This is a genomic window from Pandoraea commovens (assembly GCF_902459615.1).
Classification (GTDB): domain Bacteria; phylum Pseudomonadota; class Gammaproteobacteria; order Burkholderiales; family Burkholderiaceae; genus Pandoraea; species Pandoraea commovens.
Window position 1 is genome coordinate 1 of the sequence record NZ_CABPSA010000009.1, and the last position, 57,331, is coordinate 57,331.

Consider the following 57,331-nt stretch of genomic DNA (forward strand, 5'->3'; position numbering starts at 1 on the left):
TCGCTGTCGTTGCGAGAGACGGAATATTAGTGAAAACCCGGAACGCTGGCAAGCACTTTGTGAAAATAATTTGAAAACCCACGAAAAAGCCCCGTCGTGACGGGGCTTTTTCATTTCATACAGCGCCTGCCGGCGCTGTATGCCACGTGACTTCGGGGCTATTTCTTACCGAAGTACCGCTCGTAGATGGCGTCATACGTACCGTCCGCCTTGATCGCATCGACACCCTTGTTGATCTTGGCCAGAAGCTCGGCATCGCCCTTACGCACCGCAATGCCGTAGTACTCCTTCGGGAAGCTGCTGTCAGCGACCGTGCGAAGCTTGGCATTCGGATTATTCGCAATGAAGTTCACCACCACACCGTTATCTGCGACCACCGCATCAACGCCACCCGCTTCGAGTTCCTTCATCGCCAGCGGGGTGCCTTCGAAACGTTTGACCGACGGATTGTTCTTGCCCATCAGCTTCTGCACAACTTCATCGCCCGTCGTCGCCGTCTGCACGCCGACCTTCATCGACTTCAAATCGTCGAACTTCTGTACGGTCGAGTTCGCCGGCACGGCAATCAACTGCGATGCCTCAAAGTAAGGCTTCGAGAAATCCATCTGCTTGCTACGTTCGTCCGTGATCGTGATCGCAGAGATCAGAATGTCGCGGTCGCCCTGCACAAGCGAATTGAAGATGCCTTCGAACGGCGTATTGATAAAGCGGATGGAGATGCCCGCCTTATCGGCGACGGCTTTCATCACATCGATATCGAAACCGGCGATCTGCCGGGTATCGGTTTCGAATTCGAACGGCGCATAGGCGGCGTCCGATCCGACGACGTACACAGGTTGCGAGCCGTCCGGCCCGACCGACCGGCCCGCAGCCGATTCTTCCTTCTTCCCGCAGGCACTCAACAGCAGCCCCGAGGCCACCACCAAGGCCAGCGCAAATGCACGTCGTTTCATCGACATCGTTTCGTCCCTTGCTGAAAAAACCGGCAGACTATCATAGGACGACCTCCCCAACGGCGGCCGCCCCGGCTTTTCTCAATAGATCAGCGATGCTTGAAAACCGGCTTGCGCTTCTCGACGAACGCCGCCATGCCTTCCTTCTGGTCTTCCAACGCGAAGAGCGAATGGAACATGCGGCGCTCGAATTGCACGCCCTCGTCGAGGGTCGACTCGAAAGCGCGGTTGACGGCTTCCTTTGCGGCCATGACGACCGGCAGCGAATATTCACAGATGGTGTTGGCTGCGCCGATCGCCTCGTCGAGCAGCTTATCGAGCGGCACGATGCGCGAGACGAGGCCGGCGCGCTCAGCTTCGGTGGCATCCATGAAGCGCGCAGTCAGGCACATGTCCATGGCCTTGGCCTTCGACACGGCGCGCGTGAGACGCTGCGTACCGCCCGCGCCCGGAATCACCCCAAGCTTGATCTCCGGTTGTCCGAACTTTGCGTTGTCCGCAGCGATGATGAAGTCACACATCATGGCCAGCTCACACCCGCCGCCGAGCGCGAATCCCGACACGGCAGCGATGACCGGCTTGCGGATACGGCGCACCGTCTCCCAGTTGCGCGTGATGTAGTCGCCCTTGAAGACGTCGGCGAACGTGTACTTGGACATCATGCCGATGTCGGCGCCGGCGGCGAACGCCTTCTCACTCCCGGTGATCACCATGCAACCGATGGCTTCGTCGGCATCGAACGCGGTGAGCGCAGCGCCCAGTTCGTCCATCAGCGCGTCGTTCAGCGCGTTGAGCGCCTTCGGACGATTCAGCGTGATCAGACCGACGCGGCCGCGCGTCTCCACCAGAATGTTCTCGTACGTCATCCTCTTACTCCTCCAGTCAAAGTCTCGTCTTGTGATTCGGGGGTCAGCGGTGACTCGGGCTCGACACCCGGGCATCCGCCAGAAACAGATAAGGCGATGGGCGCGCCATCGGTTTGCAACGGCGCTGCGGCGCTCTGCGTGGGCCTGGGTGTGCGGCTCGCGGGGCGTCGACTGCAGTGGTTAGGCATGATGCCATTGATCCCCCGGGCACGCACCTTTCGTTCCGCAACGCAGATCGGAGGCCGCAAGTCGTCCAATGTCGGGACAAAGTCCGAGAAATCGGGAGCGACAGCCACCGGCATCCGACGATGCATCCCGCGAACCGGCCGCCCGCCCTGCACTCGGCGCGCCCGCTTCAGCCGCACAGCTCGCATGCGCGGATCCGTCGGGGAAAACCCGGCATCATCGTGTGCCACGCCCGGAAGATTTGGTGCTATATTAACAAACCAACCGGTCGGTTAATTAATGTTGACGTCGAATCGACGACAACGATTAGTCAGACGACCCGGTGCCGTCCCCTGCGTCTTGCCGCGCGAGCCACGAACTTGCGCGCAAGACAGCGAATCCGCCAGCCGCATCCCGACACGGACAGATCCACAACCATGACTCATCCCCTCTTCGCCAAACACCAAGAGACTCTCGAGCGCGCCCTTCAGGCCATCGCCACGCGTGGTTACTGGAGCCCGTTCACGGAAATGCCGAGCCCGCGTGCTTATGGCGAGACGGCCGCCGCCGATGGCGAAGCCGCTTTCAAACAGTATCTGAACGCCGCCTTCCCGCTGGAGCAGCGCGGCAGCACGGGCAGTGTCGGCCAGGAAGCTTCGCCGTTCGGCTTTGCGCTCGGCACGACTTACCCCGGTTTCGAAATCGACGCCCTGCTCGCCCGCGTGAAGGATGCCCACAAGTCGTGGCGCGCCGCCACGCCGGACGCCTGGGTCGGCGTCTCGCTCGAAATCCTCAAACGCCTGAACGCACGTAGCTTCGAAATGGCCAACGCCGTGATGCACACGACGGGTCAGGCTTTCATGATGGCGTTCCAGGCCGGTGGCCCGCACGCGCAGGATCGCGGTCTCGAAGCCGTGGCCTACGCATGGGACGAACTGCGCCGCATTCCGGCTAACGCCTACTGGGAAAAGCCGCAGGGCAAGAACCCGCCGCTGGCGATGGAAAAGCGTTACACCGTCGTGCCGCGCGGCGTGGCGCTGGTGCTCGGCTGCTGCACGTTCCCGACATGGAACGGCTATCCCGGCCTGTTCGCCAGCCTCGCGACCGGCAATGCCGTTGTCGTCAAGCCGCATCCGGGCGCAATCCTGCCGCTCGCCATCACCGTGAAGATCGCGCGTGAAGTGCTCAAGGAAGCCGGTTTCGATCCGGATGTCGTCACGCTCGCCGCCACCAACCCGAACGACGGCGCCACCGTCCAGCAACTCGCGAAGCGCGACGAAGTGCGCGTGATCGATTTCACCGGCAGCACCGCCAACGGCGACTGGCTGGAAGTCAACGCGCGTCAGGCGCAGGTCTACACCGAGAAGGCCGGTGTGAACCAGATCGTGATCGACTCGACGGACGACCTCAAGGGCATGGCCCGCAACATCGGCTTCTCGCTCGCGCTGTACTCGGGCCAGATGTGCACCGCGCCGCAGAATATCTACATCCCGCGCGACGGTATCCAGACGCCGGACGGCAAGGTCTCGTTCGATGAAGTCGTGGCCGCCATTGCCGGTAGCGTTCAGAAGACGTGCAGCGATCCGGCCAAGGCCGTAGAACTGCTCGGCGCGATCCAGAACGAAGGCGTCATCGCCCGCATCGACGAAGCCCGCAAGGTCGGCCGTGTGGTGCTCGACAGCCAGACGCTCGAACACCCGGCCTTCGCCGGTGCACGCGTGCGCACGCCGCTGATCGTCGCGCTCGACGTCGCCGACGAAGCCACCTACACCCGCGAATGGTTCGGCCCGGTCACGTTCGTAATCGCCGTCGACAGCAGCGAGCAAGCTTTCGCGCTGGCCGGACGCACCGCCGCGCAGCACGGCGCCCTCACGCTTGCGGCCTACACGACGACGCCGGAAGGCGAAGCACTGGCACTCGACGCCGCCATCGAAGGCCGCGTCGCCCTGTCGCTCAACCTGACCGGCGGCGTGTTCGTCAACCAATCGGCGGCGTACTCGGACTACCACGGCACGGGCGGCAACCCGGCAGCAAACGCCAGCCTGGCCGATGCGGCCTTCGTCGCCAACCGTTTCCGCGTCGTGCAAAGCCGTCACCATGTGCCAGCCAAGTCCGAAGCGGGCGCTGCCTGATTCACGTCCAGTTAAGTCACATCTATATAGAGAGGACGGGAAACCCCTCACGCAAATGCGACGGTAAGTCACTACCATAGTCACTCACCGTCGCACGGCCCCTGCGCTTCAGCGCTTAGACGCCCGCGACCGATCTTCCCGCCCCAAGCCAAGACAGGAACGAGACACCATGACCGAAGCCTTCATCTGCGACGCGATCCGCACCCCCATCGGCCGTTACGGCGGTGCGTTGAAGGACGTTCGCGCCGACAACCTCGGTGCAATCCCCCTCAAGGCGCTGATGGCGCGCAACCCGAACGTCGACTGGACACTGATCGACGACGTCATTTACGGCTGCGCCAATCAGGCAGGTGAAGACAACCGCAACGTCGCTCGCATGGCGTCGCTGCTTGCCGAGTTGCCCATCGACGTGCCGGGCGCAACGCTCAACCGCCTGTGCGGCTCGGGCATGGACGCCATCGGCACCGCCGCGCGCGCCATCAAAGCGGGCGAAGCAGGGTTGATGATCGCAGGCGGCGTCGAATCGATGACGCGCGCGCCGTTCGTGATGGGCAAGGCCGACAGCGCGTTCTCGCGTCAGGCCGCCATTTTCGACACGACCATCGGCTGGCGCTTCATCAACCCGCTGATGAAGGTGCAGTACGGCGTCGACTCGATGCCGGAGACGGCGGAGAACGTGGCCGACGACTTCAAGATCAATCGCGAAGATCAGGACCGCTTCGCGCTGCGTAGCCAGGAGAAGGCCGCGCGCGCGCAAGCCGACGGCACGCTCGCACAGGAAATTACGCCGGTGTCGATCGCCCAGAAAAAGGGCGACGCCATCGTCGTGGAACATGACGAACATCCGCGCGCCACGAGCATGGAAGCGCTGGGCAAGCTCAAAGGTGTGGTTCGCGCGGACGGCACCGTTACCGCCGGCAACGCCTCCGGCGTGAACGACGGCTCGTGCGCCCTGCTGCTCGCCAGCGAAAGCGCCGCCAAGCTGCATGGCCTCACGCCGCGTGCCCGCGTGCTCGGCATGGCAACCGCCGGTGTCGCACCGCGCATCATGGGCATCGGCCCGGCCCCGGCTACGGTCAAGCTGCTCAAGCAATTGAACATGACGCTCGACCAGTTCGACGTCATCGAACTGAACGAAGCGTTCGCCAGTCAGGGCCTGGCCGTGCTGCGTCAACTCGGCCTCGCCGACGACGACGCCCGCGTGAACCCGAACGGCGGCGCGATCGCACTGGGCCATCCGCTGGGTGCGTCGGGCGCGCGTCTGGTGACGACGGCGATGTATCAGCTTCACCGCACGGGCGGTCGCTTCGCGCTGTGCACGATGTGCATCGGCGTGGGTCAGGGCATCGCCATCGCCATCGAGCGCGTCTGAGCGATACCCCTTCTATATATAGAGACCCCGGAGACAGCCCCCGATGACCGCCACGATTCAACTGACGCTGCAAGACAACGTCGCCACGATCACGCTCAACCGCCCCGAGAAGCTCAACAGCTTCACGCGGCAGATGCATGCGGAATTGCGCGACGCCCTCGACACCGCTCAGGCACAGGGCGCGCGCGCCATTGTCCTGACCGGTGCAGGCCGGGGCTTCTGCGCCGGGCAGGATCTGGCGGATCTGGACTTCACGCCGGGTGCATCGACCGACCTCGGCGCGCTGATCGACGAGAACTTCAACCCGCTCGTGCGCAAACTGCGCGCCATGCCGATGCCGGTGATTGCTGCGGTGAACGGCATCGCCGCAGGTGCAGGTGCGAACCTCGCCCTGGCGTGCGACATCGTGCTGGCCAGCGCTTCCGTCAACTTCGTGCAGGCGTTCGTGAAGATCGGCCTTGTGCCGGATACCGGCGGCACGTGGTTCCTGCCGCAACGCATCGGCATGGCCCGCGCGATGGGGCTGGCGATGCTCGGCGACAAGCTCTCGGCCGAACAGGCCGAACAGTGGGGCCTGATCTGGCGCTGCGTCGACGACGACGTGCTGTTGTCCGAAGCCCAAAAGCTCGCCACGCAACTGGCCACACAACCGACGAAGGCGCTCGCAACCATCAAGGAAGCGCTCTACGCCTCGGCAACCAACACGCTCGATCAGCAACTGGATCTGGAACGCGACGGACAACGCTCGCTGGGCGCGTCGTATGACTATGCGGAAGGCGTGAACGCGTTCCTGCAAAAGCGCGCGCCGAAGTTCGAAGGCCGCTGACCTCCGCCGAAGTACAGACGAAGCACAGACCAAGCACAGACGAAGCACCAAGCAAGCTGAAGGCACGCAGGACCAAGGAAAAGCAGAACCAGCAGCGACGCACACCGAACGCCAAAACCACACGCGCCGCGCGAGAGACCACGACATAACAAGATTAGACGAGACACAAGAGGAACCCCGATGAGCCAAACCTCCGCCGCCAAAGCCGTCGGCGATATGACGCCGGAAGAACTCGCCCACGCTACGGGCGAAGCGATGTACAGCACCGACCGAGCGAGCCAATGGCTGGGCATGGAGTTGCAGGAAGTGCGTCCGGGCTATGCCCGTATGACGATGCGCATTCGCGACGAATTCCTCAACGGTCACGCGATCTGCCACGGCGGCCTGATGTTCACGCTGGCCGATTCGACGTTTGCGTTCGCCTGCAACAGCTACAACGTCGTGACGGTGGCGGCCGGTTGCAGTATCGAGTTCCTCAAGCCGGTCTCGGGCGGCGACACGCTCACCGCCGAAGCGCAGGAGCAGGTGCTCTCGGGGCGTCATGGCATCTACGACATTCGTTTGACGAACAACGCCGGTGAAGTGGTGGCGATGTTCCGCGGCAAGTCCGCACAGATCAAGGGCAGCGTCGTCTGACGAGGCCCGGCCATACTCAGTAATACGCGCACCCGGGCTCGGGCGCGCGCAAGGTAATCAACGTATCAGCGTAAGAAGCAAGACCCCAAGGAGACAGTCATGACCACCGCCTTGCCGCTCGAGCCGATCGAGAAAGCGAGCCTCGACGAACTGCGCGCCCTTCAGCTCGACCGACTGAAGACGACGCTGCGGCATGCCTATGAGAATTCGCCGGTGTATCGCCGGAAGTTCGACGAGGCCGGCGTCCACCCGGACGAATTGACCTCGCTGGCCGACCTGGCCAAGTTCCCGTTCACGACGAAGCAGGATCTGCGCGACAGCTATCCCTTCGGCATGTTCGCGGTTCCGATGGAACAGGTCTCGCGCGTGCATGCGTCCTCGGGCACCACGGGCAAGCCGACGGTCGTGGGCTACACCGCCAACGACATCAGCACGTGGGCCGATCTGGTCGCGCGCTCGATTCGCGCCTCCGGTGCGCGTCGCGGCGACAAGGTGCACATCAGCTATGGCTACGGCCTGTTCACGGGCGGTCTCGGTGCCCACTACGGCGCAGAGCGCGCGGGCCTGACGGTGATCCCGTTCGGCGGCGGTCAGACCGAGAAGCAAGTGCAACTGATTCAGGACTTCAAGCCGGACATCATCATGGTGACGCCGAGCTACATGCTCGCGATTGCCGACGAACTGGAACGTCAGGGCATCGTGGCGGCGGAATCGTCGCTGCGCATCGGCATCTTCGGCGCAGAGCCGTGGACGAACGACATGCGCACGGCCATCGAAAAGCGCATGGGCATCGACGCCGTCGACATTTACGGTCTGTCGGAAGTGATGGGCCCGGGCGTGGCGTGCGAATGCGCCGAGACGAAGGACGGTCCGACCATCTGGGAAGATCACTTCTATCCCGAAATCATCGATCCGGAGACGGGTGAAGTGCTGCCCGACGGCGAGTTCGGCGAACTGGTGTTCACGTCGCTCACGAAGGAAGCGCTGCCGATCATTCGTTACCGCACGCGCGATCTCACGCGTTTGCTGCCGGGTACGGCGCGCACGATGCGTCGCATGGAGAAGATCACCGGCCGTTCGGACGACATGATGATCATTCGCGGCGTGAACGTCTTCCCGTCGCAGATCGAAGAATTGCTGCTGCGTCAGCCGGTGCTTTCCCCGCACTACCAGATCATTCTGGATAAGGAAGGCCCGATGGACACGATGGCGGTAGACGTCGAGGCGGCCGTCGGATGCGACGACGCGGCTGCGTTGCAAGCGGCCGGCGGTGAACTCAAGCGCGACATCAAGACGCTCATCGGCGTGTCGTGCGCGGTGCGCGTGAAGCCAGTCGGCGGCATCGAGCGCTCCGTCGGCAAAGCACGCCGGGTTGTGGACAAGCGCCCGCGCTAAGCCATTAGCACCCGCTCGTCAGCATGAAAAAAGCCCGCGACCTTCGCGGGCTTTTTCTTGGACGTCGGAACTTGCCAGACTTATCGGAAGCGATCCGGCTTACTGGTTCGGCAGGAACACCCACATCTTGCCGCTCTGACGCATGCGTCCGGCCAGATCGCCTGCATCGTCGCCCAATCCCCAGAAGAAGTCCGCACGAACGCCACCCTTGATCGCGCTGCCGGTGTCCTGCGCGAACATCAGCCGGTTGATCGGCGAATTGGCTTGCGGCCCGAACGGCGGACGCGTCGTCGACAGGAACACGGGGCTACCCAGCGGGATCGACGCCGGATCGACGGCAATGGAGCGCTCTGCCGTCAACGGCACACCCAGCGCGCCGATGGGGCCTTCGATGCCGCCCACGCCGTGGTTCGGCATCTCGCGGAAGAAGACGAAACGCGGGTTCACGTCGAGCAACGCATCGACGCGCGACGGGTTAGCGCGCGCCCAGGCGCGAATGCCCTGCATCGTCGCCTGCGCGGCGGTGATCTCGCCGCGATCGATCAGCCAGCGACCAATCGACTTGTACGGCTGATCGTTGTTGCCGCCGTAACCCACGCGCATGATCGAACCGTCGTCGAGCACGACCTGGCCGGACCCCTGCACTTGCAGGAAGAACGCCTCGATAGGATCATCGACGTACACCAGCTCGTAACCGCGCAACATGCCGCTGCGCATCAGTTCGGCGCGGGCGGGAAGCGATCCGGCTTTGCGTCCGGCGGGCCATTTGTAGAGCGGCGTCTGGTAGACCCCGGTGCGCACGCGCGAGCCGTGCAGCAGCGGTTCGTAGTAACCGGTAATCAGGCCCGTCTGCGTCCCATCGGAGTTCGCGATGCGAAACGGCGTAAAGTACTGCTCAAAGAATTGACGCACGGAGGCCGCGTCGAGATCGTCAAGCTGCTCGGAGGCCCGGCAGGCCGGTTGCCACTTCGCCTGACGGCTCAGCTTCACGCAGGTTTGGGCCAGCGCAAGACGCGCGCCGATCAGGGAATCGTCCTGCCAGCCGTCGACATCGGCCCATGTCACGGCCTGCATGCGACCTGCACCGGACGGGGGCGTTGCCACATTCGACGGCGGAACGCCTGGACGCGACGGGGTCGACGGAGGCACACTCGAACAACCATAGAGCAATGCGGCAAACGCGGCGAGCGCCAGGCCCCGGCCAGCGCGCCACCGCCCGAACACATTCAGGAAGAGCGTCATGAGTAATCTGTTCGATGAATATCCGGCCTTGCTGGTGTTGCCGGAGGTGTTGCTGGCGATCGTGATCGTCGCCGCTATCGTGATCCTGCGACGCAAGCCGTCGCCCGGACGCAGAGTTCGCCAGATGCGCGCCACCCGGCCGATGCCGAGCGACACTGTGGACCCCGTGGACCCACGCGACGCGTCCGGCGACCCGCTCAAGAAGGAAGACTGGTCCGACGACCGTCGCTGACGCGCCAGTCTGTCGAACCACGCCAACGGTGCGCGCATGCCCGGCTCAGTGCAGCGTACGCGGCATGGTCAGCGCGAATTCCGCGATGGGCGCTTCGAAGCGCGTGCCGTCTTCCGCCACACAGAAATAATCGCCGCGCATGGTGCCCACCGGCGTGGCGACCATCGCCCAGCTCGTGTACTCGAACTGTTCACCCGGCTGGAGGAACGGCTGATGGCCAACCACACCCAGCCCGTTCACTTCCTGGACCTTGTTGTCGCCGTCGGTAATCACCCAGTGACGCGAAATCAGCTGTGCCGGCACTTCGCCGCTGTTGCGGATGGTGATCGTGTAGGCGAAGGCAAACTGCCGCCGATCCGGTTCCGACTGTTCCGGGAGGTACTGCGGACGCACGGTGACGGTAAATTCGTACTGGCTCATCGGGTGTTCCTGTAGCGCATGCGTGCTCTCTGATGTTGTTCTGGTCTGACTCTTATGGGACTACGGCGGGTTCCAGCAGCGTGACAGGCGAAAAACATAAATGCTGTCCCGTTTTGCAAGGCATTCTGCGGCAAGTCGTCGCGGGTCGCAACCAGCAAACGCCCTTCGAATGCCCTTCGAACGCCCACCAAACGCCCCCCCGGAACGTCCGCTCGCCGTATGCCACGGAAAGGCTTTCCGGCCGGGGCCTCCGGCACGCAACGGGCAAGCGTCATGTGAAAGCTTTAAAATAGCGCTTTTGACGCCTTCCCCCTGCCCTGCCATGACGCAATTCTGTATCGCCCCCAGCATCCTGTCCGCCGACTTTGCCCGGCTGGGCGAAGAAGTCCGTAACGTCGTGGCGGCGGGCGCCGACTGGATTCACTTCGACGTGATGGACAACCATTACGTTCCCAACCTGACGATCGGCCCGATGGTCTGCGAAGCCATTCGCCCGCACGTGGACGTGCCCATCGACGTGCATCTGATGGTGCGCCCGGTCGACCGCATCGTGCCCGACTTCGCCAAGGCCGGTGCCAATCTGATCACGTTCCACCCGGAAGCCTCGGAACACGTGGACCGCACGCTGAGCCTGATTCGCGATAACGGCTGCAAGGCCGGTCTCGTCTTCAACCCGGGGACGCCGCTGCATTACCTCGACCACGTGATGGATCGCCTGGACATGGTGCTCATCATGTCGGTCAACCCCGGTTTCGGCGGTCAGTCGTTCATTCCGGAAGCACTCAACAAGCTGCGCGCCGTGCGTGCCCGTATCGACGCGTACACCGCCGAGACCGGCCGTGAGATCCGTCTCGAAATCGACGGCGGCGTGAAGGTCGACAACATCGCCGAAATCGCGGCGGCAGGCGCGGACACGTTCGTCGCCGGTTCGGCCATCTTCGGCAAACCCGACTACAAGGCGGTAATCGATCAGATGCGCGCCCAACTCGCGAGCGTCGCATGATCCAGAATCCGCATCTTCAGCTGGACGGCATCCGCGCGGTGCTGATCGACCTCGACGGCACGCTCGTCGACACCGCAGGCGACTTCGGTGTCGCACTGAACGCCATGCTCGCCGACCTCGGCGCCGAACCGGTGCCGGTCGAGCGACTGATGACGTTCGTAGGCAAGGGCACGGCCAACCTCGTGCGCAAGACGCTTGCCGTACGTTTTCCCGAGTCGGACATCGACGCGCTGTTCGACCGTGCGCAAGACAAGTACGAAGCCGTCTACACGTCGATCAACGGCGAGAACACGGTGCTCTATCCCGAAGTGCGCGAAGGGCTGGCCGCGTTGCGCGAAGCCGGTCTGCCGGTGGCCTGCATCACGAACAAGCAGCATCGTTTCGCGGTCGACCTGCTCGCACACTACGGCCTGAGCGATCAGTTCGACCTCGTGTACGGTGGCGACTCGTGGCCCAAGCGCAAGCCGGACCCGATGCCGCTCGTCAAAGCGTGTGAAGCGTTCGGTGTCGCACCCGCACAAACGGTGCTCGTCGGCGACTCCGGTAACGACGCGCAGGCCGCGCGCGCTGCGGGCTGCCGCTCGCTCACGGTGCCGTACGGCTACAACCATGGCGAATCTATACAAACGATCGACACGGATGGTATAGTCGCCTCAATTCTGGGCGCTGCCCGGGCGATTCTGCCCAAAGCGACGTCCGCACTGGCGAACTGAATTCGTCATCTTCCACACTGCATTCAAGCAATGTTCCTGAACAAGAAACGGAGTCTTAGCGTGATCGACCGGGGGGCCTGGCCCTGGCGACGCTGGTCCTGCTGAACCCTTCCCAAAGGGGTGGCCGGGACCGCCGAAGTTCGTCTTCGGCAACCCGTTTCTTGCATCGTTGTTGTTCCCAAGAAGTCATCAATCGGCGCGCCGTCCCGTACGGCGTGCGGATTCGTCGAGACGCATCGTTTCCTCAGCTTTCGTCGAACCTTCGTTGTCGCATCGTCGACGCGCGCGGGTTCGCTGCGGATCGGTACGCCGCGACGTGGGTCAGCACATCCCACCCCGACACGACTCAGGTATTCTCAACGCCAATCCACGCCGATTCTGCGGGACCGCCCGCCGGCAAACTTGCAGGCAGAGTGCAACATGACCGAACTCGAATTCAAATCGCTGGCCAATCAGGGCTTCAACCGCATCCCGCTGATCGCAGAAGCCTTTGCCGATCTCGACACCCCGCTGTCGCTTTATCTCAAGCTGGCGTTGGGGGACCGGCGCGGGGCGAACACTTTCCTGCTGGAGTCAGTCGTCGGGGGCGAGCGCTTCGGCCGCTACTCCTTCATCGGCCTGTCCGCCCATACGCTGCTGCGCAGCTTCGGCCCGAAGACCGAGGTCGTGCGCGACGGTGCCGTCGTCGAGACGCATGAGGGCGACCCGCTCGAATTCATCACCCAGTTTCAGGCGCGCTTCAAAGTGGCGCTGCGCCCGGGCATGCCGCGTTTCTGCGGTGGCCTCGCCGGTTACTTCGGCTATGACGCCGTGCGCTACATCGAGAAGAAGCTCGCGCACACCGCGCCGCGCGACGACCTGAATCTGCCGGACATCCAGTTGCTGCTCACCGAAGAACTCGCCGTGATCGACAACCTGACCGGCAAGCTCTACCTCATCATCTACGCCGACCCCACGCAGCCGGAAGCCTATTCGAAAGCACGCCTGCGTCTGCGCGAGCTGCGCGCGCGCCTGAAAGCGCCGGTCGACGCCCCCGTCACGTCCGGCAGCGTGCGCACCGAGACCTTCCGCGAATTCGCCAAGCCGGACTATCTGGCCGCCGTCGCCAAGGCGAAGGAAGCCATCGCCGCCGGTGAACTGATGCAGGTGCAGGTCGGCCAGCGCCTCATCAAGCCGTACCGCGACGCCCCGCTCTCGCTTTACCGTGCGCTGCGCTCGCTCAACCCGTCACCGTACATGTACTTTTACAACTTCGGCGACTTCCAGGTCGTGGGCGCATCGCCGGAGATTCTGGTGCGTCAGGAACGTCGTCAGACGCCCGACGGCGAACACGAGATCGTGACGATTCGTCCGCTCGCGGGTACGCGTCCGCGCGGCGCGACGCCCGAGCGCGACGCCGAACTGGCGAAGGAATTGCTTGGTGATCCGAAGGAAATCGCCGAACACGTGATGCTGATCGATCTGGCCCGCAACGACGTGGGCCGCATCGCGCAGACCGGCACCGTCGAAGTCACCGACAAGATGGTCATCGAGAAGTACTCGCACGTGCAGCACATCGTGAGTTCGGTGGAAGGTCGTCTGCAACCGGGCCTGTCGAATATCGACGTGCTGCGCGCCACCTTCCCGGCTGGCACGCTCACCGGCGCACCGAAGGTGCGTGCAATGGAACTGATCGACGAACTCGAACCGGTCAAGCGCGGCCTCTACGGCGGCGCGGTAGGTTATCTGTCGTTCGGCGGCGAGATGGACGTCGCCATCGCGATTCGCACCGGCGTGGTGAAGGACGGCAATCTGTACGTACAGGCCGCCGCTGGCATCGTAGCCGACTCGGTGCCCGAATCGGAATGGCAAGAAACGGAGAACAAGGCGCGCGCCGTGCTGCGCGCGGCCGAACAGGTGCAGGACGGACTCGACGCAGAGTACTGATCCCCACATCCTCACACCGCTGCACCAATGTGAAGCGCATTGCCGTTTAAAACGCAACACGCTTCCCTACATTGCATGTCGGTGACGCTTCACCCGGAAAGGCCTCGAATCGATGCTCTAGTCGATTCGGGGCCTTTCTTGATTTAGCACAACCGTTCGCTTTTTTCGACCGCTTTGGTATACGCCGATTGACGTCACCCACGATATAGTTAGGTGTCCGTCGGGAGGTCGAAGCTTCTATGGCGAAACCATGCAATCCACGTATGCGTTCCGACATCGCGAATACCCCAGCGATGTTCCCAACGTCCGTCAGAACTAGTCGGCCCAATAGACTCATTGGGCCCAGGTTCCTCATATCGATGACGGCTGCGCTTGCCGCTGCCGTGCTCAGCGGCTGTATCTCGATGGCGCCCACTTACGAGCGCCCCGCCGCCCCTGTCGCCAATGTGTGGACGCCGGACGTCAGCGCCTCACCCGCCACGGCAACGGCGCAGCCCGCGTCTGCGCTCGACTGGCGCGAGTACTTCGCCGATCCGCAGCTACGCAGCCTCATCGACACCGCCCTCGCGAACAATCGCGATCTGCGCGTCGCGCTAGCGCGCGTGGAACAAGCGCGCGCGGTGTACGGCATTCAACGCGCCGATCTATTTCCTTCCGCAGGCATCGGCGCGAGTGGCACACGGCAACGTCTGCCCGGCGACCTGAGTCTCACCGGCAATCCCTACATCAGCAGCCAGTATCAGGTCGGCCTCGGCCTGTCGACATGGGAGCTGGACTTCTGGGGCCGCATCCGCAATCTGAAAGACGCAGCGCTCGACGACTATCTCGCGTCCGACGCCTCGCGTCGCGCGCTCGAACTCAGCCTGATCTCGCAAGTTGCGCAGACGTGGCTGAGTCTGCGCGAATTCGACGAACGCATCGCGCTTGCGCAGCAAACGGTCGACAGCCGAGCCGAGTCGCTGCGCATCTTCACGCGACGCGAGCAAGTCGGCTCGACGTCGAAGCTCGATCTCACGGAAGTCACCACGCTCTGGCAACAAGCGCGGGCACTCGTCACGCAACTCGAACAGCAACGCGCGGTGCAGGCGCACGCGTTGCAAGTGCTTGTCGGCGTGCCCATCGACACGTCGCCGCAAGCGCTCGATCGCACGGTCGACGATGCCAATCTGATGCGCGACCTCGAGCCCGGCTTACCGTCGTCGTTGCTGGAGGATCGTCCGGACATCATCGCGGCCGAGTATCAACTGCGCGCAGCGCATGCCAACATCGGCGCAGCCCGCGCCGCGTTCTTCCCGCAAATCACGCTGACGGGCTCCGTCGGCACGGCAAGCAGCGCACTCGACGGCCTGTTCAAAGCTGGCAGCGCCGCGTGGACCTTCACGCCGAGCATCAACATTCCGATCTTCCAGGGCGGACGTCTCGTCAACAATCTCGATCTGGCCGAAGCGCGTCGCGTGGAGTCGGTGGCGAATTACGAGAAGACGATTCAGGGCGCATTTCGCGACGTCGCCGATGCGTTGAGCGCACGCCGCTGGCTCGCCGAGCAGGTGACGATCCTGCAAGCGACGCAGGACGCGCAGGCGGAACGCGCGCGTCTCGCCAAGCTGCGTTACGACCACGGCGCCGCGGCCTTCCTCGAAGTCCTCGACGCCCAACGCGATCTCCTCGCCATCGAACAAACCACAGTGCAGACGAGACGCGCGCTGCTCTCCGCACGCGTCTCGCTCTACACGGCGCTCGGCGGTGGCAGCCGACTCATGCCTGCGGCCGACACACCCTCGGGACTGTTCGGACAAACGCCCCGCGTCATCGAGCCATCGCCGGGCACGGCGAACACCGCGCCGACCGTCCAATAATTTGAAGAGGTCACAGAACATGGCACTTCCCAACGCCAAGAAACTCGTTCCAGCCCTGATCGTGCTCGTCGTGATCGGGCTGGGATGGTACGGATGGAAGACCTACAGCCACACCGGCCCGGGCGACGGTTTCGCCAGCGGCAACGGGCGCATCGAAGCCACCGAAGTCGATATCGCGACGAAAATGGCCGGACGCGTCGAAGCCATCTACGTGCGCGAAGGCGACTTCGTGAAAGCGGGGCAAGTCCTAGCCAAGATGCAGATCGACACGCTCAACGCCCAGCGTGACGAAGCCCGCGCGCAGTATCAGCAGGCTGTGACCAACGTCGCCGCGATTCAGGCGCAGGCTGCGGCACGTCTGTCGGACAAGGCGACGGCCGAAGCCAACGTGGCCGCGCGCGAAGCCGAACTCGATGCGGCACAACGCCGTCTCTCGCGCTCGGAAACGCTCTCGAAGGAAGGCGCATCGTCGGTGCAGGAACTCGACGACGACCGCGCACGTGTGCGAAGCACCCGCGCCGCCGTCACTGCGGCCAAAGCGCAGGTTGCCGCCGCGCAATCGGCCGTGGAAGCAGCTAACGCGCAAGTCACCGGATCGAAATCGACGGTCGAAGCCGCGAAGGCCACCATCAGCCGGATCGAAGCCGACATCACCGACAGCGAACTCAAGGCACCGCGCGACGGGCGTGTGCAGTATCGCGTCGCGCAGCCGGGCGAAGTGCTCGCGGCGGGCGGCAAAGTCCTCAACCTCGTCGACCTGTCGGATGTATACATGACGTTCTTCCTGCCCGAAGCCGTCGCGGGACGCCTCGCGATGGGCGCCGAAGCCCGCATCGTGCTCGACGCCGCACCGCAGTTCGTCATTCCCGCCAGTATCTCGTTCGTCTCCAGCACGGCACAGTTCACGCCGAAGACGGTGGAGACCGAAAGCGAGCGTCAGAAGTTGATGTTCCGCGTGCGCGCACAGATCGCGCCCGAACTGCTGCAACAACATCTGAAGCTCGTGAAGACCGGCCTGCCCGGCGTGGCATGGGTGAAGACCGACAGCAAGGCAGAGTGGCCGGCCCAGTTGCAGACCAAGCTGCCGCAGTGAGCCGCGCGTCATGACGGACTCCTCCTCACCAGAGAACGGCAGAGACACGCCCGGGCACGGCGCACCGCCGGTTGTTCATGTCGTGGACGTCACGCTCAAGTACGGCCGCAAGACGGTCGCGCTCGATAGCGTCTCCATCGACATCCCGGCGAACTGCATGGTCGGGCTGATCGGGCCGGACGGTGTCGGCAAATCGACGCTGCTCTCGCTCATCGCAGGCGCACGTGCCGTGCAGACGGGCACCGTCGAAGCGCTCGGCGGCGACATGGCAAGCAAAGCGCACCGCGACCTCGTCTGCCCGCGCATCGCCTACATGCCGCAAGGGCTGGGCAAGAACCTGTATCCGACGCTCTCCGTCGAGGAGAACCTGCAATTCTTCGCGCGCCTGTTCGATCACGACGCCGCAGAGCGACGCCGCCGCATCGACGACCTCACGCGCAGCACAGGTCTGCATCCGTTCCTCGATCGTCCGGCGGGCAAGCTCTCCGGTGGCATGAAGCAGAAGCTCGGTCTGTGCTGCGCACTGATCCACGATCCCGATCTGCTGATTCTCGACGAGCCGACCACCGGCGTGGACCCGCTCGCCCGCGCGCAGTTCTGGGATCTGATCGCGCGCATCCGACGCGAACGTCCGGCGATGAGCGTGATCGTCGCGACCGCCTACATGGATGAAGCACAGCGCTTCGACTGGCTCGTCGCAATGGACGCAGGCAATATCCTCGCAACCGGCACACCGACCGAGTTGCTCGCCCGCACGCAGCGCGACAACCTCGAAGCCGCCTTCATCGATTTGCTGCCGGAAGAGAAGAAACGCGGTTACGAGCCGGTCGTGATTCCGTCGTTGCATATCGACGAACACACCGAGATCGCCATCGAGGCCAAAGGGCTGACAATGCGCTTCGGCGATTTCGTCGCCGTCGATCATGTGGACTTCCGGATTCGTCGCGGGGAAATCTTCGGCTTCCTCGGCTCGAACGGCTGCGGCAAGTCGACCACGATGAAGATGCTCACGGGCCTGCTGCAAGCGAGCGAAGGACAGGCGTGGTTGTTCGGTCACGAGGTCGACCCGAAGGACATCGACACGCGCCGTCGCGTGGGCTACATGTCGCAGGCGTTCTCGCTCTACACCGAACTCACGGTGCATCAGAACCTCGTGCTGCATGCGCGACTGTTCCACGTGCCTGAGGCCGAAGTCGACGCACGTGTCGACGAGATGGTGCAGCGCTTCGGACTGGCCGACGTGCTCGACACGTTGCCCGACAGCATTCCGCTTGGCATGCGTCAGCGTCTGTCGCTGGCCGTGGCGATGGTGCACAAACCCGAACTGCTGATCCTCGACGAACCGACGTCGGGCGTCGATCCGGTTGCGCGCGACAACTTCTGGCGTCTGCTGGTGGAGTTGTCCCGGCGTGACCGCGTGACGATCTTCATCTCCACGCACTTCATGAACGAGGCCGACCGCTGCGACCGCATCTCGCTGATGCACGCGGGCAAGGTACTTGTCTCCGATCCGCCCGCGAAGATCACGAAGGACAAAGGCGCCCACACGCTCGAACAGGCGTTCATCGAATATCTGGTGGAGGCCGGTGGCGGCACCCCGGAAGCCCCCGAGACACCGAAGACGGAAGTGGCTGCCACCGCTGCGACACCGTCACACGCGAAGCTCAAGGGCTTCTCGCTCGGCCGGATGATCAGCTACCTCTGGCGCGAAACGCTGGAGTTGCAACGCGATCCGGTGCGCGCCACGCTGGCGCTGGTCGGCTCGCTCGTGCTCATGCTGGTGATGGGGTACGGCATCAGCATGGACGTCGAGGATCTGCGCTACGCAGTGCTCGACCGCGACCAGACCACGATGAGCCAGAACTACGCCCTCAACATCGCGGGGTCGCGTTACTTCATCGAACAACCGCCGATCACCGATTACGACGACATGGACCGCCGCCTGCGCGACGGCGAACTCGCGCTGGCCATCGAGATTCCACCGGGTTTCGCGCGCGACGTGTCACGCGGCAAAGCCGTGCAGATCGGCGCGTGGATCGACGGCGCGATGCCGATGCGTGCCGAAACCGTGCAAGGCTATGTGCAAGGCATGCATCAGAACTGGCTGGCCGATCAGTCCTTGCGACGGCTCGGCGTCAAGCCAACGGCGTCGCTCGACATCGAGACGCGCTTTCGCTACAACCCCGACGTCAAGAGCCTTCCTGCGATGGTCCCGGCCGTGATTCCGTTGCTGTTGCTGATGCTCCCGGCGATGCTCACGGCGCTCTCCGTCGTGCGCGAGAAGGAACTCGGCTCGATCCTGAATCTGTACGTGACGCCCGTCACGCGCACGGAATTCCTGATCGGCAAGCAGATTCCGTATGTGGCGCTCGCCATGCTGAACTTCCTGCTCATGGCGCTCATCGCCGTGACGCTCTTCGGCGTGCCCATCAAGGGAAGTTTCCTGACGCTGGTTACGGCGGTCTTCATTTTCAACGTGGTCGCCACGGGTATCGGCCTGCTCGCGTCCACCTTTACCCGCAGTCAGATCGCGGCCCTGTTCTTCACGATGATCGGCACGATGATCCCGGCGATTCAGTTCTCCGGCATGCTCACGCCGGTGCCGTCGATGGAGGGCTCGGGCCGGTTCATCGGCGAGATCTATCCGGCGACTTACATGCTGATCATCAGTCGCGGCGTCTTCAACAAGGCGCTTGGCTTCGGCGATCTCGGCAACGCCTTCTGGCCGATGCTCATCGCCGTGCCCGTGATTCTGGGCGCGACGGTCCTGCTGCTCAAGAAACAGGACAAGTGATGGCTAGCCCGAACGCACCGCAAGCCTCCCCATCCACAGCGCGCGACACCAGCGCCACGCCGCCGCGTCGCAAGCATCCGTGGTTGCGGCATGTCGCGAACATCTACCGGCTCGGCGTGAAGGAGCTTTGGAGTCTCGTGCGTGACCCGATGATGCTGGTGCTCATCGTCTATACGTTCACCGCATCGGTCTATTCGGCGGCCACGGCACAACCCGAGACGTTGCACATGGCCCCCATCGCCATCGTGGACGAAGACGCCTCGCCGCTTTCGCAGCGCATCGTCTCGGCGTTCTACCCGCCGCAGTTCACCACGCCGCAGATGATTACGGCGAACGCTGTCGACCGGGGCATGGACGAGGGCGCGTACACGTTTGCGCTGAACATTCCGCCGAACTTCCAGCGCGACCTGCTGGCGGGGCGCGCGGCCGAAGTACAGCTCAATGTCGACGCCACGCGCATGAGTCAGGCGTTCTCGGGCAGCGGCTATGTGCAGCAGATCGTGTCGGCGGAAGTGCGCGAATTCCTTCAGCGATACCGATCCACGCCGGAGTTGCCCGTCGACCTGGCGTTGCGCGTGCGCTTCAATCCGACGCTGGAGCGGGCGTGGTTCGGCGCGCTGATGCAGATCATCAACAACATTACGATGCTGTCGATCATTCTGACGGGCGCGGCGCTGATCCGTGAGCGCGAGCACGGCACCATCGAGCACTTGCTCGTCATGCCGGTGACACCGACCGAGATCATGCTGGCGAAAGTCTGGTCGATGGGGCTGGTCGTGCTGATCGCGGCGGCCATGTCGCTGTGGTTGATCGTGAGCGGCGCGCTGCACGTGCCGATTGGCGGGTCGGTGGCGTTGTTCCTGCTGGGGGCCACGCTGCACCTGTTCGCCACCACGTCGATGGGCATCTTTCTCGCGACGCTCGCGCGCTCGATGCCGCAGTTCGGCATGTTGTTGATTCTGGTGCTACTGCCGCTGCAAATGCTCTCGGGCGGGAACACGCCGCGTGAAAGCATGCCGAAGCTGGTGCAGGACGTGATGCTCGCCGCGCCCACGACGCACTTCGTCGAACTGGGTCAGGCCATTCTGTTCCGTGGCGCCGGGATCGGCGTCGTGTGGGTGCAGTTCGCAGCGCTTGCGATCATCGGCGCGGTGTTCTTCGCTTTCTCGCTGCGACGTTTTCGTCGCACGCTCAGTTCGATGGCATGACGAGGATCACGAGGGCCCGTCGCCGTTCTCGGACGCGGCTTTCCGCCAACCCCGTCATGCCGGATTTGTGAGGTCATTGCCATGCCCGCCAAGTCGTCTGCCGCACTGGAACGCCGCTCGTCTCAGTCCCTCCGAAGCGCTCGCGCCACATCGTCCGCCGCCACCGGTGACGCGCCGTGGCTAGCCGCCAATCCGTGGCTCGCCAATCTGCCGTGGATGTCGGCCGCCGCCGAGTATGCCGTCGACGCGTGGCAGCGCAGCGTGCTGTTCGCCGACGTCATGCGTCAGCGCGGCAATCAGTATCAGGCGCATCTGGCCGAGTCGGCGCCCAACGTGCTCGACTTCGACGCCGAGGTGATTCTCGACGCCCACGAGCTGCCGCGTCCCTGCAACTATTGCCTGATGCGCATCGTGCCGCCGAAGGACACGCCCACACTGCCGAATGCGCGTCCGTTCGTCGTGGTCGATCCGCGTGCGGGGCACGGTCCCGGCATCGGTGGCTTCAAGCCCGACAGCGAGATCGGTGCGGCGTTGCGCGCGGGGCATCCGTGCTATTTCGTCGGCTTCCTGCCCGACCCTGTCCCCGGACAAACGGTCGAGGACGTGATGCGCGCCGAAGCGGCGTTTCTCGAGAAGGTCATTTCGATGCATCCGGAGAGTGCAGGCAAACCGGCGGTCATCGGCAACTGTCAGGCCGGATGGCAGATTCTGATGACGGCCGCGATGCGCCCCGAACTGTTCGGCCCGATCATCGTGGCGGGCGCACCGGTGTCCTATTGGGCGGGCTGGCGCGGACGCAATCCGATGCGCTACTCCGGTGGTCTGCTCGGCGGCAGTTGGCTCACGGCGCTCACGAGCGATCTCGGCGACGGCCGGTTCGATGGCGCGTGGCTGGTGCAGAACTTCGAAAGTCTCGATCCGGCGAACACGCTCTGGCGCAAGAAGTATCACCTGTATGCGAACGTCGACACGGAGGCACAGCGCTATCTCGGCTTCGAGAAGTATTGGGGCGGGCACGTCTTCCTGAACGCGCAGGAGATGCAATACATCGTCGACAACCTGTTCGTCGGCAACCGGCTCACGAGCGCGGAGCTGATCACGAGCGATGGCATCCGAATCGACTTGCGCAACATCCGCTCACCCATCGTGGTGTTCTGTTCATACGGCGACAACATCACACCGCCACCGCAAGCGCTCGGCTTCGTGACGGACATGTATCGCGACGACGCGGAAGTACTCAGTCACGATCAGACCATCGTCTACGCCACCCACGACAGCATTGGCCATCTCGGCATCTTCGTGTCTGGCAGCACCGGGCGTAAGGAGCATCGCAAGTTCGTCAACAACATCGATCTGATCGACGTGTTGCCCGCAGGCATCTATCAGGCACAGATCGCCGACAAGACCGACGACACGCTGCACGGCGAGCTGGCCGAAGGCGATTACGTGATGTCGATTCAGCGCCGCAGTGTGGAGGACGTGCGCGCCATCGTGCAACCGGATACGCAAAGCGACCGGCGCTTCGCAGCGGTGGCGCATCTGTCCGACATTCACCTGGGGTTGTATCGCAGTCTCGTGCAGCCGTGGGTGCGCGCGATGGTGACGCCGACGTCGGCCTACTGGATGAGGTTGCTGCATCCCCTGCGTGTGAGCTACGAGCTGTGGTCGGATCGCAATCCGTTTGCGGCACCGTTCGCCGAGAAGGCGGAACGCGTGCGGGAGACGCGTCATACCGTGTCTTCCGACAATCCCTTCCTTGCTTTGGAGACGGCCGTGTCGACGGCGATCGAGGCGTCGCTGAACTTCTACCGCGACATTCGCGACGACGGTTACGAGAAGGCGTTCGAGACGATCTACGGTCAACCGTGGGTGCAAGCGCTCGCCGGGCTGCACGGCAGCGATGGCACCGCGGTACGGGTGCATCCGGGCACGTCGCCCGAGCATGTCGCGTTCGTGAAGGAAGCGCTGGAACTGCGCCGTCACGAGGTGCGTCAGGGCGGTGTGCTGGAAGCGGGGATTCGCGCGTTGCTCTGGGTGCACCGTCTGCATGGCGAAGCGGACGAGCGGCAGTTCAATCTCGCACGTTCGTTGCCGCGTGGCGACACCGAAATTTCGATTGAGCGCTTCCGCGAGATCATTCGGCGTCAGGCGGGTTTGCTGCGCATGGCGCCGAATGCCGCGATGGAGGCCATTCCGGGCATGCTGGCACAGGCGTCGCCAACGTCGATTCGGCTGGTGGCGAAGGCCGTGAAGGAGCTGAGTTTCGCGGTGCCTCTGGAGGATGGCGAACAGAGCGATCTGGAACGCGTGCTCGCCGTCTTCGAACGGGCCGCGCAAAAGCGCGAGGCCGACGTGGAAGGGACAGGTAAGACAAGCGTAGCGGCTAAGCCTCGCGCCACGACGAGTCGCAAGGCAACCTCTCCCGCCACCACGCCTCGTAAGCGGACGACTGCCACGAAGAAGTCCACCACGACGGCCGCCGTCAAAACTACACGGACGTCGCGAGCGAAGAAGTCGGTCTGAGCTTCGACATGGCGGCGACGCGCGACGCATCGCCGCCATGCCCACCGTCACCCACAGGCACGACCAACCGCGCCACCAATCCCCCACCCTCGCGTGGCGCGAATTCAAGCGTTGCGTCGAAACGCCTCGCAATCGCCTGCACGATAGAGATGCCCAACCCTGCCCCCTCACCCTGCTGACGCCCCTGATCGCCCCGCCAGAATCGCTGGCCCAGTTGCGCCGTATGCGCAGCAGCAAGGCCCGGCCCTCGGTCGCTTACCTCTATGCAGTATCTTTGGTCCGGTTCGTCCAATGTCACCGACAACGTGATCTCGCTGCCTGCCGGGGAGTAACGCATCGCGTTGTCCAACAAATTTCTTAATGCCGTCGCCAGCATCGAACGCGGCAACACCGATCCTGTGTCTGTCGCTGAAATGCTAACCAGGATCCTGCCACTTCGACGACGGACCGGGGCCCCTTTCCCCTGCTCAGACATTGACCCAACTCGCATTGAAAAGGGGCCCCGATCCGTCTCTCCCATTTCAGTCAAAACCTCCTCGATCACCTCCGTCACCGACTCGCACCTGTCGTGCTCGTGGATCGGCGCGTCCGTCCTCGCCAATGTCATCAACTGATCCAACGTGTGGCCCAGTCGCTTTACGCCCGCACTCGCCTGCTGCAACGCCTGCTTCGACACACTGCCCTGCGTCAACGCCGCCACCTGCAAATGCGTGTCGATTGCCGTCAACGGCGTTCGCAACTCGTGCGCCGCACCATCCGTGAACGCCCTCTGGCCCACCAAGGTCTGCGCCAACCTGTCCAACCAACCATTCAACGCCACTACCACCGGCTTCAATTCCTTCGGCGCTTTGCCAATATCCACCGGCGTGGTGTCGTCAGTCCGCTTTCCACGCAACGTCGCGCGTAACGTCTCCAGTGGCGTCAGTCCCCTTCCGATACCCATCCACAACGCCATCAGACCGCCAATGACCGCGATCAGGAATGGAATGCCCGCCGCACGCAACATGCCATTCGTCAACACAGCCCGTCGCTTGACGAGATCCGCCGTCATCACCTGATATCCCGCCGCGTCCTGCAATACATAGATGCGCCAGTTGCGGCCGTCGATCTCTCTTGTGCTGAAGCCCGTCGGCAACGTCATCGCCGACGTCTTGGGACTGCCGTCCGTCTGTGCCAGCACCGCGCCCTGCAACGACCGGATTTCGCAGGCGATCCCGTCACTTCCTCCCGCGCGAATGACCTCGCCCCAATCTCTCGGCTCGGGATGCGGCGAGAATGCCGCGCGCGCCATCAGGCCCGCCACCATGTTGGCCGACATCGCCAGACGCTCGTCGAGCGCTTCGTCAAGGCTCGCGCGCACGCCGCGCATCATCCATCCCGCCGCTGCCATCCAAAGCACGATCAGCGCCACGCCAGCGATCAGCACCGCCCTAAGTCGAAGGCTCATGACAAGCTCCATCCCAACCGATATCCCAGACCGCGCGAGGTCTGGATGGCGTCGCATCCCAACTTGCGACGCACGTTATGTATGTGAACGTTCAGCACATTGCTGTTGATGCGCTCCGTCATGCCGTAAAGCCGCACGTGCAGCATGTCGGGCGACAACCAACGCCCCCGGCTGCTCGCCAGGTACGCGAGCAAATCGACTTCGCGGCGCGACAGTTCGACCGGCGTGCCGTCGAGCCACGCCAGCCCGCTCGCGGGATCAAGCCGCAACGGGCCCGCCTCGATGATCTGCGCCGCACGTCCATGCGTACGTCGCACCAATGCATGCAAGCGCGCCGCCAGTTCGCGCAGATCGAAGGGCTTGCTCATGTAGTCGTCGGCCCCGGCGTTCAAGCCCGAGATCCGGTGTTCGATGCCGTCGCGCGCGGTGAGGATCAGCACGGGAACGTCCGGCTCGACGGCACGAACGCTGGCGATCAGGTCGAGACCGTCGCCATCGGGCAGGCCGAGATCGAGCACCAACGCATCGAAGTTGTTCTCGGCATGCGCCGCCATGGCCGCCTCGCCGCACGCAGTCGCCTCGACCTGTATTCCCAAAGTCGAAAGCCCCGCAACGATGCCGCTCGTAATCAGAGGATCGTCTTCTACCAGCAGTACTCGCATTGATTCACGCCTCTCCCACGCGTCTCCGACGTCGCTCCGACGCCTCGTGACATGTTACGTATATCGCGCATCGCGATGATGCAGGACTGTTGGCGAGACGGGGTGTTAACTCTCGGTTAATCGTTCTGCGCCACGCTCTGTCTTGCTTCGACCGCCCCGAGGAGAACAGATTGCTTCGCCGAATACTTTTCATCTTTGTGATTTTGCTCAGCGCACTCAGTGCGCTTGGCGTCACCCTCGTGACGCCCGCCGCCGCCGTGCTGCCGTGGCAGTCCGGAAATCAGGTGCTGGACGTCGCGCAAGTGCTTCGCCTCGATGCACCTCGCCGTGAAGACGGTGTCATTATCATCTCCAGCAAGATTGCTAAGGATCACTATGTTTATCGTCATTCAATTCGCGTAGAAGATTCCGACGGCAAGCCCGTCCACTTCACGCTGCCCGATGGCACCCGACACTTCGATGAGTTCTTCGGGAACACCCAGATCTTCTATGACGACGATTTGCATGTGAAGTTGCCTGAATTGGCGGGAATGGATTTCGTTACGCTTTACTGGCAAGGCTGCGCCCAGGCAGGGATTTGCTATCCCCCGCAAAAGGTGCGAATTTCGCTGAACGGCGATTTCCCTTCGGGCGGGTACAAGGACGTGTCGACGGCGCTTGCCGCGCTTTCCGTTCCGGCCGCGACCTCGGCACCGGCGGCACCGGCGGCTCCGGACGACGCGTCGGACGCCCCGGCGCCCCCCACCGCCAACGCGGCGGCGACGGCCGCTTCGCCCGAGACAACGGGCGACACCGAAACGCTCGCCGCCGATCAGGCCGCTGCCGCCCAGCTCGCGGCGCTCGACCCCATCGCAGCGAAATTGCTGTTCTTCGGCTTCGGACTGCTGCTGGCGTTCACGCCGTGCGTGCTGCCGATGGTCCCCATCGTCTCGACGATGATTGTCGGCAATCGGCCCTTGCCGTTGCGCGCTTTGGCACTCTCAAGCGCGTATGTCGTCGCGATGGCATTGACCTACGCCAGCGTGGGCGTGGCGGCTGCCCTGGCCGGTGCCAACCTTCAGGCGACGCTGCAAGCACCGTGGCTCCTGAGCGCGTTCGCCACCCTCTTTCTGGTGCTCGCTGCGTCGTTGTTCGGACTATTCGAACTGCGCCTGCCTGCGTTCATCATGAATCGTCTGGACGCCGCTGGTCGTAACCGCACAGGCGGCAGTCTCGCGAGTGCGGCCGCGCTCGGGTTTCTTTCGGCCCTCCTCGTCGGCCCCTGCATGACGGCGCCGCTGGCGGGCGCACTGCTCTACATCAGCCAGACAGGCAATGCGTGGATGGGTGGCGGCGCACTGTTCGCCATGGGCCTCGGCATGGGCACGCCGTTGCTGGCGATATCGCTGTTCGGTGCGCGTGTGCTGCCTCGCCCGGGGCCATGGATGGTGCGTGTACGCATCGCCTTCGGCTATGTCATGACGGGAATGGCCATTGAGATGCTGAGCCGTTTCCTGCCTGGGCACGTCACGCTTGGGTTGTGGGGCGCACTCGGCGTCGGCCTGGCCGTGGGCATCGGCGGCTGGGCATGGGCGCTTCGCGGCAAGCCTGCGTGCTGGACGCTAGTATTTACCTCGACGCTCGCCGCGCTCTGGTCGGTGCTGTTGCTCGTCGGTGCAGCTTCGGGCGGTGAGTCGCTGTTGCGTCCGCTGGCGCGGGCGGATGGCGTAACGCTCACCGGGAGCGATGACACGGGCCAGCGCGCAGGCAAGTCGGTGAATTACGTCAGCGTGAAATCCGAACAGGACGTGGATGTGCGCATCGCGCAAGCCGCTGCCAAAGGGCAATGGACGCTCATCGATTTCTACGCAGACTGGTGCGTGAGTTGCCACGTCATCGAGCGCAACGTCTTCGGCGATCCGGAAGTGGCCGCGCGTCTGGCGCGCATGCAGATATTGCGCCCCGACGTCACCAAGAACGACGATATCGATCAGGCGCTGATGAAGCGCTGGGGCGTGATGGGACCGCCCACGCTCATCCTCGTCGATGCGACGGGCAAGGAAGTGCGCGCGCATCGCATGGTCGGTGAAATGACCGCACAGACGTTCCTGCAACGCCTCGATGCGGCCCAAAACACGGAGGCTTCATGATTGGACTCGGCCCGTTCTCCGCGAAGACGGCAGCCCTCGCGGCAGCGACGATCCTTGCGTGGCTGATGGCGCGTTATCTGCTGCGAAAAACGGATGCGGTTTCGCGACGCGCCGGTGCCGGTGTACTGCTCGACGCCCTCTTCGTCGGTCTGTTCATCGCACGTGCAGCGTATGTGATCCGCTGGTGGCCCGAATACGCCGCAAGGCCGTGGTCGTTCATTGCGATTGGCGACGGCGGTTTCGACGTCTGGGCCGGGGCGCTCGCCGCCCTGGCATGGGGTCTCTGGCGCACGCGCCGGGATCGGGCGCAGCGGCGGCCGATGCTTGCGGGCATGGCAGCTGGTCTCGCGATCTGGGGGGCAATCCTCGCGGGTCTGGGTGTCGCGCTGCGCGATGCTCCGCCTCTGCCCTCGCTCACGCTTAACACCCTCGACGGGCGCACCGTCGCGCTGGAAAGTCATCGCGGTCAGCCCGTCGTCATGAACCTCTGGGCAAGTTGGTGCCCGCCGTGCCGACGCGAAATGCCAGTGCTTGCACAAGCACAGAAGGAATATCCGAACGTGCGATTCCTGATGATCAATCAAGGTGAAGCAGCGCAAACGGTGGCCGAGTTCGTGCAATCGCAGGGACTGACGTTCGACCATCTGCTGCTCGATCCCCAGTCGCAGGCCATGCGCGTGTCCGAAACGCGTGCGCTGCCCACCACGCTGTATTTCGACACGAATGGCCGTCTCGTCGACGCTCATCTGGGCGAACTGACGGCCGCGCGCTTACGCGACGCGCTGCATCGCCATCTTCAACAATCCCCGGCGTCCCGTACGCCCAAGGAGTAATCCATGCCGGTTCGCAAGACTCTCGCTCTCGCCATCAGCTCGCTCTCGCTGCTCTGTATGTCGACGGTCGGCGTTGCCGCAGATGCAGCACCCGCATCGGGTTCGCCCACTTCTTCCGCCACTGCTCCCGGTGCCACAAAGCCGGTCATCGTGCAGGCGCTGGAGCACGAAGGCGTGACATCTCTGCAACCGTTCGACACCGGGGTCAAAGGCCTCCAGGCCTTCGCCGGACTGGCCGGTCAGCAGCCGATGGCGGTCTATTTGCTGGCGGACGGCACCGCCATCGTCGGTACCCGCATCGGCGCGGACGGCAAACCGCTCGACATCGAGCGCGTGACGCAACTTATCGAAAAACCGCTGGGCGATACGATCTGGTCGAAGCTCGCCGCCGCGCACTGGGTGCAGGACGGCAAGAAAGACGCACCGCGCATCGTCTACACCTTCAGCGACGCGAATTGCCCTTACTGCAATCGCTTCTGGGAGACGGCTCGGCCGTGGATCGACTCGGGCAAGGTGCAGATGCGCCACGTGCTCGTCGGTGTCATCAAGCCCGACAGCGTGACGAAGGCAGCCGCGATCTTGGGCGCACCTAACCCGTCAGCCGCACTGCTTCAAAACGAACGAAAGTTTGCGCAGGGCGGCATCAAACCCGCACGGAGCGTTACCGAGACCATTGCGAAGAAACTTCAGAGTAACCAGATGCTGATGGCCGAACTCGGCTTCCGTGGCACGCCCGGTATCGTATATCGCAACGACAAGGGCATTGTGGAACGGGCGAACGGCATGCCTCCGTCCAATGCGCTCCCGACCATCCTTGGCGAAAAATGAGCCACGGCCGGGCGGGTGGCGACGCGCGCCCGTTTCGGCATACCTGCCGGCAGGCGTCGCAGAATCATCGAAGACTGGCGGGCGTCAGGCGCACATTCTTGCGGGAATCGGCCATAAGACGCCCGAATTTCGCCGAATGGCCGCTTTTTGCGACACCCATTCACGGCGCGCCGGAGTTGCTGCTACAATCGGCATCACCATGAAGTCGCATCAGCCTTCCTCCCTCCTCTGGTCGCCCCTGACCGCCGCCCTGCGCTGGTGGCGGTAACCCGCCACGTCTATCTCATCCCCATAGCGCCCTCCCCCGCGGATCGCGAAGTCAATGTGGGGGCACGCTCAGGGGACACTCGCTAATTCCATGCGTTCGACAATCCTTTGTCACCAGACGAACAGGGACCATCATGCTGCTGATGATCGACAACTACGACTCGTTTACCTACAACATCGTCCAGTACTTCGGTGAACTGGGCGAAGACGTGCGAGTCTTCCGCAACGACGAAATCTCGCTCGACGCCATCGCCGAGCTTGCCCCCGACCGCATTTGCCTCTCGCCCGGCCCCAGCTGCCCGGCCAACGCGGGTATTACGCTCGACGTACTCAAGCGCTTCGCCGGTGAAATCCCGATCCTCGGCGTCTGCCTCGGGCATCAGGCCATTGGCGAAGCGTTCGGCGGCAAGGTCATTCGCGCGCAACAGATCATGCACGGCAAAGTGAGCGAGATCGAAACCACGCAGCAAGGCGTATTCGCGAATCTGCCCAAGCGCTTTACCGTCACCCGCTACCACTCGCTCGCCATCGAGCGCGCCTCGTTGCCGGAATGTCTCGAGATCACCGCATGGACGGACGACGGCGAGATCATGGGCGTGCGCCACAAGACGCTCGACGTCGAAGGCGTGCAATTCCACCCCGAATCGATTCTGTCGGAGCATGGCCACGCCGTGCTGCGCAACTTTGTGCAAGCTGCGCCGCGTACGGCCATTGCCGCCTGAGACATCCCAAAGCGCGTCCGAATCAGCGAATGCGCGCTATGCACCCGACAAGCACCGACAGAGGAGAGGACAACAAATGATTACCCCGCAAGAAGCGCTTCAGCGCACGATCGAACACCGCGAAATCTTCCACGACGAGATGCTGCATCTGATGCGTCTCATCATGAAGGGCGAGATCTCGCCCGTCATGTCGGCCGCGATCATCACCGGTCTGCGCGTGAAGAAGGAAACCATCGGCGAGATCGCCGCAGCCGCGCAGGTCATGCGCGAGTTCGCCAATCACGTGGACGCCCCCGCCGACGAGCACTTTGTCGACATCGTGGGCACCGGTGGCGACGTGTCGCATACGTTCAACATTTCGACGGCCTCGATGTTCGTGGCCGCCGGTGCAGGCGCGAAGGTCGCCAAGCACGGCAACCGTGGCGTGAGCTCCAAGTCGGGCAGCGCGGACGTTCTAGAGGCGCTCGGCGTGAACATCATGCTCTCGCCCGAACAGGTGGCCGAGTGTCTGCGCGAAGTCGGCATCGGCTTCATGTTCGCACCGAACCATCATCCCGCGATGAAGAACGTGGCCGCCGTCCGGAAGGAAATGGGTGTGCGCACGATCTTCAACATTCTCGGCCCGCTCACGAATCCGGCTGGCGCACCGAATCAGTTGATGGGCGTGTTCCACCCGGATCTGGTCGGCATTCAGGTGCGCGTGATGGAGCGTCTGGGCGCGGAGCACGTGCTCGTCGTCTACGGCAAGGACGGCATGGACGAAGTCTCGCTCGGCGCAGCCACGCTCGTCGGCGAGTTGAAGGACGGCAAGGTCACCGAGTATGAAATCCACCCGGAGGACTTCGGATTGCAGATGGTGAGCAATCGCAGCCTGAAGGTCGGCAGCGCCGAGGAATCGAAGACGATGCTGATCGAAGCACTCAACAACACTGAAGGCACCGCCCGCGAGATCGTGACGCTCAACGCCGGAACCGCACTTTACGCAGCCAATCGCGCACCGACGATCGCCGACGGCATCAAGATGGCCCGCGAGTCCATCGCCAGCGGCGCGGCCCGCGAAAAGCTCCACGAATTCGTCACGTACACGCAACGCTTCAAAGCATAACCTTCAGCAGCCCCAGAGTTATCTACCGATATGTCTACCGTTCTCGACAAGATCCTGGCCGTGAAGGCCGAAGAAGTCGCCGCTGCAAAGCGCGTGCGTGACCTCGCGAGCCTGCGCCGCGACGCGGAAGCGACCGTTGGCGACAGCGCGCTGCGCACCCGCGACTTCGTGGGCGCACTGCGCACGAAGATCGATGCTGGCCTGTCCGGTGTCATCGCAGAAATCAAGAAGGCCAGCCCGTCGAAGGGTGTGATTCGCGAGAACTTCGTGCCGCCGCAGATCGCCGAGTCGTATCAGCAAGGCGGCGCGGCGTGCTTGTCGGTGCTCACCGACGTGCAGTTCTTTCAGGGCGCGCCCGAGTACCTCAAGGCAGCGCGCGCTGCGTGCGATCTGCCGGTCCTGCGCAAGGACTTCATGATCGACGCGTACCAGGTGTACGAAGCCCGCGACATGGGCGCCGACTGCATTCTGCTCATTGCGGCTGCGCTCGAACTCTCGCAGATGCGCGATCTCGAAGCGCAGGCGCACGAGCTGGGCATGGCCGTGCTCGTCGAAGTGCACAACGGTCAGGAGCTGGACGCAGGACTAGAACTGCGCACCCCGCTGCTGGGCATCAACAACCGCAACCTGCACAACTTCGAAGTCACGCTCGACACGACGCTCGGCCTGCTGAAACATATCCCGCAGGATCGTCTGGTCGTGACGGAGTCGGGTATCCTTTCGCGTGACGACGTAACGCGCATGCGCGCGGCCAACGTCAATGCCTTTCTCGTCGGCGAAGCCTTCATGCGCGCGCCCGAGCCGGGCGACGCACTCGCCACCCTGTTCGACATGCCCCGCTGACCCGCATCTTCGCGAGTCATGCAAGCGGTCGATGGCGCGGTGTCCCGTGATGGGGCACCGCCCGGCTTCCGGCAAGACGCGTCGCTCCGGCACGGTGTCGCGATACCCGGCACGCCCGGCGTCCCCCACACAGGAGCGGCCCCGATGGCCATCGAACGCGAACTCAAACTAGCCCTCCCGGGCGACCTCCCCGCAGCACGCGCGGACGTGCTGATTGCGCATCTCGACCGGTTGCCCGGCGCTGAAGCGCGCGGCGAACGTCATCTCGTCAATCGTTACTTCGATACGCCGGATCTCGCGCTCGCGAGCGCCAAGGCTGCGCTGCGTCTGCGCTACGTGGCCCGCGACGCTCATGCCGGACAGTGGCTGCAAACGCTCAAGTCGGTGGGCGAAGCGCGCGACGGACTGCATGTGCGTCACGAGTGGGAACAGGCCGTGCAAGGCGAGGCGCTTGAACTCGCGCCCCTCATCGCCGCCTGCGATGTACCGACGACGGCCGCGCTGTTGCGAGACGAAGGCGCGAAGGTCGTGGCGCAGTTCGAGACGAACTTCGTGCGACGCCTGTGGCGCTACGTCGCGGGTGACGGCACGGCCGTGGAAATCGCGTTCGATCGTGGCGAAGTCGCCGTGCAGGCCAACGGCCAGCGTCACACGGAACCGCTCATTGAAGTGGAACTGGAATTGCTCGATGCGCCCGACGACGGCCACGACGGTCAGGGCGAACGCATTCTCCAGGCACTCGCGCAAGACCTGCGCGCGGTCTTGCCGGAATTGCACAGCGACAACGTCAGCAAGGCGCAGCGCGGCTATCGTCTGCGTCAAAAGGTGCTGGGCGGTTGAACGCGCTTCGAGCTCGCACTTCGACGAACCCGTTAATTCAGCAGACTCCGCACATATCACGCATGGCATCACGCTCACGAACTGCAACCGCCCAGAACGCCGACGAGGCGCGACAAGGCTCTCTCTTCGGCGAGACGAACGGTACGAACGGTACAAACGGTACAAACGGTACAAACGAGACGGGCGAGACGGGCGACACCCGGAGTGACAGTCCCGTCACCGTGGCCGGTCCATTGAAGGGCCGCGTCGAAGACCAGTTCGCTGCGCTGCCCGACGCGTGGAAAACGCTGGTCGCCCCGTTCGTGCAGAGCGCCGCTTACGCCCCGCTGTGCCAATACGTCGACGCCGAAGTCGCGGCGGGCAAGACCGTCTATCCGGCGGACATTTTCCATGCGCTGCGCATGACGTCGCCGAAGGACGTGAAAGTCGTCATCCTTGGACAGGACCCGTATCACGGCGACGACAACGGCATTGCGCAGGCGCACGGCATGGCGTTTTCGGTGCAGCGCGGCGTGCGCGTGCCGCCGTCGTTGCGCAACATCTACAAAGAGATCGAACGGGATCTGGGTATCGCGCCGCCGTCGCATGGCAACCTCGACGCCTGGGCGAAACAGGGCGTGCTGCTGCTGAACACGACGCTCACCGTCGAAGCCGCCAATGCCGCGAGCCACGCGAAGCCCTTCAAGAAAGGCGGATGGCAAGCCTGCACGGACACCTTGCTCTGCGGCCTCGCCGAACAGCAAGGCCCGCTGGTGTTCCTGCTGTGGGGTAGTCATGCGCAGGCGAAAGCCCCCCTGCTCAACGGTCACGGCCATCTGCTGCTCGAAGCGCCGCACCCTTCCCCGCTATCGGCCCATCGCGGCTTCCTCGGCTGCGGCCACTTCAGCGCCGCCAACGCTTTCCTCGAAAAGCACGGCAAGACGCCCATCGACTGGCAGGTTCCGGCGTAGTCACGCGCGCACGGCAAAGCGCTTCCCGGGACCCACAGCGGAACAGCCTTGCGCCCACTCGCGGCGCATGACGCCGAGGAGTTCGGGGTCGATGCGAGGTGCGTGTTTGTCGAGCGTCGCCTGCATTGCAGTCTCGATACGCTCGACAACCCGCTCCGGGTGAGCGACACCACAGACGGTTCTGCCGAACGTCATCAGCGCCTTCGTGTCGGGATAAGTTCGCTGCTTGTTTAGCTTGAGCGCCAGCGTCCGATCCGTCAGCGTGCGGCCCGACTGAGGATCGAAGTGCGAATAGACGGTCGTGGTCACAACGTCGAATAACGGTGCCAGCGAGGGCGCGCGTCCGCCGGGCCGATCATAGATCAGTCCAAAGTTCTTGAGATGCGCATCGCCGTTACGCACCATCACGGACAACGTCACATAGTCGAAGAATCGCACGAGACTTTCGGCCCGGTTCTCGGCGCACAAATAGCCAATCATCTCTGCAATCCTTTCGTAGGACCCAAGATACTTCTGTTCGGCTGACCGCCCCAGCAGCACCGCCATGTCCTCGAATCCGAGTTGTTGCCGCGCGTCGCCCTCGAGATCGAAACGTCGCATGACGAACAACGATCCGTCGTCGGAGAGCCAGAACTCCGGCACGCTAATCCCGGCTTCGCGGGCGGCGGCCATACAAAGGAACTCGTTTTGCGCGAGATGCGCATAGTCTTCTCCGGCAGCCTTGACGATCAGGTCCGGCGTGACTGCCGTGCTTTTTTCCACGATGGGTGTGAGCGCATCGGCGTCCGGCATCATGACCTTGGGCTGGAATCCGGAAATGCCCGACGACAGGTAGAGGCCGACGAGATGGTCGAACAACTCGTCGCTTGCCCCGGAGTTCAGCAGCGTCGACAGTCCCACTTCTGCGCGCAACGACTCGCGCGGTTTCTCCGGCACGAAGTAGCGAAGACGACCAATTTGATTAGCCCCCGTGATCGCGAGCAGTCGCATGTCGTCAAGGCGCATGAACTTGCCGAAACGCTCCCGAAGCTTGTCGAGCAGATAACCTTCGGGCCGATTCATGGCGAAGACGCTGGGTAAGGCGGTGTCGGCGTAACTCTCGGCGCGGTACGGCATGACAAGCGACACCTCGCGCGAACGTTCCGAAGTGGCGTAATTGAAGACGTAGCGCGATTCTTTCGTGAGGGAACCGGCATCGCCTTGCGGAGTACCGATGATCAGTGATTTGAGCTTGGCATCATCCATCGTCGTCATCCATGCGACGTATGTCGTCGTAGTTCAGTCGCGCGGTATCCAGACGAAGTCCGAGATCGAGCGCACCGAGCGCCTTCATCACCGCATGAAGGCCGACATTCTCGCCCTTTTCCAGCTGAACGATCGTCATGCGACTCAAACCCGCATGCTCGGCGACCCAGATTTGCGAACGCTTGCGGGCCTTGCGGGCCCGCTGAAAACTGGCCCCGAACTGGCTTGGCAGGACGTCAATAGAAAAGTCAGTCATGGCGATCATTTTCGGGAAATTCACTTCCCATGATAGCCAACACTGACAAAAACGAAAGTCCAATATGTAGGTGATAACGATCATTTTTAATTTTTTTTCGAGAAATGATCGTTAAAGCTTACAAAATGAATCACGCAAACTGCGCATCGCTTGACTCACAACAACGTATACGATTCTGCATACGCTCTTAAGCATTTACATACAAAAGTGAAGCCATTACACTCCATTTCCGTAATGAGAATCCATATCAATCTCATTAACAAAAACTACTAAACCGTGCGTTACCCGGCCTGCGAAGTGTCCGAAGGTGGCGCCGCAGCTGGAACACACGTATGTCTACCGCCTTTCAGACGCGCGAGCGTCTGCTCGCCGTCGCCTGCGCCCTAGTCGTCGCTGGCAGCTTCGCCACCCAATCCGCTCACGCTCAAACGCCTGCCAACACTGCTGACGCGGCGCCGCAAGCCACTGGCTCGACCAACGCTCCGGCCGTCGCGCTGCCCACGACGCAGGTCAACGACAGTGCCGTGTCGTCGGCCATGCAGACGACAACGCTGCCGTCTTATAAGTTCGTCGCCCCGCTGCGCGACACGCCGCGCTCGATCACCGTCATTCCCGAGGAGCTGATCAAGCAGACGAATGCCACGACCTTCGCCGACGCGCTCAAGACCGTGCCCGGCATCACGTTCCTCGGTGGCGACGCTGCGGCGAACCCGTCCGCCGACCGTCCGGTCATTCGCGGCTTCGAATCGCGTAACTCGATTTTCGTGGACGGCATGCGCGACTCGGGCGTGCAGAATCGCGAGACGTTCGACATCGAGAACATCAGCGTCATCAAGGGCCCGGACTCGGTCTACGCCGGACGTGGCGCCGTGGGCGGCAGCATCGACATCACCACGAAGACGCCGCGACTGGAAGACTTCACCAACGCAAGCTTCGGTCTCGGGACCAACAGCTACAAGCGTCTGACGTTGGACGTGAACCGTCAGGTGAACGACCAGACTGCCGTGCGCCTGAACATGATGGGTCACGACGCCGATCAGGCCGGTCGCAACAACGTCTACAGCAAGCGCTGGGGTATCGCACCGTCGGTGGCGTTCGGTCTGAACAGTCCGACGACCGTCACGATCAGCTATTACCACCTGAATTCGTACGACATGCCGGACTTCAGCGCACCGTTCCGCTCGGCGGGCGGCACGCCGGACGGCGGCTTCCAGCGCAACCAGTTTTACGGCCTGAACAATCGCGATTACCGTCGCGGTCAGACGGACACTGGCGAAATCAAGGTCGAACACCGCATCAACGACACGTGGAAGATCAAGAATACGACGATGGTCGGCCGCTCGACGCTCGATTACGTCGCCACAAACCCGCAGTTCCAGTCGGCCACGTCGAACATCATCTCGCTACAAGCCAAGAGCGGTAAGTACGCCACCAACAGCATCGCCAACCAGACGGAACTGACCGGCAAGGCCACGCTGTTCGGCTTCGAGCACACGCTCACGACGGGCCTGGAGTTCAGCAACGAGCAAAGTCGTTACGAGGGCTATCTCGTCGCAGACAGCGCAGGCAACAACATCCGCTCGGGCGGTCCGTGCTCGATCGCGTACAACTGCACGACCATCGGCAACTGGAACCCGGACAATCCGTGGACCGGCACCCTGACGCTTAACGGCGACAAGGCCTTCCCGGGTGCCGCCACCAACACGCGTACGAACACCGCGTCGGCCTATCTGTTCGACAGCGTGAAGCTCTCGGACCGCTGGCTGCTCAACACCGGTGCGCGCTTCGACCGCTTCGACGTGAGCGCCGTGCAAGCGGGTGCCCCTGACCTGAACAACACTTCGAACCTGTTCAGCTTCCAGTTGGGTGTGGTCTACAAGGTGCTGCCGTCGTTGAGCCTGTACGCGTCGTACGGTACGTCGGCCAATCCGCCGGGCGCGAACAGCGGTCTGGGCGGCGGTACCGATCAGATCACCGCGACCAACAACAACCTGTCGCCCGAACGTAGCCGCAATATCGAAGTCGGCGCGAAGTGGGACGTGATCGACCAGCGCCTGTCGCTGACCGCAGCCCTGTTCCAGACAGACAAGACGAACGCTCGCGTCTCCGACGGTCTGGGCGGCACGATCAACGCGGGTAGCCAGCGCGTGCGCGGTGCAGAACTCGGCTGGGCAGGAAATCTGACGAACCACTGGCGCGTGTTCGGCGGCTACTCGTACCTGAACGCGATCACGACCGATGCCGGTCCGGCCGCTGCGCCGGGCTCGAACGGTCTGCCGATGGTGATGGTGCCCAAGCACAACCTGACGCTGTGGACCGACTACGAAGTGATGCCGAAGCTCACGCTGGGTGCAGGTATGACGCTCTCGAGCCTGACCTACGCATCGGTGTCGTCTACCGTGCGCAAGTGGACGCCGGGCTATGCCCGCTTCGACGCGGTCGCCACGTACCGCGTGTCGCGCTCGGTCGATCTGCAACTGAACGTGCAGAACATCTTCGACAAGAAGTACTACGCCAGCGCTTACCCCATCTACGCCACGTGGGCACCGGGCCGTACCGCCATGCTGACGCTGAACTTCCATCAGTAAGCGAGTTGTTGTCGGCCCGCTCACCTTGCTGATCGGGCTGACGCAGGAAATCCGGCGAGTGCCGCCGGGCTTCCTGCAAATCCCTCCCTCATCCTCCTCCCCCGCCGCACTTCCCCCGTCTGGCCTCGATTCGTTGTTACAGCGAAGCCTGATTTCAAACACTCGACTCACATCGCCCGTTTCATTGTGTGACCCCAGTCTGCGTGACATGATGACGCCGCGCGGCAGACGGGATGCCATTCGAGTGTCCACGCACCGCATGAAAACAATCAGAAGACGTTCGTCATAACGCAGTTTGCCTATTCGTACGGGGGTTCGAGATGGCAAATCGGGGAGTCGCTGTCACCGCGTGTGCCAATGCCGCGCGGTCGTTCGTTATCGTTGTCGCCATCGCCGCACTCGCGGGATGTTCTGCGACGCAGATCCATAGCAAGGATTCGCTGCAAAGCGCCGCCGATGGTTTCGACGCAGCCGTCAAAGCCTCTGCCGACGCCTTCGATACCGAACTCAAATCCCGCTCTCGCGTGCGGCGCATCGAAGCCGTCGAATACTACGTGCAAACACGTCACGTGAAAGCAAACGAGGTCCGTATCTTCGACATCGATGCGGACGACCCGCAAGGCTCTTTCGCTCGCTTCGTCTGCGCCGGAACGGACGACTTCGTCAGAGAAAAAGCCGCCCTGTCATTCGACACGGCGTACGCTGGTGGCCTCAAACAAGTGCTCGCCGAGGGCGACAATTCCATCGGCGGTCAGTGGTCTCGCTTTCAGGCGCTACGCAAACCGATCACCGTTCCGGGCATTCCCGACGGCACGGTTCCAAAAAACGCCGTCGCCGCCTGCGCCGCCGATTTGAAAAGGCGTCTGATCGACTGGAAGCAGGGACGCCCGTCGACAGCGGTGTCGACGGAAGCGGTCACCGCCGTCATTCCGGTCGCGGTCGCCGCCTATAAGGCGCTCGCCGCGCTCATTCAGACGGGATTGACGGCATACAACGACATGGCGGCCAAGGAGCGCTTCGCCAAGTACGTGAATGAATTCCATCCCCAGTTTGAAACGGTGATGAACAATGACTTCAAGGAATCGACCGTCGCAGACGCGTGGAACCGGCGTCAGATCGCGTCGCTGCAACGTCCCTATGCGACGTTCCTCAAGCTGTTGCTCACGCCCGCAAAAATCTCCAATGCCGACGACGACATTCGCATTCGCGAACTCGGCATGCTGGCCAACGAACAACTCGCCGAATACGACGCCCTGCACGCCAGCCCGTCGCCGGTCCTGCTACGCAACAAGCTGATCGAGGCCGAAAGCCAGTTGGTCACGCTCGTCAACGACAAGCACGTTTCGATCGCCGAGCTGGTCGCGTTCTTCAAGGAACTGAAGGACGACTTCGATAAGGCCAAGACCCAGTACGCCGCCGCCGACGCTGCGGTGCGCGCCGTTCCGGAGGCATGGAAACAATGAACCGGCTAAATCTTGGGATAGCCATCGGCGCGCTGATCACGAGCTATACGATCCATGCGGGGGCACAGACGCAGGCCCCGAACGTCGCCACTTCCGCGGCCACGCAGGCCCGACAAGAAGCCGAGTCGCTCGACGTGAAATCGCAGTTGCAGCGTCAGGATCTCGCGCTTAAGAAGGAACAGGCGGTGTGGCTGAAGAACTCACAGACGCCGCTCGTCGCCGCGAAGGTGCAGGAGATCGATCAGGCGCGCAACAATATCGCCGCCGCCTCGCGCTTGCTCGACGGCGAACCGCCGCAATCGCTCAAGGACCTGAAGGAGAAGACGGAGACGATTCGCGTCGTCACGCGCCCTGTCTATGGTGTGTGCTCGGGCGCCCCCTGGGCAAACGATCAGATGACCGCTTGGCGTAGCTGGCGCGATTACATCGGCGATGTGTCGTCGTCACTCGCTACAGTGGCGAAAAGCGTCGGCGTGATCTTCCAGTATTACCAGCCGGACGCGGCAGCGAAACCGACTTACATGAGCGTCGGGGCGACGGCGTTCGTCGTGGGCAAGTCTCACATCATCACGAATCGGCATGTCCTTCAGAACTACGCTTATATCGATAAACAGGGCGCGTGGCGTCTCTACGGCAAGCAATTGCTGGTCGTATCGTTCCCTCTGGAGTATTCGAGTTGCGCCACACGCTCGCCGCAGCGAGATGTACGCATCGTCGCCATCGAAGCGGTGGGCGGCGACGGCGAGAACAACGACTACGCCATTCTCCGGACGGAAGACAACGCACTGCCGCCTGCCGCACCGCTCGCCGCCAACTTCAATCTGACCGAAGGTTCGCGTGTTGCCGTCATTGGATATCCGTCGCGTCCGGTGAGTTGTGCCGGGGCCGATGCCGGGGACGATTGCACCTATCTGTCGGAGAAGCAGATCGATACGATGTTCAAGCTGCCGGACAGTCAGATACCGTTCCCCGCCGAGCGCATCGCGCCGGGCATGTTGTTGATAAACCCGAGCCTCGACCCGCAACAGTTCTCTTACGACTCATCGACGTGGGGCGGCAATTCCGGCTCGCCGGTCGTGCGCCTGTCCGACGGGATGATCGTTGGACTGCACTACGGTGGCTACGGGGGAGATAGTGAGAAGGCGACATATAACAACGCCATCAAAGTCGACCGCATCCGCAAAGCGCTTGCCGATGCTGGGGTGACTCAGTGATTACTTCCGCTCGACGCAAACGGGTGTGAGCACGCCCATCGATCCTTGCTGATAGCGGCGAGTGAGGGCGACCAGATCGGCTTCGTCGCGTGCGGCGAAGTTGCCGCGATAGACCACGGGGGCGTCCAGCGGTTCGCCACCGGCGAGCATGAGGCGTGCGCCGCTGCGTCCTGCCAGTTGCCAAGTGCCGGGCGGCAACAACAGAGCCTGAACGCTGCCTTCCACACGCAACGGGTGTCCGGCGACTGCCGCGTCACCCTGTGCGATCAACGCGATCCAACGGCGACCGTCGCACGGAATGTCGAGCGTCCGAACCGCGTCGGCATGCCAGTCGAGCTGCAGCAACGTCGTGCAACCGCCGTCGTTGCGCTCCACTGCATGCTCAGCCCAGCGTCCACAGATCAACGTCAGTTCGACATCGCCCTCGCGCCAGCGCGGCATCGACCCGGCGCGCACGACCGTCTGCACGGGTGCGCCATGCGGATGCTGTCCGTCACGACTGACGACCATGCGCACGCCGCGCACTGAAGCGCACGCGTTCTCCGGGACGTCTTCATGCACCGTGCCGCAATTCGTTTCCAGCCAGAGCAGATCGCCGGGATGCAGCGTGTCGTCGCCACCGTGGGCGTGACGGCTGCGCAGCGAGGTCGTCGATTCGGGGAAAAGATATGTCGCCACGACACACCCGGCATGCGGATGCGGCGGAATGCACGCGCCATGACGACGGAAGAGGTCGACCGACAGGAACGGGTCCGTGTGCTCGACCTGATCGAAAACACCCGCTCCCGCCGCAGCCGCACATCGGCCGGGACGGGAAACGGGAAGCACGCGCGGGATGGCGTTCGCACCGGCATGGGCGGCCGGGCGCTTGGTCAGACGCGGATGCAGGGGCGTCGGATGGGCCATGGGGGAACCTGCGCGTGCGGGAGAAGCAACAGCGATTCGACGATTACAGCGCGGCGATGGCTTCGCGGGCACCGGCGAATGCGGCAGCCGCCGATTCCGGACCACGGGCGAGACCTTCGGCGTAGATGAACGTCACATCCGTCATGCCGAGGAAGCCGAGAATCGTCTTGATGTACGGGGTCTGGCTGTCGGCCGGCGTGTCCTTGTAGTTGCCGCCGCGCGCAAACGCCACGATCACCTTCTTGCCCTGGATCAGGCCTTCCACGGTGCCGTCTTCGCGATAACGGAAGGTCACGCGGGCACGGGCGATCCAGTCGAAGTACGCCTTCAGTTGCGTCGGCACCTGGAAGTTGTACAGCGGCACGCCGAAGACGATGGTGTCGGCGGACTGGATTTCGGCGATCAGTTCGTCGCTGCGGGCGATGATGGCCTTTTGTTCGTCCGAACGCTGCTCTTCCGGCGTGAAGAACGCGCCGATCACGGCTTCGTCGAGGTGCGGCACGCCATCGGCCAGCAGGTCACGCACAACGACCTTCGCGCCAGGGTTCTTGGCAACGAGTTGCGCCACGGTTTCGTTAGCGAGCGTGGTCGAGTTGGCGCCTTGCGAGCGGGCGGCGGAATTGATTTGCAGAATGGTGGTCATGTCACTGGCTCCAGAGCCGGGGGTGTTCCCGAAAGTTCGTAAATCCGTTCGTGCCAGGCGTCCCGCTTTGGGTCGCCTTGAATTGCACGTCGGCTTGGGATGAATTCTAGTTACCCCCAAAAATGAAACAAGCCGGTAAAATCGAATTGTTTGTTCCCATTTTGGAACAATGAAGAAGCGCCGCAGGATTGAGGGGCAGCACCGCCGATTTCACTGCATCATGGCGCGACCTCATACCGAATGACCGCGTAACAGGGCGCAAGGAGCGCGCGCGATGATTGACGATCTGAATGACATGCTGATCTTCGCGGAGGTCGTGCGCTCGGGCAGCATCACGCGGGCCGGCGAGCGGCTCGATCTGCCCAAGGCGACCGTGAGTCGGCGTCTGTCGCGGCTCGAAGCGCGCCTCGGCACGAAGCTGCTCCACAAGACCACGCGTCGGCTCGAACTGACGGAAGTCGGCGAAGCGTATTACGAGCGCTGCCTGCCGATTCTCGAAGAAGTGGAAGAGACGCGGGACTTCGCGTCGCAAATGTCGAGCAAGCCACGCGGACGTTTGCGCATCACCGCCCCGGCCGACTTCGCCACGCAATGGCTCGCCGTGCCGCTCGCGACCTTCTGCGCAGCCTTTCCCGAAATCACCGTCGACGTGGACCTGAGTTCGCGTCACGTCGATCTGATTGCCGAGCGCGTCGATGTCGCCATTCGCGCCGGTCAACTTTCCGACTCCACCCTGGTCGCGCGTCCGCTCCTGAAACTCACCCGCAGCCTTTACGCGAGCCCGCTTTATCTCAGCGCGACGGGACTGCCGGGCAGCCCGGACGAGCTGGACGGTCATCGCTTCATCATCCTGCAAGGCGCACGGCGTCTGTTCAATTCCGACACGCTGCACAAGGGCCGCCAACGCGTCGACATCACCATGCACGGGGCGATTCAGGCCAACAGCATGGGGATGGTCAAGGAGATGGCACTCGCAGGCAGCGGCATTGCCGCGCTCACGGATATTCTTGCGGAAGACGCGCTCAAGTCCGGACGCCTCGTGAAGGTGCTGCCCGACTGGTCGTTGCCCGAGAGTTCCGTCCATCTGGTCACACCGTCGCGACGCTTCCTGCCGCGCAAGACGCAGGCGTTCATCGAGCACATGCTCGCTGTGGCGCGGACGTGTCCGGAGGAGAACCGCGACCCGTCGGTGCCGGGTCCGTTGCAGAGCTGAATACTGGGTTGAAATCCCGCACTCAGGACGAGCGCGGGACAATCACAAGGAAGGAACAGTGAAGTGTGAACCGGCGGCCACTCAGGCCGTCAGCCACTTCTCGCGTCGCTGCGCGCCGGCGCGATCGCGTGTTTCGGTAATGCGGTACTGCGAGACCTCAGGCGCATCGAGCGTGAGCGACGTCTCGCGCAGCTCGTCGCGACGGAAGGCGTGCAGCGTCACCCGGTCGCCCGGACGATAGCGCTCCAGCAGCTTATCGAGATTGCCTGACGTCACACGCAAGCCGTCGATGGCGACGAGCGAGTCGCCCGCCGACAGACCGGCCGCTTGCGCTGCACCGCCGTCGAGCACCTGTGCCAGCGTGACCTCGTCGCCGCGCTTGCCCGTCTTCACACCCATGCCCGGACGACCGTTCTCCGGCGTCACCGGTTCGAGCGTCAGACCGACGCGCTCAAGCAGCGTCGCGAGCGGCAAGTCGCGCGTGCCGTTGATCGCCGTCGCAAAGAAATCCGACAGATCGAGACCCGAGACCGCTTCGAAGAACGGCTGAACGGCGTCTTCCGCAAGCCCTTCGGGCGCACCACGGTAGAAGTCGCGACCGTAGCGCTGCCATAGCGCGCGCATCACGTCGTCGAGCGACTTCTGGCCGCGCGTCTGCGCACGAATCGTCAGATCCAGCGCAAGCGCCACGAGCGAACCCTTCGTGTAATAGCTGACGATGGCATTCGGTGCATTTTCGTCCTGACGATAGTACTTCGTCCACGCGTCGAAAGAGCTTTCAGCGACGGTCTGCTTGAGACGACCACTGCCGCGCAGCACGTTCGCCACCGTCTTCGCCACGAGTTCGTAATAGTCCTTCGGTGCGATCACACCGCTGCGCACGAGCATCAGGTCGTCGTAGTAGGACGTGAAGCCCTCGAACAGCCACAGCAGGCGCGTGTAGTTCTCCTGATCCAGCGTGTACGGCGCGAACACCGCAGGCTTGATGCGCTTGACGTTCCACGTATGGAAGTACTCGTGGCTCACCAGTCCGAGGAAGCCGCGATAAGCATCGCTCATGCGCGCCTGCCCCTGCACCGGCAGGTCGTTACGGCTCGCTAGCAGCGCGGTGGATGCGCGATGCTCCAGACCGCCGTAGCCATCGCCGACCGTCATCAGCAGGAAAACGTAGCGCGACATCGGCACGCGCGAGCGCGAACTGGCACCCGGCTCGAACAGACGGATCTGCGCTTCGCAGATCTTCTTCATATCGCGCAGCAGACGATCCAGATCGAGGTTCGGCACCGGCCCGGTGATGGCGACTTCGTGTGTCACACCACAGGCTTTGAATGTGCCGTGCACGAACGTCCCCATCTCGACGGGCGAATCGATGAGTTCGTCGTAATCGGCGGCCAGATAGCGTCCGAAGTCGAGCGCCGCGGTGCCTTCCGCCGGTTCCAGTGCCGTGGCGACGCGCCACGCTTTGAACGCGGCACCGCGCGGACGCAGCACGTCGATCTCGCACGGCGCGTGTTCCTGCCCTTGCACGCGCAGGAACACACTGGTGCCGTTGAAGAAGCCGTGCGTGTCATCCAGGTGCGCGGCGCGCACCGACAGATCCCACGCGTACACCTCATACGTCACGATCAGCGTGCCCTTGCACGGCGCGGACTGCCACGTGTGCTTGTCGAGCTTGTCGAGGGCGATCTTGCGTCCCCGGCACGTCGCGCCGATGGTCACGATGTTGCGGGCGAACTCGCGCACCATGTAGCTGCCCGGAATCCACGCGGGCAGCGTGAAGCGCTGGCCTTCGGGGGCAGGATTCGAGACCGTAACGGTCACTTCGAACAGATGGGCGGCGGGCGACTTCGGAACGATCGCGTACCTAATGGCAGACGGGGCAGACAGTGCAGACGTGGCTTTCATGAGATAGCGGCTTCTTGTTCTCGGAGGGGGCGAGCGGACGGTAACTTACTTGACCGTGGCCAGCGCCTTTTCCAGTTCTTCGGCAGGCACGGCACCCGGCAGACGGCGGCCGTCGGACAGGATGATCGTCGGCGTGCCGGTGATGTTGAGCTGATGACCCAGCGCGAAGTTGTCCTTGACGGGCTTGTCGTCGCACTTGGCCGTCGGGGTCGGCGGGGCCTTCTTGTCGAGCATCCAGTCGTGCCACGCCTTGAGCTGATCGGGCGCACACCAGATAGCCTTCGACTTCTTATCCGAATCCTCGCCGAGCACCGGGTACAGGAAGGTGTAGACGGTGACGTTATCGATCTTCGAGCCCTTGAGCGTTTCTTCGAAGCGCTTGCAGTACGGGCAGTTCGGATCGGAGAAGACGGCGATCTTGCGGCTACCGTTGCCCTTCACGTACTTGAACGCGCGATCGAACGGCAGCTTGGCGAAGTCGACCTTGTTGAGCTCCGACTGACGCGCTTCGGTCAGGCTCTGACGCGTTTGCGTGTCGACCAGATTGCCACCGAGAATCACGTACCGTGCCTTCTCGTCCGCATAGAGAATCTCGCCGCCGACCGACACTTCGAAGAGGCCGGGAATCGGCGTGCGCGCCACCGCTTTGACCGGCGCATCGGCGCCGAGCGTCTTCTGCACGGCAGCCTTCACGCGATCCAGGGTTGCATCGGGCTTGTTTTGCGCGACGGCGGACGTCGTGAAGGTGGCTGCGCACACTGCGGCGAGAACCAATCCGGCGGACGCCGCGGCGCGATAACGTTGCAACATCGAACTTCTCCAGAAATATGACGATCGAGAGGCGCGACCGGTGAACCATGCACGAAGCGGGGGTTGCCGGTGCTTGCGCCGAAGGGGTCAGCCCAGGGCGCGGCCGATCAGGAATTTCTTGACGAAAGGCAGCATGTTCACGCCGTCGAGGCCCGCGTTGCGAACAAACTTCGCGAGCGGGCTGCTCGTCGAGAACAGCTTATGCAAGCCGTCCGTCGTGAACGCCATGCTGCCGATGTCTTCCTTGCGCGCGCGCTCGTAACGACGTAGCACCGCATCGTCACCACAGTCGCGGAACGATTCGCGCCCGGCGAGCGCATCGCCGAGCGACGCCACGTCGCGCAAACCGAGGTTCATGCCCTGTCCTGCGAGCGGATGCACCACGTGCGCCGCGTCGCCGATCAGGGCCACGCGCTGCGCGATCAGACGCTTGGCTTGCGCCAGTACGAGCGGAAAACCCTGAGCGCGCGCTGAGACAGGTGTCAGTTGACCAAGTTCACTGTTCGAGAATGTTCCGACGCGTTGCGCGAGTTCTTTGGGATCAAGCGCAAGCAGATGCTTCGCGTGATCGTCGGCAGCGGACCAGACCAGCGAGACGTGCTGATCGGGCAGCGGCAGTAACGCGACGATCTCGCCGTCGTGGAACCACTGGAAGGCAGTATCGCGGTGCGGACGTTCCGCGCGGAAGTTGCACACGACGCCCAGTTGCTCGTAGGGACGCACCGTGCCGTCGAGGCCTGCCGTGCTGCGCACCCATGAGTGCGCGCCGTCGGCACCGACCACAAGCGAGGCCCGCAGCGTTTTGCCGTCCGACAGACGCACCGATGCAGCGGCAGCGTCGACTTCGAGCGCTTCGGCGCGGGCGTCAAGCCATTGCACCTGCGGGGAGAAACGCAGCGCGGCGTCCAGCGCGCGTTCCAGATTCGACGACTCGGCGATCCAGGCGAGTTGCGGCACAGCGGCCTGATAGGCGGAGAAATGCAGACTGCCGCGCTCGTCACCGAACACTTCCATGTCATAGACGGGATTGACGCGTGCCGGATCGACGGCCTGCCACACACGCATGCGCTCGAAGAGCGCTTGCGAACTGGACGACAGGGAGTAGATGCGGGCATCCCACATGTCACCGCCTGTCGGGGCGGGGGCTGCGGGTTGCGCGAGCAGCGCGACGGACAGGCGCGCCTGCGAAAGGAGCAAGGCGGCGGCCTTTCCGACCAGACCGCCACCGACGACGACGACATCGTGCGTCTGGCTGGAGGAATGCGTTTGAGACATGCGGCAAATGCAGCGCCAGCGCCTGAGTCGCGCAAGACGGCTGGTTCCGAAATCGAGATGGCGTATTGTCGCACGCCCGCCGAACGAGCGACGCCCTGCCTCGCCCACGCCACTGGGACACAGCGTCGCACTGCGTTGGCGGGCGCTATACTTCGGCGCATAGCGGTAACGAGATTAAACAGGGAGCTCCCGATGCGCCTCGACAACGAACAAGAAAGCCAGAACGTCGAAGACCGCCGAGGTGGCGGATTCGGCGGACGCACCACCATCGGCATCGGCACGATCGTTGTCGCGCTCGCCGCCTCCTACTTCTTCGGGATCGACCCGCGCGTCATCATTCAGGGCTCGCAGATGATTCAGGGGCAGACCCAGTCTGCTCCCCAGTCCGCGCCCACTCAGGCGCAGATCAACGACCCGAAAGCGGTCTTTACCCGCAAGGTGCTCGGCAACATCGAACGCACCTGGACGACGGTCTTCCCGCAGCAGATCAACCGTCAGTACGTGCCGCCGAAGCTGGTGCTGTTCTCGGGTGCGACGCCCACGGCGTGCGGCACCGGCCAGACCGCGATGGGCCCGTTCTACTGCCCGGGCGACAGCAAGGTGTACATCGACTTGCAGTTCTACGACGAGCTGCGGCAACGTTTCGGCGCTGGCGGCGATTTCGCGCAGGCGTACGTCATCGCGCACGAAGTCGGTCACCACATCCAGAATCTGCTCGGCATCTCCCAGAAGTTCGACGAGACGCGCCGCCGCGTGAGCGAGGCGCAGGCGAATGCGCTGTCGGTGCGACTGGAGTTGCAGGCGGACTGCTTTGCGGGCGTCTGGGCGGCCAATGCGGCCAAGGCGAACGACCAGTTGCTCGAGCCGGGCGACGTCGAGCAAGGCCTGAAAGCGGCGGCCGCCATTGGCGACGACCGTCTGCAACAGCAGTCGCAGGGACGCGTGGTGCCGGAGTCGTTCACCCACGGCACGAGCGCCCAGCGGGTGTACTGGCTGCGTCAGGGGCTGCAAACGGGCGACATGCGCAAGTGCGACACGTTTTCGGCCAAGCAACTGAGCTGAACCGGGCCGGGTGGCGCGACGTCGACGGCGGGTGCGAAGGCTTCTGCCGCGGCAGGCGTCCTGTTCAGGCGCTTTTGGCGGCAGAACGGGTACAATAGCGGACTCTCCGCGACGCAATCACTGACCGGCTCCCCGGTATTCACGGTGCATTCGACGGCGCGCACTTACCAAGCCAGACAGGATTTAGCATGAGCCTCAAATGCGGCATCGTCGGTTTGCCCAACGTCGGCAAGTCGACCCTTTTCAACGCGCTGACCAAAGCGGGCATTGCTGCCGAAAACTACCCGTTCTGCACCATCGAGCCGAACGTCGGCGTGGTGGAAGTGCCGGACCCGCGTCTGGGCAAGCTCGCCGAGATCGTGAAGCCTGAGCGGATCATGCCGGCGACGGTCGAATTCGTGGACATCGCCGGTCTGGTGGCCGGTGCTTCGAAGGGTGAAGGTCTGGGCAACCAGTTCCTCGCCAACATCCGCGAAACGGACGCCATCACGCACGTCGTGCGCTGCTTCGAAGACGAAAACGTCATCCACGTCGCAGGCAAGGTGAATCCGATTTCGGACATCGAAGTCATCAACACCGAATTGGCGCTGGCCGACCTGGGCACCGTCGAGAAGGCGCTGCAACGCTATACGAAGGCAGCCAAGTCGGGCAACGACAAGGAAGCCGCGAAGCTCGTGGCGGTGCTGGAGAAGGTGGTGCCCGTGCTGAACGAAGCACGTCCGGTGCGCTCGCTCAAGCTCTCCGAAGACGAACTGGCGCTCATCAAGCCGTTCTGCCTGATCACGGCCAAGCCGACGATGTATGTCGCCAACGTGAAGGACGACGGTTTCGAGAACAACCCGCATCTGGAGGCTGTGCGCAAGTACGCTGAAGCCGAGAACGCGCCGGTCGTGGCGGTGTGCGCTGCCATCGAAGCGGAAATAGGCGACATGGACGATGCCGACAAGGCCGAGTTCCTGGCCGACATGGGCATGGACGAGCCGGGCCTTGACCGCGTGATCCGCGCGGGCTTCAAGCTGCTGGGCTTGCAAACGTACTTCACGGCAGGTGTGAAGGAAGTGCGCGCCTGGACGATCCACGTGGGCGACACCGCACCGCAAGCGGCGGGCGTGATCCACACCGACTTCGAGCGCGGCTTCATCCGCGCACAGACCATCGCCTTCGACGACTACATCCAGTACAAGGGCGAACAGGGCGCGAAGGAAGCGGGCAAGATGCGCGCCGAAGGCAAGGAATACGTGGTGCACGACGGCGACGTGATGAACTTCCTGTTCAACGTCTGACGCCACCGTCTGCCGAAACGACAAACACCCCAGCCGATGTGCTGGGGTGTTTTGTTTTGGGGCGTTGGAATTGCTATCCTCTAACGCGTCAAAAGCCGCGTTTCAAGAACGGTTTGCATATCGCGCCTGCCGTCGGCGATCAGGTACACGATGACCTGCTTCCCAAGGACGCGGTAGATGACGCGATACGGCTTGAACGCCACCTGTCGGTACTCCCGGATACCCAGTGAACTGAGTTCTCTTGGGTAGCTTCCGCGCTCAGGCCATTGCTCCAGACCTGTCACTGCGTCCATCAGTTGATCCAGAACGTAGTCGGCGTTTTGCGGACAATCGAATTCTGCGATGTAGTCGTAAATCCCTTCAAGGTCGCCTTCGGCACCGTCGGTCAACAACACTTCGTACTTGACCACGATGTTCGTCACTCCCCGGCCTTTCGCTTCTTGCGAAGACGGGCGACGACATCTGCGACAGGTTTGACTTTGCCTGCCGCCACATCCTGATTGCCGAGCGCCAGCAATTTCAGTAAGGCCAAAGCCTCTTGCGTTTCCTCGTATGAAGCCACGTCTTGCAACACGGCCTTGGCCTCACCGTTTTGTGTGATCACTAGCGGGGTGCGTTGCTCCGCGAGCGTAGCCAGCACCTCAGCGGCATTGGCCTTCAAGTAGCTGATCGGCTTCACCTGTGTGGAGTAGCGCATTTCCTATATGTCCATTTCCCAGATAGGACCAAATATAGTCCTTTTATGGTCCCACCTCAATGCCGGGACACTTTGGCGGACACAAGTATGGGATGTTGGGGACCGATAGCGTCACGCGGGTTCGCTCGGCAACTTCTTGGCCATCCTGCAGCTTCTTGAATCCAGGGCGGTTTCGGCAGTAAGCATCACCAAGCGGTTGGCGAATTATCGGAAGTCGCTTGCCTCAGATGACGAACCTCCACAAACCGCGTTGCTCATCTCCTCAAACTCCCCCTCCTCCGACACGCCGTTGCCGGTCACACGAAAGCCGTGGCGTTCGTAGAACGTTTTCGCTCTCGTGTTTCGGGTCAGACATTTGAGACGGTAAGGACGGGTTGGCCAACCGGGGAGCGCTTGCAGTAGGCGCGTGCCGACGCCGTGACCTTGTGACGACGGTTCGACGTAGAGCATGTGGATGAAGTCGTCGGCTGGCCAGACGGAGACGAAGCCGAGGATTTTGCCGCCGGGCGACTTGGCCGTCAGAACGTCTTCGCCAGCGGCATGCGATGCGAAATCGTCCGCCCGATAGAGCGACGGATCGACCCATGTCATCGTTGCCAGGCGCACTTCGTAGTAAATACGGGCAAGCGTCGGGAAGTCGCCCGGCGTTGCAGGCGCAATGACGATCTGGCGAACCGTCATCCCCCCCACCCTTCGCGGATAATGCGCGCGATCTGTTCACCCGTCGCGCGGTTGTGGGCCTGCACCAGCGCGACGGCACCCGCATCGTCGCCAGCCTCGCACAGACGCAGCAACTCACGGTGTTCGTCGTGCGAGCGCGCCGCGTTGTCCTGCTTCTGCCACGTCAGGAACAGATAGCGACCCAGATTGAGTCGCGCTGTCGCCACCGCCCGCTGGAAGTACGGTCGCTCCGCTTTCGCGTACAGCATGCCGTGGAAGGCCGCGTTACGCGTGACGATGTCCGTCAGCTCGGTGGCCGCCTCCAGCGCGTCCAGCGCCGCCCGTGCCCGCGTCAGATCCGCGCGCGACAGATTCGGCATCGCCAGCGCCATCAGACGCCCCTCCAGCAACGCACGAAAGTCGGCCAGCTCAAGCGCGTCGTCTTCCGAGAGCGCCGTCACGACCGTGCCGCGATTCGTCCGGCTCGTGGCCAGCCCGTCCGACGCGAGCATCGTCAGCGCCTCGCGCACCGGCACGTGACTCACCCCGAGCGCCGCAGCAAGATGGTCCTGACGCAACGCCTCGCCCGGCTTCAACTCGCCGCGTCCGATCTGCTCCCGCAAGGCCTCGTAGGTCCGCTCGACCGCCGTTCCCGTGCCCGCTTCCGGCTGCGTCAACTGGCGCATTGATGAGCTCCTTCCGTTAACTATATATAATCACGTCAAATTATATATTATTTAACGACAGGTGACGTCTATGTCTTCCGCCACAGCCTCCGCATCGGATGCCTTTCACCCCAGCCACCTCTGGCGACATGGATTGCTGGCGTCGATCAGTGCATCCGCCGGGTTCGCGTTGTACGCGGCCGGGTTGCGTGGCGACACGCTCGCGGTGGCGGTCGTCGTTCTGCTCTGCCTGAGCTACTGGGCGACAGGCTGGTTACCGGACTTCCTCGTCTCGCTTCTGCTGATGCTCCTGCTGGCCACGTGCACCTCGCTCGGCGCGACCGTCGTCTTCTCGGGCTTCACGTCGAGCGCGTTCTGGCTGGTCTTCAGCGGTGCGGTCATCGGCATGGCGCTGAGCGTCACGAGGCTTGGCGAACGGGTCGCCTCCCGACTCGCCGATCACTGCGGTCACGCGTACGGTCTCGCGCTCGCAGGGTTCGTGGCCATCGCGTTCGCGCTCGGCATCGTCATGCCCTCGACGCTGGGGCGCATCGCCATTCTTACGCCCATCGTGCTGAGCTTTTGCGACCGCGTCGGCCTCGTGCAAGGCCGCCCGGGACGCACCGGTCTGATGCTCGCCACCGCGCTCGCCAGTTGCGAGTTGTCGACGGCGATCCTTCCGGCCAATCTACCCAACCTCGTCATGGCGGGCACGGCCGAAACCGTGCTCGGTCTGCGTCTCGGCTACGGCGAGTACGCCGTGGCGCTGGTGCCTACGCTGGCCATCGTCCGAGGCGTCGTACTCGTGATCGTCGCGAGACACCTTTTCCCGGACCGTCTGACCGTGCTTGGCAGCAAGCGGTCGGACGCGTCAACAGTGGCGGACACCCCGATGCGCCCCGACGAAAAGCGACTGCTCGGCGCACTCACATTGATGCTCGCACTGTGGCTCGCCGAACCGTGGCATCACATCGCGGCGGGCTGGGTGGGTCTTGGCGTGGCGCTGCTGTGCCTCGGACCGCTGCGACTGGTGAATCCAGACGCCTTCCTCAAGCAGGTCAAACTCGCCCCGCTGTGGTTCGTCGCGGCGATCATCGGTCTGACGGCCGCCGTCGATCATGCCGGGCTGGCCAGCGCCTTGCGCCCCGTGTTGGCGCGACTCGATTTGGCGCAGATGTCGACGATGTCGGCCTTTCTGATTCTGGTTGCGCTGTCGATTGCGCTGACGTTCCTCGTCACATCGAACGCAGCACCGGCGCTCTACACGCCCCTCGTCCCGGCGCTCGCGCTGGGGGCACCGTTGAGCGTGAAGGCCGTATTGCTCGCACAGACCGTCGGCATTTCAACCATCGCGCTACCTTATCAAGCGCCGCCCCTTGTGCTGGCGATGGCGCTGGCGGGCATCGGCATCCGAGATGCCACGCGCTATTGTCTGGCGACCGCCGCCGTCGCCCTCGTCACCGTCGTGCCGCTTACTGCGCTGTGGTGGCAAACCGTCGGTCTGATTCACCTCTTTGAGTCCTAACATTCCGAGGTTTTATTTCAAACGCTGGTTTGCGATATCCCCTGAGGGATACCATCGGACGTACGCTGGCAACTCAGGTTAGTGCGCATTGATCCTTTCGGAGAACGGCTCGTCTAATATCAATAAACCGTAGAAGCGCAATAGAGCAACGCCGTTTCATGCAGCCAGGGGGAGGACCTTGCATGACATCGAAGCCGTCCGCCGTCGCTAACGTCGTACCCCGCGCACCATGCATGCGTCGCCACTGGTCGGAAGACCCGGCGCGCATTCGTCTGTACAGCGTGGCGGCCATCGTGCTCGCGCTCGCCGTGCTCGGCATCTGGGGATACCGGTATGCATGGAGTGCGACCCCGACCATCAGTCCCATCGGGCTCGACTTCCTGCCGTTCTGGGGCGCGTCTCACTTCGTGCTGCAAGGACATGCGCTCGATGCCTATAACGTCGATCTGATGACGCAGGTGCAGATTGCCGAGCAACCCTGGGCGGACAAAATCGGCGGCGTCCTCCCGTGGCTCTACCCGCCGGTCATGATGGTGTTTCTCGCACCGATTGCGCTGCTGCCGTTCACCTACGCCTATACGTTGTATGCCTGCGTCGGCCTCGGGCTCTACTACGCCGCATTGCGACACACCGCCCCGTGGCCGGGCGCCCGCTTCCCGATCCTCGGCTTCCCCGGCGTACTGCTGGTGGTCATCGCCGGACAAATCGCGCTCTACACCACAGCACTCGCGGGCTTCTCTCTGGTCATGTTGCGCAAGCGCCCGGTGTGGGCCGGTGTGTTCGCGGGCCTGCTCTTCGTCAAACCGCATGTCGCCGTGCTCTTCCCCCTGGCGTTCCTCTGCGCCCGCGAGTGGCGCGCGCTCGGCGCATGCATTGCGACGGTGATCTGCACGACGGTGCTGGCCGCCGCAGTCTTCGGCATCGATGTCTACGCGACCTTCCTGCACGCCTCGGAGTTCGCGCGGCTGAGCATCGTCAACGGGACCGCGCAGATCGCGCGCGTGCCGACGTTCTTCATCACGGCGCGCATGCTCGGCGCGTCCGTCGAAGTGGCGGCTATCGTTCACGGCGTGATCGCGCTGTGCGCAGTCGCGGCGCTGATCGATTTCTGGCGGCGTCCGGGCGCCTTTGCCCTGCGCGCGGCGACGCTCGTATGCGCAACGACGCTCGTCAGTCCTTACCTCTACGACTACGACCTCACGCTGCTCGCGCTCGTCATCGCGTGGTACGTTCGCGACGGCATCGCGCGCGGTTGGCTGCGCGGCGAGCGCGAATGGCTCGTACTGCTGTGGATCACGCCCGCGCTCGGCCTGCTCGGCTCGTTGCAGATCGGCTTCCAGTTCCTGCCGTTCATCACGCTAGGCACACTCGCGATGCTGTGGAGACGCCGCCGTCGCCTCGCCCACCTGTCCGACGTTCATCACGCCGACGACGCGAAAGCGTCCGGAGACGACCGCCCCGCCACCGCCCGCGCCCCCCACGCGGACACCGCGCCAGCGTTCACGAGGTAATCGCCATGCCCCGCGCCGCCGCTCCCCGTACCGACATCTCCCACTCGCCAAGCGCGCATCGTGGGCCATCAGGCACATCAGCCACATCGGGCACGCCACTCATCTCGCTCGTCGTGCCGTGCCACAACGAAGCCCCTGCGCTCGACAAGTTCTACCGGGCCGTTTCCGCTGTCCTCGAAAGCGTGCCCAACGCGCGCTTCGAGATCGTGTGCGTGAACGACGGCAGCACCGACGACACACTCAGTTGCCTGCTCGCCTTGCGACGCGCCGACGCACGCATCCGCATCATCGACTTCACTCGCAACTTCGGTAAGGAAGCGGCCCTGAGCGCTGGCATCGACGAAGCACAAGGCGATGCCGTCATTCCCATCGACGCCGATCTTCAGGACCCGCCCGCCCTCATCCCTGTGATGATCGAACGCTGGCGCGACGGTGCGGAGGTCGTACTCGCCAAGCGGACCAATCGCGCGAGCGACACCGTCGCCAAACGCGTGGCGGCGGGGTTGTACTACCGCGTTCATAACCGTTTGTCGGAGGTGAAGTTGCCGGAGAACGTCGGCGATTTCCGGCTGATGGACCGGCGCGTCGTGACCGCCATCAAACGGTTGCCCGAGCGCCGCCGCTTCATGAAAGGGCTGTTCGCGTGGGTCGGCTTTCACACTGAAATCGTGGAGTACGTGCGCGATCCTCGTGCAGCGGGCGAGTCGAAGTTCTCAGGATGGCGGCTGTGGAATTTTGCGCTGGAAGGCATTACCAGCTTCAGCACGGTGCCGTTGCGATGCTGGACGTATATCGGCGTTTCGCTGGCGTTGATGTCGCTCGCATACGGCAGCTACATCGTGATTCGCACGTTGCTGCACGGCATCGATGTGCCGGGCTACGCGTCGTTGCTCGTCGGCATTCTGTTCCTCGGCGGCATTCAGCTGGTCGGCATCGGCGTGATCGGCGAATACGTGGGACGCATCTATTACGAATCGAAGGGACGGCCGCTCTATCTCGTACGGCGACGCTATCAGTCCAGCGTCAAGGTCAGTCACTTGCCTGCGCGCACGGGCGTGCGACATGTCGCGGGCAAAGCCATCGGCAAGCTCACGCGCCTCGATATGTCCAATAACGGTGAAGCAGGAAAGTCGTCGGCGGCACAGTCAGTACCACGGCCGCGATTCCGATCCAGTGGTTCCCGCGAAGGTACTCGACCGTTCGTGCGACGCATGTCGTGAGTAGCAGGCCGAAGATCGACACCGGCAGAAATCGCGCGAGGCTCGTGCGATGCACGCGTGCGGAAAAACTCCATAACGTGTTGAGCAGATAGGAACACGGCGTCGCCACGCAGAACGCCACGGCGTTCGCAGGCACCGAACCCACGCCGAACACTTCGATGAGCGTGATCGCCACGATCACATGTACTGCCGTCGAAATCACACCCGAGACCCCGAAACGCATCAGCGGCACGAGCAGCGTGCGCATGAAAGGCGACGCACGCCAGCGTTGGGCGCGCGTTGCAGGCGCATGCCTGTCGGAAGATGTCTGACGTAAATCCGGCATCGGGACTGACTCACTGAGAAAGACGACGAAAGCGGTTCGCCTGACAATACCAGCACACACACGTCGGATTGCCAATGGCTTGCACTGCAACATCGGCGCATGCGCCCGTCAGGATTGGACGATTAAGAATTTATGCCATTTCTTCTGCATTTGGGTTGCGTGCCTGAATGAGACGTCTAGGATTGCGAGGTATTACGCAGACGATGTCGCAACAACAAGAAGCCGTCCCATAACAGGAGGAAGACAATGCAACGCCCCAATGCCATTCACGCCGCCGGTGCGCTGGCCTTTGCCGTCACGACGTGGAGCGCGTCCCTGCATGCTGCCGATGCCACGGCATCATCCGCTTCACCTTCCTCGCAAACGCTGACCGTTGCCGGATTGTCGCAACCCGCTGACATTCTGATCGACCACAACGGCGTGCCGCACATCTTCGCTGCGAACGAGCGCGACGGCTTCTTCGTGCAAGGTTTCAATGCCGCTCGCGATCGTCTGTTCCAGATCGACCTCTGGCGACGCCGTGGGCTCGGCCAACTCTCCGAAGTGTTCGGCCGCGCCTATGTGGCGCAGGACGATGCGGCGAGACGTTTCGTCTACCGGGGCGATATGGCGACGGAGTGGCGTCGCTACGGCCCCGACGCGAAACCGGCGGCGCAAGCGTTCGCCGCTGGGGTGAACGCCTACATCGACTGGCTCGCGCGGAACCCCGATCAGATGCCGTACGAATTCCGCAAGGTCGGCTACTGGCCAGCCAAATGGTCGGCCGAGGACATTGTGCGCATTCGCAGCCACGGCCTTACGCGCAACCTCAAAAGCGAAGTGGCGCGTGCCAAGGTCGTGTGCCACGCATCGCTCGACGCGGACAGCGTGCGCGTCGGCCTGCA

50 protein-coding genes and 1 pseudogene (1 of these 51 cut by a window edge) are annotated in these 57,331 nt (G+C 63.3%); 33 read left to right on the forward strand and 18 right to left on the reverse strand.

The window, feature by feature from the left end:
• Window positions 1–158: 158 nt before the first annotated feature.
• Window positions 159–959, reverse strand: coding sequence for a basic amino acid ABC transporter substrate-binding protein (locus tag PCO31010_RS21830; RefSeq protein ID WP_046289888.1), 801 nt, complete (start codon window positions 957–959; stop codon window positions 159–161).
• 83 nt (window positions 960–1,042) lie between these two features.
• A complete protein-coding gene (locus tag PCO31010_RS21835; protein ID WP_150666138.1) occupies window positions 1,043–1,819 on the reverse strand; it encodes an enoyl-CoA hydratase in 777 nt (258 codons plus the stop codon).
• A 602-nt stretch (window positions 1,820–2,421) separates the two neighbouring features.
• On the opposite strand from PCO31010_RS21835, the gene paaN reads away from it, so the two are divergent.
• From paaN to paaK, 5 genes are all read left to right on the forward strand, one after another.
• On the forward strand, window positions 2,422–4,116 hold the full coding sequence (gene paaN / locus PCO31010_RS21840) for a phenylacetic acid degradation protein PaaN (protein WP_150666139.1): 1,695 nt from the start codon (window positions 2,422–2,424) through the stop codon (window positions 4,114–4,116).
• A gap of 169 nt (window positions 4,117–4,285) precedes the next feature.
• The gene (gene pcaF / locus PCO31010_RS21845) at window positions 4,286–5,488 is read left to right on the forward strand and encodes a 3-oxoadipyl-CoA thiolase (RefSeq protein WP_150666140.1); all 1,203 of its coding nucleotides are present in this window, start codon (window positions 4,286–4,288) and stop codon (window positions 5,486–5,488) included.
• Between the two features lie 43 nt (window positions 5,489–5,531).
• Window positions 5,532–6,314 (forward strand): 2-(1,2-epoxy-1,2-dihydrophenyl)acetyl-CoA isomerase PaaG, encoded by a 783-nt coding sequence (gene paaG, locus PCO31010_RS21850; RefSeq protein WP_150666141.1) that lies wholly within the window; start codon window positions 5,532–5,534, stop codon window positions 6,312–6,314.
• A gap of 180 nt (window positions 6,315–6,494) precedes the next feature.
• A complete protein-coding gene (gene paaI / locus PCO31010_RS21855) occupies window positions 6,495–6,950 on the forward strand; it encodes a hydroxyphenylacetyl-CoA thioesterase PaaI (protein ID WP_425495027.1) in 456 nt (151 codons plus the stop codon).
• A 99-nt stretch (window positions 6,951–7,049) separates the two neighbouring features.
• Window positions 7,050–8,345, forward strand: coding sequence for a phenylacetate--CoA ligase PaaK (gene paaK, locus PCO31010_RS21860; RefSeq protein WP_150666142.1), 1,296 nt, complete (start codon window positions 7,050–7,052; stop codon window positions 8,343–8,345).
• Window positions 8,346–8,444: 99 nt separating this feature from the next.
• Here the strand turns inward: paaK and mltA are convergent, their stop codons facing one another.
• Window positions 8,445–9,587 carry a murein transglycosylase A gene (gene mltA, locus PCO31010_RS21865; RefSeq protein ID WP_150666143.1) on the reverse strand — a complete coding sequence of 381 codons (1,143 nt, stop codon included), beginning with the start codon at window positions 9,585–9,587 and terminating at the stop codon, window positions 8,445–8,447.
• Here mltA and PCO31010_RS21870 point away from each other — a divergent pair.
• On the forward strand, window positions 9,586–9,819 hold the full coding sequence (locus PCO31010_RS21870; RefSeq protein ID WP_150666144.1) for a hypothetical protein: 234 nt from the start codon (window positions 9,586–9,588) through the stop codon (window positions 9,817–9,819). The two genes, mltA and PCO31010_RS21870, sit on opposite strands and share 2 nt — an antisense overlap.
• Window positions 9,820–9,864: 45 nt before the next feature.
• Here PCO31010_RS21870 and apaG read toward each other — a convergent pair whose 3' ends face one another.
• Entirely contained in the window at window positions 9,865–10,239 is a 375-nt protein-coding gene (gene apaG / locus PCO31010_RS21875) for a Co2+/Mg2+ efflux protein ApaG (protein WP_150666145.1), read from the reverse strand.
• Window positions 10,240–10,561: 322 nt separating this feature from the next.
• Here apaG and rpe point away from each other — a divergent pair, with 322 nt between their 5' ends.
• From rpe to PCO31010_RS21915, 8 genes are all read left to right on the forward strand, one after another.
• Window positions 10,562–11,242, forward strand: a complete 681-nt coding sequence (rpe, locus tag PCO31010_RS21880) for a ribulose-phosphate 3-epimerase (RefSeq protein WP_010808649.1) — start codon at window positions 10,562–10,564, stop codon at window positions 11,240–11,242.
• Complete coding sequence (locus tag PCO31010_RS21885; protein WP_150666146.1) at window positions 11,239–11,955, forward strand: phosphoglycolate phosphatase; 717 nt, start codon at window positions 11,239–11,241, stop codon at window positions 11,953–11,955. Before rpe ends, PCO31010_RS21885 begins: the two co-directional genes overlap by 4 nt.
• Before the next feature lie 420 nt (window positions 11,956–12,375).
• Window positions 12,376–13,881 (forward strand): anthranilate synthase component I, encoded by a 1,506-nt coding sequence (trpE, locus tag PCO31010_RS21890; RefSeq protein ID WP_046289899.1) that lies wholly within the window; start codon window positions 12,376–12,378, stop codon window positions 13,879–13,881.
• A gap of 359 nt (window positions 13,882–14,240) precedes the next feature.
• A complete protein-coding gene (locus PCO31010_RS21895) occupies window positions 14,241–15,737 on the forward strand; it encodes an efflux transporter outer membrane subunit (RefSeq protein ID WP_246184721.1) in 1,497 nt (498 codons plus the stop codon).
• A 19-nt stretch (window positions 15,738–15,756) separates the two neighbouring features.
• On the forward strand, window positions 15,757–16,830 hold the full coding sequence (locus PCO31010_RS21900) for an HlyD family secretion protein (protein WP_150666147.1): 1,074 nt from the start codon (window positions 15,757–15,759) through the stop codon (window positions 16,828–16,830).
• A 10-nt stretch (window positions 16,831–16,840) separates the two neighbouring features.
• On the forward strand, window positions 16,841–19,624 hold the full coding sequence (gene rbbA, locus PCO31010_RS21905) for a ribosome-associated ATPase/putative transporter RbbA (RefSeq protein WP_150666148.1): 2,784 nt from the start codon (window positions 16,841–16,843) through the stop codon (window positions 19,622–19,624).
• An 83-nt stretch (window positions 19,625–19,707) separates the two neighbouring features.
• Window positions 19,708–20,832, forward strand: a complete 1,125-nt coding sequence (locus tag PCO31010_RS21910) for an ABC transporter permease (RefSeq protein ID WP_150666287.1) — start codon at window positions 19,708–19,710, stop codon at window positions 20,830–20,832.
• 81 nt (window positions 20,833–20,913) lie between these two features.
• The gene (locus tag PCO31010_RS21915; RefSeq protein WP_425495028.1) at window positions 20,914–23,355 is read left to right on the forward strand and encodes a DUF3141 domain-containing protein; all 2,442 of its coding nucleotides are present in this window, start codon (window positions 20,914–20,916) and stop codon (window positions 23,353–23,355) included.
• On the opposite strand, the gene PCO31010_RS21920 is transcribed toward PCO31010_RS21915, so the two are convergent.
• Window positions 23,321–24,802 carry an ATP-binding protein gene (locus PCO31010_RS21920; protein ID WP_150666149.1) on the reverse strand — a complete coding sequence of 494 codons (1,482 nt, stop codon included), beginning with the start codon at window positions 24,800–24,802 and terminating at the stop codon, window positions 23,321–23,323. The two genes, PCO31010_RS21915 and PCO31010_RS21920, sit on opposite strands and share 35 nt — an antisense overlap.
• Window positions 24,799–25,464, reverse strand: a complete 666-nt coding sequence (locus tag PCO31010_RS21925) for a response regulator transcription factor (RefSeq protein ID WP_150666150.1) — start codon at window positions 25,462–25,464, stop codon at window positions 24,799–24,801. The genes PCO31010_RS21920 and PCO31010_RS21925 overlap by 4 nt, the downstream gene beginning before the upstream one ends.
• A 170-nt stretch (window positions 25,465–25,634) precedes the next feature.
• Between PCO31010_RS21925 and dsbD the strand changes: the two genes are divergently transcribed.
• The 8 genes from dsbD (at window position 25,635) to PCO31010_RS21965 (ending at window position 33,981) form a co-directional block, all read left to right on the forward strand.
• Window positions 25,635–27,593, forward strand: coding sequence for a protein-disulfide reductase DsbD (gene dsbD, locus PCO31010_RS21930; protein WP_246184722.1), 1,959 nt, complete (start codon window positions 25,635–25,637; stop codon window positions 27,591–27,593).
• Window positions 27,590–28,426, forward strand: coding sequence for a TlpA family protein disulfide reductase (locus PCO31010_RS21935; RefSeq protein ID WP_150666151.1), 837 nt, complete (start codon window positions 27,590–27,592; stop codon window positions 28,424–28,426). The genes dsbD and PCO31010_RS21935 overlap by 4 nt, the downstream gene beginning before the upstream one ends.
• Window positions 28,427–28,429: 3 nt before the next feature.
• Complete coding sequence (dsbG, locus tag PCO31010_RS21940) at window positions 28,430–29,254, forward strand: thiol:disulfide interchange protein DsbG (protein ID WP_246184723.1); 825 nt, start codon at window positions 28,430–28,432, stop codon at window positions 29,252–29,254.
• A gap of 401 nt (window positions 29,255–29,655) precedes the next feature.
• The gene (locus tag PCO31010_RS21945; RefSeq protein ID WP_150666152.1) at window positions 29,656–30,243 is read left to right on the forward strand and encodes an anthranilate synthase component II; all 588 of its coding nucleotides are present in this window, start codon (window positions 29,656–29,658) and stop codon (window positions 30,241–30,243) included.
• A gap of 76 nt (window positions 30,244–30,319) precedes the next feature.
• Entirely contained in the window at window positions 30,320–31,348 is a 1,029-nt protein-coding gene (gene trpD, locus PCO31010_RS21950) for an anthranilate phosphoribosyltransferase (protein WP_150666153.1), read from the forward strand.
• A gap of 30 nt (window positions 31,349–31,378) precedes the next feature.
• On the forward strand, window positions 31,379–32,191 hold the full coding sequence (gene trpC, locus PCO31010_RS21955; protein WP_150578535.1) for an indole-3-glycerol phosphate synthase TrpC: 813 nt from the start codon (window positions 31,379–31,381) through the stop codon (window positions 32,189–32,191).
• Between the two features lie 144 nt (window positions 32,192–32,335).
• A complete protein-coding gene (locus PCO31010_RS21960; RefSeq protein WP_150666154.1) occupies window positions 32,336–33,031 on the forward strand; it encodes a CYTH domain-containing protein in 696 nt (231 codons plus the stop codon).
• A 62-nt stretch (window positions 33,032–33,093) separates the two neighbouring features.
• Window positions 33,094–33,981, forward strand: a complete 888-nt coding sequence (locus PCO31010_RS21965; protein WP_150666155.1) for a uracil-DNA glycosylase — start codon at window positions 33,094–33,096, stop codon at window positions 33,979–33,981.
• Here the strand turns inward: PCO31010_RS21965 and PCO31010_RS21970 are convergent, their stop codons facing one another.
• Window positions 33,982–35,235, reverse strand: a complete 1,254-nt coding sequence (locus PCO31010_RS21970; RefSeq protein ID WP_246184724.1) for a type II toxin-antitoxin system HipA family toxin — start codon at window positions 35,233–35,235, stop codon at window positions 33,982–33,984.
• Window positions 35,219–35,566: a helix-turn-helix domain-containing protein gene (locus PCO31010_RS21975; RefSeq protein ID WP_150666157.1), complete on the reverse strand. Its 348-nt coding sequence runs from the start codon at window positions 35,564–35,566 to the stop codon at window positions 35,219–35,221. Before PCO31010_RS21975 ends, PCO31010_RS21970 begins: the two co-directional genes overlap by 17 nt.
• Window positions 35,567–35,814: 248 nt before the next feature.
• On the opposite strand from PCO31010_RS21975, the gene PCO31010_RS21980 reads away from it, so the two are divergent.
• The 3 genes from PCO31010_RS21980 (at window position 35,815) to PCO31010_RS21990 (ending at window position 40,747) form a co-directional block, all read left to right on the forward strand.
• Entirely contained in the window at window positions 35,815–38,070 is a 2,256-nt protein-coding gene (locus PCO31010_RS21980) for a TonB-dependent receptor (RefSeq protein WP_150666158.1), read from the forward strand.
• Between the two features lie 320 nt (window positions 38,071–38,390).
• Complete coding sequence (locus tag PCO31010_RS21985) at window positions 38,391–39,533, forward strand: hypothetical protein (protein WP_150666159.1); 1,143 nt, start codon at window positions 38,391–38,393, stop codon at window positions 39,531–39,533.
• Window positions 39,530–40,747: a trypsin-like serine peptidase gene (locus tag PCO31010_RS21990; RefSeq protein WP_174985045.1), complete on the forward strand. Its 1,218-nt coding sequence runs from the start codon at window positions 39,530–39,532 to the stop codon at window positions 40,745–40,747. The genes PCO31010_RS21985 and PCO31010_RS21990 overlap by 4 nt, the downstream gene beginning before the upstream one ends.
• Here PCO31010_RS21990 and PCO31010_RS21995 read toward each other — a convergent pair whose 3' ends face one another.
• Both PCO31010_RS21995 and PCO31010_RS22000 read right to left on the reverse strand, forming a co-directional pair.
• A complete protein-coding gene (locus PCO31010_RS21995) occupies window positions 40,748–41,653 on the reverse strand; it encodes a pirin-like C-terminal cupin domain-containing protein (RefSeq protein WP_150666161.1) in 906 nt (301 codons plus the stop codon).
• Window positions 41,654–41,696: 43 nt separating this feature from the next.
• The gene (locus PCO31010_RS22000) at window positions 41,697–42,296 is read right to left on the reverse strand and encodes an FMN-dependent NADH-azoreductase (RefSeq protein WP_150666162.1); all 600 of its coding nucleotides are present in this window, start codon (window positions 42,294–42,296) and stop codon (window positions 41,697–41,699) included.
• Window positions 42,297–42,570: 274 nt separating this feature from the next.
• Between PCO31010_RS22000 and PCO31010_RS22005 the strand changes: the two genes are divergently transcribed.
• Window positions 42,571–43,509: a LysR family transcriptional regulator gene (locus PCO31010_RS22005; RefSeq protein ID WP_150666163.1), complete on the forward strand. Its 939-nt coding sequence runs from the start codon at window positions 42,571–42,573 to the stop codon at window positions 43,507–43,509.
• Between the two features lie 81 nt (window positions 43,510–43,590).
• Here the strand turns inward: PCO31010_RS22005 and PCO31010_RS22010 are convergent, their stop codons facing one another.
• The 3 genes from PCO31010_RS22010 to PCO31010_RS22020 form a co-directional block, all read right to left on the reverse strand.
• On the reverse strand, window positions 43,591–45,414 hold the full coding sequence (locus PCO31010_RS22010; RefSeq protein WP_150666164.1) for a M61 family metallopeptidase: 1,824 nt from the start codon (window positions 45,412–45,414) through the stop codon (window positions 43,591–43,593).
• A 45-nt stretch (window positions 45,415–45,459) separates the two neighbouring features.
• Complete coding sequence (locus PCO31010_RS22015) at window positions 45,460–46,224, reverse strand: DsbC family protein (RefSeq protein WP_150666165.1); 765 nt, start codon at window positions 46,222–46,224, stop codon at window positions 45,460–45,462.
• An 87-nt stretch (window positions 46,225–46,311) separates the two neighbouring features.
• Window positions 46,312–47,499: a UbiH/UbiF family hydroxylase gene (locus PCO31010_RS22020; RefSeq protein ID WP_150666166.1), complete on the reverse strand. Its 1,188-nt coding sequence runs from the start codon at window positions 47,497–47,499 to the stop codon at window positions 46,312–46,314.
• Between the two features lie 192 nt (window positions 47,500–47,691).
• Here PCO31010_RS22020 and ypfJ point away from each other — a divergent pair, with 192 nt between their 5' ends.
• On the forward strand, window positions 47,692–48,561 hold the full coding sequence (gene ypfJ / locus PCO31010_RS22025; protein ID WP_150666167.1) for a KPN_02809 family neutral zinc metallopeptidase: 870 nt from the start codon (window positions 47,692–47,694) through the stop codon (window positions 48,559–48,561).
• Window positions 48,562–48,749: 188 nt separating this feature from the next.
• Window positions 48,750–49,844, forward strand: coding sequence for a redox-regulated ATPase YchF (gene ychF / locus PCO31010_RS22030; protein WP_150578521.1), 1,095 nt, complete (start codon window positions 48,750–48,752; stop codon window positions 49,842–49,844).
• 80 nt (window positions 49,845–49,924) lie between these two features.
• Here the strand turns inward: ychF and PCO31010_RS22035 are convergent, their stop codons facing one another.
• The 4 genes from PCO31010_RS22035 to PCO31010_RS22050 all read right to left on the reverse strand — a co-directional run bounded on the left by PCO31010_RS22035 (window position 49,925) and on the right by PCO31010_RS22050 (window position 51,887).
• Window positions 49,925–50,254: a type II toxin-antitoxin system RelE/ParE family toxin gene (locus tag PCO31010_RS22035; protein WP_246184725.1), complete on the reverse strand. Its 330-nt coding sequence runs from the start codon at window positions 50,252–50,254 to the stop codon at window positions 49,925–49,927.
• A gap of 8 nt (window positions 50,255–50,262) precedes the next feature.
• Window positions 50,263–50,541 (reverse strand): type II toxin-antitoxin system Phd/YefM family antitoxin, encoded by a 279-nt coding sequence (locus PCO31010_RS22040; protein ID WP_150666168.1) that lies wholly within the window; start codon window positions 50,539–50,541, stop codon window positions 50,263–50,265.
• Between the two features lie 204 nt (window positions 50,542–50,745).
• Window positions 50,746–51,222, reverse strand: a complete 477-nt coding sequence (locus PCO31010_RS22045) for a GNAT family N-acetyltransferase (protein ID WP_150666169.1) — start codon at window positions 51,220–51,222, stop codon at window positions 50,746–50,748.
• Window positions 51,219–51,887, reverse strand: a complete 669-nt coding sequence (locus PCO31010_RS22050) for a GntR family transcriptional regulator (RefSeq protein ID WP_150666170.1) — start codon at window positions 51,885–51,887, stop codon at window positions 51,219–51,221. The genes PCO31010_RS22045 and PCO31010_RS22050 overlap by 4 nt, the downstream gene beginning before the upstream one ends.
• 70 nt (window positions 51,888–51,957) lie before the next feature.
• On the opposite strand from PCO31010_RS22050, the gene PCO31010_RS22055 reads away from it, so the two are divergent.
• The 3 genes and pseudogenes from PCO31010_RS22055 to PCO31010_RS22065 form a co-directional block, all read left to right on the forward strand.
• Window positions 51,958–53,391: an SLC13 family permease gene (locus PCO31010_RS22055; RefSeq protein WP_150666171.1), complete on the forward strand. Its 1,434-nt coding sequence runs from the start codon at window positions 51,958–51,960 to the stop codon at window positions 53,389–53,391.
• A gap of 182 nt (window positions 53,392–53,573) precedes the next feature.
• Window positions 53,574–54,902 carry a glycosyltransferase family 87 protein gene (locus PCO31010_RS22060; RefSeq protein ID WP_150666172.1) on the forward strand — a complete coding sequence of 443 codons (1,329 nt, stop codon included), beginning with the start codon at window positions 53,574–53,576 and terminating at the stop codon, window positions 54,900–54,902.
• 5 nt (window positions 54,903–54,907) lie between these two features.
• Window positions 54,908–55,999 (forward strand): annotated as a pseudogene (locus PCO31010_RS22065) (glycosyltransferase family 2 protein); the annotation flags it as partial.
• Here PCO31010_RS22065 and PCO31010_RS22070 read toward each other — a convergent pair.
• A complete protein-coding gene (locus PCO31010_RS22070; protein WP_246184743.1) occupies window positions 55,992–56,345 on the reverse strand; it encodes a GtrA family protein in 354 nt (117 codons plus the stop codon). The pseudogene PCO31010_RS22065 and the gene PCO31010_RS22070 overlap by 8 nt on opposite strands.
• Here PCO31010_RS22070 and PCO31010_RS27000 point away from each other — a divergent pair.
• Both PCO31010_RS27000 and PCO31010_RS22075 read left to right on the forward strand, forming a co-directional pair.
• Complete coding sequence (locus tag PCO31010_RS27000; protein WP_246184746.1) at window positions 56,281–56,433, forward strand: hypothetical protein; 153 nt, start codon at window positions 56,281–56,283, stop codon at window positions 56,431–56,433. The two genes, PCO31010_RS22070 and PCO31010_RS27000, sit on opposite strands and share 65 nt — an antisense overlap.
• 260 nt (window positions 56,434–56,693) lie before the next feature.
• A protein-coding gene (locus PCO31010_RS22075; protein WP_150666173.1) for a penicillin acylase family protein crosses the window boundary here: on the forward strand, window positions 56,694–57,331 show its 5' end (the start). It continues 1,810 nt past the right edge of the window; only the first 638 of its 2,448 coding nucleotides appear in the window; its start codon is at window positions 56,694–56,696; its stop codon lies off the right edge, out of view.

What these genes read in the sequence shown, in the direction of transcription:
- PCO31010_RS21830 (WP_046289888.1), bottom strand. Translation starts at nt 959, where the DNA reads ATGTCGATGAAACGACGTGCATTTGCGCTGGCCTTGGTGGTGGCCTCG.
- PCO31010_RS21835 (WP_150666138.1), bottom strand. Translation starts at nt 1,819, where the DNA reads ATGACGTACGAGAACATTCTGGTGGAGACGCGCGGCCGCGTCGGTCTG.
- paaN (WP_150666139.1), top strand. Translation starts at nt 2,422, where the DNA reads ATGACTCATCCCCTCTTCGCCAAACACCAAGAGACTCTCGAGCGCGCC.
- pcaF (WP_150666140.1), top strand. Translation starts at nt 4,286, where the DNA reads ATGACCGAAGCCTTCATCTGCGACGCGATCCGCACCCCCATCGGCCGT.
- paaG (WP_150666141.1), top strand. Translation starts at nt 5,532, where the DNA reads ATGACCGCCACGATTCAACTGACGCTGCAAGACAACGTCGCCACGATC.
- paaI (WP_425495027.1), top strand. Translation starts at nt 6,495, where the DNA reads ATGAGCCAAACCTCCGCCGCCAAAGCCGTCGGCGATATGACGCCGGAA.
- paaK (WP_150666142.1), top strand. Translation starts at nt 7,050, where the DNA reads ATGACCACCGCCTTGCCGCTCGAGCCGATCGAGAAAGCGAGCCTCGAC.
- PCO31010_RS21870 (WP_150666144.1), top strand. Translation starts at nt 9,586, where the DNA reads ATGAGTAATCTGTTCGATGAATATCCGGCCTTGCTGGTGTTGCCGGAG.
- mltA (WP_150666143.1), bottom strand. Translation starts at nt 9,587, where the DNA reads ATGACGCTCTTCCTGAATGTGTTCGGGCGGTGGCGCGCTGGCCGGGGC.
- apaG (WP_150666145.1), bottom strand. Translation starts at nt 10,239, where the DNA reads ATGAGCCAGTACGAATTTACCGTCACCGTGCGTCCGCAGTACCTCCCG.
- rpe (WP_010808649.1), top strand. Translation starts at nt 10,562, where the DNA reads ATGACGCAATTCTGTATCGCCCCCAGCATCCTGTCCGCCGACTTTGCC.
- PCO31010_RS21885 (WP_150666146.1), top strand. Translation starts at nt 11,239, where the DNA reads ATGATCCAGAATCCGCATCTTCAGCTGGACGGCATCCGCGCGGTGCTG.
- trpE (WP_046289899.1), top strand. Translation starts at nt 12,376, where the DNA reads ATGACCGAACTCGAATTCAAATCGCTGGCCAATCAGGGCTTCAACCGC.
- PCO31010_RS21895 (WP_246184721.1), top strand. Translation starts at nt 14,241, where the DNA reads ATGACGGCTGCGCTTGCCGCTGCCGTGCTCAGCGGCTGTATCTCGATG.
- PCO31010_RS21900 (WP_150666147.1), top strand. Translation starts at nt 15,757, where the DNA reads ATGGCACTTCCCAACGCCAAGAAACTCGTTCCAGCCCTGATCGTGCTC.
- rbbA (WP_150666148.1), top strand. Translation starts at nt 16,841, where the DNA reads ATGACGGACTCCTCCTCACCAGAGAACGGCAGAGACACGCCCGGGCAC.
- PCO31010_RS21915 (WP_425495028.1), top strand. Translation starts at nt 20,914, where the DNA reads ATGCCCGCCAAGTCGTCTGCCGCACTGGAACGCCGCTCGTCTCAGTCC.
- PCO31010_RS21920 (WP_150666149.1), bottom strand. Translation starts at nt 24,802, where the DNA reads ATGAGCCTTCGACTTAGGGCGGTGCTGATCGCTGGCGTGGCGCTGATC.
- PCO31010_RS21925 (WP_150666150.1), bottom strand. Translation starts at nt 25,464, where the DNA reads ATGCGAGTACTGCTGGTAGAAGACGATCCTCTGATTACGAGCGGCATC.
- PCO31010_RS21935 (WP_150666151.1), top strand. Translation starts at nt 27,590, where the DNA reads ATGATTGGACTCGGCCCGTTCTCCGCGAAGACGGCAGCCCTCGCGGCA.
- dsbG (WP_246184723.1), top strand. Translation starts at nt 28,430, where the DNA reads ATGCCGGTTCGCAAGACTCTCGCTCTCGCCATCAGCTCGCTCTCGCTG.
- PCO31010_RS21945 (WP_150666152.1), top strand. Translation starts at nt 29,656, where the DNA reads ATGCTGCTGATGATCGACAACTACGACTCGTTTACCTACAACATCGTC.
- trpD (WP_150666153.1), top strand. Translation starts at nt 30,320, where the DNA reads ATGATTACCCCGCAAGAAGCGCTTCAGCGCACGATCGAACACCGCGAA.
- trpC (WP_150578535.1), top strand. Translation starts at nt 31,379, where the DNA reads ATGTCTACCGTTCTCGACAAGATCCTGGCCGTGAAGGCCGAAGAAGTC.
- PCO31010_RS21960 (WP_150666154.1), top strand. Translation starts at nt 32,336, where the DNA reads ATGGCCATCGAACGCGAACTCAAACTAGCCCTCCCGGGCGACCTCCCC.
- PCO31010_RS21965 (WP_150666155.1), top strand. Translation starts at nt 33,094, where the DNA reads ATGGCATCACGCTCACGAACTGCAACCGCCCAGAACGCCGACGAGGCG.
- PCO31010_RS21970 (WP_246184724.1), bottom strand. Translation starts at nt 35,235, where the DNA reads ATGACGACGATGGATGATGCCAAGCTCAAATCACTGATCATCGGTACT.
- PCO31010_RS21975 (WP_150666157.1), bottom strand. Translation starts at nt 35,566, where the DNA reads ATGATCGTTATCACCTACATATTGGACTTTCGTTTTTGTCAGTGTTGG.
- PCO31010_RS21980 (WP_150666158.1), top strand. Translation starts at nt 35,815, where the DNA reads ATGTCTACCGCCTTTCAGACGCGCGAGCGTCTGCTCGCCGTCGCCTGC.
- PCO31010_RS21985 (WP_150666159.1), top strand. Translation starts at nt 38,391, where the DNA reads ATGGCAAATCGGGGAGTCGCTGTCACCGCGTGTGCCAATGCCGCGCGG.
- PCO31010_RS21990 (WP_174985045.1), top strand. Translation starts at nt 39,530, where the DNA reads ATGAACCGGCTAAATCTTGGGATAGCCATCGGCGCGCTGATCACGAGC.
- PCO31010_RS21995 (WP_150666161.1), bottom strand. Translation starts at nt 41,653, where the DNA reads ATGGCCCATCCGACGCCCCTGCATCCGCGTCTGACCAAGCGCCCGGCC.
- PCO31010_RS22000 (WP_150666162.1), bottom strand. Translation starts at nt 42,296, where the DNA reads ATGACCACCATTCTGCAAATCAATTCCGCCGCCCGCTCGCAAGGCGCC.
- PCO31010_RS22005 (WP_150666163.1), top strand. Translation starts at nt 42,571, where the DNA reads ATGATTGACGATCTGAATGACATGCTGATCTTCGCGGAGGTCGTGCGC.
- PCO31010_RS22010 (WP_150666164.1), bottom strand. Translation starts at nt 45,414, where the DNA reads ATGAAAGCCACGTCTGCACTGTCTGCCCCGTCTGCCATTAGGTACGCG.
- PCO31010_RS22015 (WP_150666165.1), bottom strand. Translation starts at nt 46,224, where the DNA reads ATGTTGCAACGTTATCGCGCCGCGGCGTCCGCCGGATTGGTTCTCGCC.
- PCO31010_RS22020 (WP_150666166.1), bottom strand. Translation starts at nt 47,499, where the DNA reads ATGTCTCAAACGCATTCCTCCAGCCAGACGCACGATGTCGTCGTCGTC.
- ypfJ (WP_150666167.1), top strand. Translation starts at nt 47,692, where the DNA reads ATGCGCCTCGACAACGAACAAGAAAGCCAGAACGTCGAAGACCGCCGA.
- ychF (WP_150578521.1), top strand. Translation starts at nt 48,750, where the DNA reads ATGAGCCTCAAATGCGGCATCGTCGGTTTGCCCAACGTCGGCAAGTCG.
- PCO31010_RS22040 (WP_150666168.1), bottom strand. Translation starts at nt 50,541, where the DNA reads ATGCGCTACTCCACACAGGTGAAGCCGATCAGCTACTTGAAGGCCAAT.
- PCO31010_RS22045 (WP_150666169.1), bottom strand. Translation starts at nt 51,222, where the DNA reads ATGACGGTTCGCCAGATCGTCATTGCGCCTGCAACGCCGGGCGACTTC.
- PCO31010_RS22050 (WP_150666170.1), bottom strand. Translation starts at nt 51,887, where the DNA reads ATGCGCCAGTTGACGCAGCCGGAAGCGGGCACGGGAACGGCGGTCGAG.
- PCO31010_RS22055 (WP_150666171.1), top strand. Translation starts at nt 51,958, where the DNA reads ATGTCTTCCGCCACAGCCTCCGCATCGGATGCCTTTCACCCCAGCCAC.
- PCO31010_RS22060 (WP_150666172.1), top strand. Translation starts at nt 53,574, where the DNA reads ATGACATCGAAGCCGTCCGCCGTCGCTAACGTCGTACCCCGCGCACCA.
- PCO31010_RS27000 (WP_246184746.1), top strand. Translation starts at nt 56,281, where the DNA reads ATGAGCGTGATCGCCACGATCACATGTACTGCCGTCGAAATCACACCC.
- PCO31010_RS22070 (WP_246184743.1), bottom strand. Translation starts at nt 56,345, where the DNA reads ATGCGTTTCGGGGTCTCGGGTGTGATTTCGACGGCAGTACATGTGATC.